Consider the following 56,620-nt stretch of genomic DNA (forward strand, 5'->3'; position numbering starts at 1 on the left):
TTCTCCACGAACACGGTCTTGCCGGCGAGCAGGGCCTGCCGGGTGAGTTCGGCGTGCGAGCTGTGCCGGGTGACCACGAACACCGCGTCGATGGACTTGTCGCCGAGCACGGCGTCGAGATCGGTGGTCGCCTCGGCGAAGCCGAACTTCCGCTGCGCGTTGGCCGCGGACAGCGCCGTCGTGGTGACGACCGTCGACAGCTCGACACCGTCGCGCCGCGCCAGATGCGGCAGCAGCATCGACGTGGCGTAGTTGCCCGCGCCGACGAACGCGAGGCGCACCGGCGTCTTCGCGGCCCGGACCGGCGCGGACCCCTCGCCGCCGCCCCGCTTCACCGCGGGCACGGCCAGCACCGGTGCCTTCGCCGGGGTTTCCGCGGCGTCCGGCTCCGCCGTCTGCTCCGGGTACCGGAACAGCACGGCCACGGCCTTCAGTTCGCCTTCCTTCAGGCTCCGGTACGTCTCGACGGCGTCGTCGAAGTCGGCGATGTGGGAGATCAGCGGCTCCACGTCGACGCTGCCGCGGGCGGCGAGGTCGAGGAAGCACGCCAGGTTGCGCCGCTCGGTCCAGCGGACGTAGCCGATCGGGTAGTCCCGCCCCTCCAGCTCGTACGCCGGGTCGTAGCGACCGGGTCCGTAGCTGCGGGAGAACCGGACGTCGAGCTCCTTCTCGTAGTACGCGTTCCACGGCAGGTCGAGGCGGCACTTGCCGATGTCGACGACCCGCCCGCGGTCGCGGCAGAGCCGGGCGGCCAGCTCGACGGGCTGGTTGCTGCCGCCGCCGGCGGCCAGGTACACCTGGTCCACGCCATGGCCGCCGGTGAGTTCGGCGACGGAGTTCTCCACGGCCGCGGAGGAGGGATCGCCGCAGGCCGCGGCGCCCAGGCGCTCGGCGAGCTCGCAGCGCGCCGGGTCCGGGTCGACCCCGACGACACGGACGCCCGAGGCGGTGAGGAGCTGCACGACCAACTGCCCGATCAGCCCGAGGCCGATGACCAGCGCCACCTCGCCGAGCCGCGACTCGCCCTGGCGGACACCCTGCATCGCGATCGACCCGACGGTGCCGAAGGCCGCGTGCCGCGGCGCGAGTCCGTCCGGCACCGGGGCGTAGAGGTTCTTCGGCACCCAGTTCAACTCGGCGTGCAGCGCGTGCTCGTTGCCGGCGCAGGCCACCAGGTCGCCGACCTTCACGTCGTCGATCCCGGCGCCGACCTGCTCGACCACCCCGCACAGCGAGTAGCCGAGCGGCGTGTACGAGTCCAGCTTGCCCATCACCTTGCGGTACGTGGCGGGCACCCCGTTGGTGGCGACGCTCTGCATGACCTTGGCGACCTGGTCCGGACGGGAGCGGGCCTTGCCCAGCATCGACATGCCGGCCTCGGAGACCTTCATGAGCTCGGTACCGGTGGAGATCAGCGAGTAGGCGCTCCGGACGAGCACCCCGTCCGGCTTGCATCCCGGCACCGGCACGTCGAGCAGCGCCAGCTCACCGCTCTTGTAGTTCTGTACGACCTGTTTCACCGAAATCCTCTTGTCTCTACTGTCTCTACGCGTTCACGGGAGAGTGCTGGCCGGCCCCGGAGGTCGCGCCGCGATACCAGTACTCGAGGGTCAGCACGTGCCACAGATGCTTGGAGAAGTCCCGCTGCCCGGCGGCGTCCTCGGCGACCATGCGCGCCAGCGCGTCGCGGCGCAGGAGCCCCGACCGGACGAGCTCGCCGTCGTTCACCACCTCGCGCACCAGCGGTGCCAGATCCCGGCTCATCCAGGCCCGCAGCGGGGCGCTGAACAGGCCCTTGGGCCGGTACACGATCTCCCGGGGCAGGACCGAGGCGGCCGCCTCCTTGAGGACGGCCTTGCCCTGCCGTTTGACGATCTTGCGGTCACCGGGCACCGCGAACGCCGCCCTGACCACCTCGACGTCCACGTACGGCACCCGCACCTCGGTCGACGCGGCCATGCTCGACCGGTCCGTGTAGGCGAGGTTCAGACCCGGCAGGAACATCCGGGAGTCGCCCAGGCACATACGGTTGACGAAGTCGTCGAGGTCGTTGTCCTCGTAGACGTCCGCGTGCTCGGTCAGCACCTCGTCGACCGTCCCGGCCAGGTCCGGATCGATCAGGTCCAGCAGTTCGGCCCGGTCGTACATGGTGTAGCTGCGCCGGAACGCGGTCTCCTCCGGCAGATCGGCGAAGGACAGGAACCGCTTCGCGAAGCGCACCGAGCGGTACCCCCGGCGGGCCGAGGCGACCGGCAGCCGGTCCACGGCCGCGGACACGCCGCGCCGCAGGGGCCGCGGGACACGCTGGTAGCGCAGTGCGATCACGTTGGCCAGGTGCTTGCGGTAGCCGGCGAACAGCTCGTCGGCGCCCATCCCCGAGAGCATCACCTTGACCCCGGCCTCCCGGGCGGCCGAGCAGATGAGGAACGTGTTGATCGCGGCGGGGTCGCCGATCGGCTCGTCCAGGTGGTGCGTCATCCGCGGCAGCAGGTCGAGCACGTCCGGGGCGATCTCGATCTCGTGCAGGTCGACGCCGAACTGCTCGGCCACCTGCCGGGCATAGCGCAGGTCGTCCGGCATCGCCTCGAACTTGGCGTCCTCGGCACGGAATCCGATCGTGTAGGCGGAGATCCCGGGCCGGTCGCGGGCCGCCAGCGCGGTCAGATAGCTGGAGTCGAGCCCCCCGGAGAGGAAGGTCGCCACGGGCACGTCGGAGAGCAGATGGCGCCGGGTCGACTCCTCGACGACGGCGGCGATGTCCGGCAGGTCGCCGCTGAGAGCACGCTCCCGGCCCTCGGACGCGACCTCCCGCAGGTTCCAGTACCGGCCGCGCTGCACCCCGCCGTCGGGCCGGAAGCGGATCCAGCTCCCCGGCGGCAGCTTCTCCGCCTCGCGGAACGCGCACCGCGAGTCCGGAACCCAGTAGTACAGCAGCGACGCCACCAGCGCCGCGTGGTCCACCTCCAGCGACCCGCCGGTCACGGCGGCCAGCGCCTTGAGCTCGGAGGCGAACACGAGGCCCCCGCCGCGCCGGAGCAGGAACAGCGGCTTGATGCCGAGCTGGTCGCGGGCGAGCGTCAGTTCGCCGGTCCGCTCGTCGAAGACACCGAACGCGAACATGCCGCGCAGCCGGGGCAGGCAGTCCGTGCCCCAGCGCCGCCAGGCCTCCAGCAGCACCTCGGTGTCGGAGGTGCCGCGGAAGCGCACCCCCGAGGCCTCCAGCTCGGCGCGCAGCTCGGGCGCGTTGTACAGCTCGCCGTTGTACGTCAGGACGAGACCGTCCGAGACCATCGGCTGGGCGCCCGTCTCGGACAGGTCGATGATGGCCAGCCGGCGGTGCCCGAGGTGCACCTCGCCGTCACCGGCGGAGTGGCTGTAGTGGCCCGCCCCGTCCGGACCGCGGTGGGCGAGCGTCTCGGTGAGCCGGTCGGCCACCGCCTTCCCGTCGGGCCATCGGTAAGTCCCCGCGATGCCACACATGTCCTACCGTGCCTCCTGGTCGCTGTCCGGGACGCGGGCCGCCCATATCGGCTGCCGCTCCGCCCGCCGGGCCGGCCCGCTCTGCCGGGCCGCCCGCTCGTCCTGGCCGCGCAGCGCGGTGCCCAGCCCGTCCCACAGCGTGCCGTCGGTCCGGTCACGCGGATCGGGGTCGATCAGTACGACACCGATCACCGCGATCCGCTGGTCCGCGAGCTGCCGTGCCACGGTGTGCAGCCACGCCGAACTGCCGTGCCCGGCCCGTACGACGAGTACGGTCCGCGTACCGAGGTACTGGAGGTCGGTCCACGCCGTGCCGGGCGCCACCGAGCCGACCCCGACCCGGCGGTCCTGGTGCGGCAGGGCCGCGGCACGTTCGCCGCTGACCACCGTCGGGTCGCCCTGCTTCGGGCGGCGCTTGGCGAGCTGGGGTCCCGGCAGACCGTCGACGACGACCACCGGCCCGTCCGCCGCCAGCGCCCTTGCGAGGTCCAGGGCGATCTCGGTGGTGCCGCGCGCACAGCCCAGTTCGAGCAGCGACACCGGTTCCGCGGAGCCGCGCGCGGTGCGCGCCAGCGACGTGGTGAGCCGTTCGCGTGCCACCCGGACCCGTCGGCGCCGCCCCGGCCTGCCCTTCCGGCGGGGCAGTTCGGCGATGACCGAGGCGCCGAGGTTCGACGCGATCTCCCGGCGCAGGACGGGGCGGTCCGCCACAACCGAACCGACGGCGGCGACCGCGAGCCCGAGGACGAGGCCGAGGACGAGTCCGATCACGCCGTTGGTGGCGGCGGCCTTGGGCAGGGAGCCGCGCACCGCGCTCGGGGCGTCCACGATCTGTGTGCCGGCGATGAGCTGCGGCGTGCCGATGCGCGCCTCCGCGGCGCGCTGGCCGAAGTCGGTGATGCGCGAGGTGAGTTCGGCCCGGCGGGCGAAGAGGGACTCCAGGTCCGCCGACGCCGTCGGCCCGCTCTGTGCCGACGCGTCCCCGATCGCCTTGTTGACCTTGGTGAGTTCGCCCTGAAGGCGGTCACGCTGGTCGAGCAGGGCCTTGGCCTCGGCGTCCGCCGCCGCCCGGATCCGCTTCACATGGTCCGTGACGAACGCGTCGGCCAGCGCCTTGGCGCGGGCCTCCGCCTGCGCGTCGCTGTCACCGGTCACCGTGATCTGCAGCAGGTTGTTGGTCAGCCCGATCCCCGAGTAGTCCCGCATGAAGTCCTCCGGCTTCTCCGAGGAGTGGAGGGACTTCAGGGCCTGGTCGGCGATCCGTGTGGTCTGGAGCAGCGCGACGTCGGTGCGGATCAGCGTCCCCGGGTCGTTCGGCTGGTCCTCCTGGTGCGCGACCAGCACCTTGGTCACCGCGGTCGGCGGCGCCGGCAGCAGGACCGCCACCGCCGCGCCCACGAGCAGCCCCAGCAGACCCGCGGCACACCAGAAGCGGCGCCGTCTGCGCACCGCCACCACCAGTGCCTGCAGGTCCAGCAGCGGAGCGGCGGCCGACGACTCCGTTGTCGTACTCGTCGTCACCCTGAACTTCCCTTCACGTCGTGGCCGACCGCGAGCAACGGCGTGGCCGCGTTCCGGGGACGGCCGGCGGACCGCGCCGGAAGGGCGCGGACCATGCCGGCGAGGACGACACCGACGACCTCGTGCTTGGCGTCCGCGCACGCCTCGGCGATGCCGGCGAGTTCGGCCGCGGTCCAGTTCCCCGGGCTGAGCACGACCAGGGCACCGGACTCGCTGCCGCGGTCCGGCACCAGGGGCTGGGACACCGAGACCCCCACCATCCGCAGTGCCGGATCGCCCTCGGCCTCGGCGACGAGCCGGCCGGCGGCGAGGCGGGCGGTCTCGTCACCGTCCGGGACGAGGACCAGCAGCCGCCGGGGGGCGGGCAGCCGGTCCCGCAGACGGGCGCACACACGCTGGTAGCGGATCTGCCTGCTGACCTCGTCACTCGAGGCCTGGGGGGCCGGGATGTCCCAGCGGACGTCGACGCCGAGCAGCCGGCGGATCCCGGAGTGCGAGCCATCGCTCTCCGACCGGTGCCCGGTCCGCTCGGCGGGAACGTCGACGGTGCCCAGCAGTTCCGCGTTCAGCGCCGCGGCGATCTCCGGCTGGGTGCGCAGCCGGCGGCTCATGCGGGCCGCGGTGAGATGGCCGACGACCCCGAGCAGGAAGAACAGCAGCGCTCCGGCGACGACGAGCTGGAGTCGTGTCGGTGGTGCCTCGCCGGTGGGGCGGGGGGCCGAGCCCATGACGACCATGTTGGCCTTGCGGGCGGAGGGGTCGGCCTGGTCCAGCTTGTTGATGGCCTCCTGCAGCGTGGTGCGCAGTTTCTCCAGCTCGGTGCGGGCCTGCACGCCCTCCACGGTCTGCCCGGGATCGGCGGCGTCGGCCAGCTCGGTGATGCGCTTGCTGGTCTGGGTCACCGTCTGTTGCAGTGCCTCGCGCTGCGCCGCGGTATCGGGGTCGGTGTTGTTGTCCGCGACCCGCGCGGCGAACGTGACGAACTGCCGGGCCACCTGGTCGGCGAGCCGCTGCGCGCGTTCCGGGGTCTCGGCCGTCCCCGAGATCTTGATGATGTTCCCGTCGGCGGTCTTCGCGCCGACCTGGTCCCGCAGTTCGTTCTTGCCGACGTCGGTCCAGTGGAGCTGGTCGGCGGCCGCGTCCACCACCACCGAACTGGTCGCGATCTCCTGCTGGGTCAGCAGTTCGCGTTCCTCCCAGGCGCCGGGCAGCAGGACCGACGCCGAGGCCGTGTAGCGCGGCGGGAAGAGCAGCGAGGTGCCGTAGCCGGCGAGCGCGCCCACCAGGGCGAGCGCGGCGAGGAGCCGCCAGCGCCGACGGACGATCCGGCCGATCGTGACCAGGCGTATCGTGTCATCGTTCAACGGTGCGGCCTCCGCCCTGTGCACGTTCCGGGCCGCCCGCCGGAGCGGCGTCGCCGCAGGCCGCGGCGTAGGCGGCGAGCAGGGACGCCTGCGAGTTCCGCCACGAGAGCGGGCCGCTGATCCGTTCCTGGCCGATCTTGCCCATCAGGGCCCGCTTCTCGGGATCGTCCAGCAGCTGCGCGATGAGCCGCGCGAACTCGCCCTCGTCGTTGGCGGGCGCGTAGACGGCGGCGTCACCGGCGGAGACACGGGCCTCCCTGAGCTCGAACGAGACGAGCGGCCGGCCCATCACCATGTACTCGAGGACCTTGTTCATGGTCGACACGTCGTTGAGCGGGTTGTGCGGGTCGGGGGAGAGGCAGACGTCCGCGGTGGACAGGTAGCGCACCAGATCCGCGTCCGGGATACGCCCGGTGAACTGCACCTGATCCGCGAGTCCGAGCTGCCTGGACAGCTCCACCATCGCGTCGAAGGTGTCTCCGCCGCCGACGAACACCGCGTGCCAGTCGGTCCGGCCGACCTCGTCGCGCAGCTTCGCGAGGGCCCGCAAGGCGTAGTCGACGCCGTCCTGCGGGCCCATCACGCCGAGGTAGCACAGCAGATGGGGCTTGCCGCGCTTCAGCTCCGGCTCGGGCGGCACGGGGTGGAACCGGTCGATGTCGGGCGCGCTGCGCACGACGAAGACGTCCTCCGGCCGCTTGCCGCCACGGCGTACCGCGGTGTCCTTGTAGCTCTCGTTCGTGGCGAGCACGACGTCCGCGGCCCGGTAGGTCATCCGTTCCAGCGCGCAGACGCCGCGGTAGAGCAGGTCCTCGCCCCGGTCGAACCGGGAGAGGTACAGCTCGGGCACCAGGTCGTGCTGGTCGAAGACGAACCGCGCCCCGCGCCGCTTCAGCCACCGGGCCGGCAGGAACAGGAGGTCGGGCGGATTGCAGGCGTGCACCACGTCGACCGGGCCGATCTTCCGGGCCAGCCGCATGGTGTGCCACAACGCCGATCCGTACTCCCGCAGATAACCGGCCGGTCCGCCGGTGGCGGCGCGCAACGGGTAGCGGTGGATCCGCACCCCGTCGATCACCGCCTCCGGCTCCGTGTCCCGTTTACTGCCCTGGGGACAGATGACGTGCACCGTCCAACCCGCGTCGCGCAGGGTCGTGCATTCCTGCCACACCCGTCGGTCGAACGGCACCGACAGGTTCTCCACCAGGATCAGCGCGCGCCGGCTTGGCCGGTCGCCGCTGGTCGAGTCACCAAGCAAGGCCCATGTATCCCGGTTCGGCCCGGCGCGCTTCGGCGTCGGGGAGGTGGATGAGGTCGACGATCACCGGACCGTCACCGTGGGGCAGCGCCGACAGCACGGCCGGGTCCTTCGTCCCGACCAGGCACACCTCGGCGTGTTCGAGCACCTCGTCGACGGAGTCCGCGAGAAGCTGCGCGAGGTGCGGCAGCCGGGTCTCGATGTACTCGCGGTTCGCGCCGAGCAGCCGGGAGAGGCTCACGTTGGCGTCGTGGATCCGCAGGTCGTACCCCTTGCCGAAGAGCCTTTCCGCCAGTTCGACGAGCGGGCTCTCGCGGAGGTCGTCGGTGCCGGGCTTGAAGGACAGCCCGAACAGGCCCACCTTGCGCTTGCCGGTGCGCTCGACCATCTCCACCGCGCGTTGCAGATGGTCGGCGTTGGAGGGCAGCACGTGGGACAGGATGGGTACCGACACGTCGGCCCGCTGCGCCGCGTGGACCAGGCTCCGCAGGTCCTTGGGCAGGCACGAGCCGCCGAAGGCGAAGCCGGGCCGCAGGTAGGCGGGGCTGATGTTCAGCTTGCGGTCGGCCAGGAACACGTCGATCACCTGGTGCGAGTCCACCCCGAGCGCCTGGCACACCGCGCCCAGCTCGTTCGCGAAGCCGATCTTGAGGCCGTGGAACGCGTTGTCCGCGTACTTGATCGCCTCGGCCACCGGGATCGGCACCCGGAACACCTCGCCGGGCAGGCCCTCGTACAGAGCCGCCACCACGTCGCCGCTCGCGGCGTCGAGTTCGCCGATGACGGTCTTCGGCGGGTCGAAGAAGTCCCGCACGCTCGTGCCCTCGCGCAGGAACTCGGGGTTGACCGCGACCCCGACGTCCACGCCGGCCGTTCCGCCGACGTACTTCTCCAGGATCGGCAGCAGCAGGTTCAGGCAGGTGCCCGGGAGCATGGTGCTGCGGAACACGACGGTGTGCCGGCCGCCCCGCTCGGCCAGCGCGGCACCGATCTCCTCGGTGACCCGCTCCAAGTAGGTGGTGCACAGGCTGCCGTTGGGCTCCGAGGGCGTGCCCACGCAGATCAGCGACACCTCGCTGTTCTCGATCGCCTCACGGACGTCGGTGGTGGCGCGTAAGGCCCCGCTCCCCACGACGTCGGCGACGAGTTCGCCGATCCCCTCCTCGACCACCGGGGCCTTGGCGTCGTTGACCAGGTCGACCTTCACCTGGTTGACGTCCACCCCGATGACCTCGTGGCCCTGCCCGGCCAGGCACGCGGCCGACACGCAGCCCACGTAACCGAGCCCGAAAACGCTGACCTTCATGACCCGTTCCTCCCCCAGGGCAGACCCTTGCGGCCTGCCGTACACGCGCCTGCCGGACGACACCCTCCGCGCATCAGTAGGCCCCCTGCCCGTAGAGCACCGCACGCAGCGTCTTCCACAAGATCACTGTGTCCAGGGCGAGCGACCAGTCCTCGACGTACCGCAGGTCCAGTCGCACCGCCTCCTCCCACGACAGGTCGCTGCGTCCGCTGATCTGCCACAGGCCGGTCAGCCCGGGCTTGACCAGCAGCCGCCGCCGGATGTCCGGGCCGTACGCGGCGGACTCCTCCGGCAACGGGGGCCGTGGACCGACGAGCGACATCGATCCCGCCAACACGTTGAAAAGCTGCGGGAGTTCGTCGATCGAGTACCGGCGCAGCACCGCTCCGACCCGGGTCACCCGCGGATCCCGGCGGACCTTGAACAGCAGTCCGGCGCCCTCGTCGAGGCCGGCCAGCTCCGCACGTGCCTTGTGGGCCCCGGAGACCATGGTGCGGAACTTGAGAATCGTGAACTCGCGGCCGTTCTTGCCGACCCGGCGCTGGCGGTAGAACGCCCCGCCCCGGCTGTCCAGGAGCACGAGCAGGCCGACGAGGACCATGAGCGGCGCGAACAGTAACAACAGGACGGCCGCGCCCAGCCGGTCGACGACCACCTTGACCGCCCGGCGGCCGCCGGTGAAGGTCGGCATGCTGACCCGCAGCAGCGGGATCCCGAGCACCGCGTCGACGTGCAGCCGTGGACCGGCCACCTCCATCAGCACGGGGGCCACGACCATCTCCGCGTCGCTGCCCTCCAGGTTCCAGGCCAGCCGTTGCAGCCGGTCCGGCGACCAGTGCGGGTCGGGGGTGACCGCGACGACGCGGTAGCCGTCGCGGTGCACATGGTTCGCGACGTCCGCCAGCCGGCCGACGACCGGCACCCCGTCGAGGTGGTCACCGTCGAAGCCGTGACCGTCCGTCGTGCAGACCGCCTCCACCCGCCAGCCGAGATGCGGGAACTTGCGGGTGCGGGTGACCAGATCGCGCACGGTGGCCGGGCTGCCGGCGGCGAGCACCGGTCGCAGACACCGGCCTTCCTTCCGCTGCTTGTGCAGCCACAGCCGCAGCAGATAGCGCACGGTCATGGTCACGATGGCGATCGCGGGGATCGCGACGAAGATCCAGAGTTTGATGTTGCGCGAGGTGAGGGCGATCCCGCCGAGCGCCAGGACCACGGTCGCCGCGAACAGCGAGCGTCCCAGCCGGCGGAATTCCTCCGCGCCCTGGCCTAAGACGGCCGGAGCCCACGAACGGCTCACCGCCAGTGCCCCCAGCACCAGCAGCTCGGTGCCGAACGCGAGGATGCCCCACTTCTCGTGCCAGTTGGCCGCGTCCCGGGCACCGAAGAAGTTCCCGATGGACGCCACCACGAAGGCCGTGGCGACCATGTCGCTGGTGATCACGGTCCGGCGGTACCGCTGCTCCCAGTCGGTCGCAGGCTGATGCATCGCCCCGTCCGTCAGACGCTCGCGCGCAGACGGAAACGGACGTACTAGTCCCCCTTGCCGCACAGAACCCCCCAGGTTCCAGTGGTTCGACGTGTTCGCCTAACACTGTTTCTCGCCCCGGGAGGCACCCCCGCCCCCCGCGCCGCGACGCGCTGTTCCTCCCCCGGGAGGCCCCCGCCTCCCGCGCCGCGCTGTGTGTCCGGAAACCCGTCGAGAACCCGGGTGCTCCCCGCACCCGAACCCTTCAGGGCCGCAAGGACCGACCACCCCCACGTCTGGCGTCGAGGAGGCCAATGCTGGCATTCCTGGCGCCGGACCTATAGATCATTATTGGTCGCCTCATGTCCGAACAGCTGAAGCACGGTCAATCTAGACCATCAGGGCCGCTATGAAGAGGGGGATGTGTGGAATTTGTGTTCAAGATTTGGTGCCGGTTCCGCCGACGGTTGTCCCCCTCCGGGCGCTTTGACCCCACCGTGCCCTTGAGCAGCACTTCCGCGGGCGGGCGGGTGATGACGATCGACGAGCCCCAACAGACCTTCCACAGCGCACAGTTCGGCAAACCGGCCGATGCGGAACCGTCCTCCTCGCCGCTGCTCGGAGCCAGTCGCGCCGTTGGGGGACGCCGTACAGGCTCGTGCACACCTCCGCCATCAGGGCGATCGCGGGGATGCCCCAACGCCCGTTGCAGCAGCGGTACATGACGAAAATTCATGTCGCGGAACCCCTCGTACTCCCAGAGTTCTCCTCAGGGAGCGGCCCTTCCTTCTCCTGGAAGCCGTCCTGCCGGTGGCGGCAACCGGGGGAGTCGCTTTGGCGTGACCAAGAATGACCCAACTGGCCGCCAAACGACCGGGGTTGGTCGGGTTGTCCGTTGACGGTGATGACCGTGGCCGGATTTGATCTTGTGTTCGTAGAGATCTCGTAAGCCTGCAAACGAAGGGTCGATTCCCCGGGATGAAGAGCAACAGGCCACCGAAGGACTCATGGGATCCGACGGTGCACTACCCCGACCTCGACATGTCCGACGGCCTGGCCGAGGCGCTCAGGCGTGGCGCCTCCGGTCTCGGGCCGGCGCTCGACGGGCTCGTCCAGGGATTCGGCCAGGCGGAACTCGCCACCGACCGCGGCACCGTCTCGGTCTGGGTCGCGGCCGAGGAGCGGAGCTTCGGCATCGCCATCCATGAGTCCGGTGTCAAATGGGCCTCGGGAGCGACCGACGACCTCGGTCGGGCCCGCCGGGCGGTCGCCGCCTGGCGGGGCGGCGCCCATCTCGACGACTACGCGGCGGAGTTCCCGTTCATGAAGGTGGGGACGCTGGCGCGCGCGTTCGCCGAAGGGAGGGTCGCCGATGCCCGCTGGGAGGAGTTGCTGGCCTCGGAGTACCCCACCGGAGGCCAGCGTCTGCTCGTCCGGCTCGCGTCCTTCGGTGAACTGCGGAGGTTCTTTCCGGAGATCAGCTACGGCGAACTCCGCTTCACCGAGCCGCCGCCCCACCGGGACGGCCGGGTGTTCCGCGTCGCGTGCGACGGGGAGGCGTTCCGGGTGACGGTGCGGGGGTCCGCGCCGGAGGAGTCCCGGGAGTACACCCTGGGCGACCTCGACGAGGTGGCCCGCCACATCGCCGGGTTCTTCGCCGCCGACTGAGTGGGGAGACGGGCGCGCGGGGCCTAGAGCCAGTCCCGGCGCTTGAAAATCACGTAGAGGCTGGCGCAAACAACGCCCATCAAGCCGATCGCGAAGGGGTATCCGAAGGTCCAGCCCAGCTCCGGCATGTTCTCGAAGTTCATGCCGTAGATCGTTCCTACGAGTGTCGGGGCGAACAGGATCGCCGCCCAGGACGAGATCTTCTTGATCTCCTCGTTCTGTTCGAAGCCTGCTTCCGCCAACGCCCGCATCTCGGCGTTCTGTTGCTGGGTGACGAGTGTCGCGTTGACCGTGAGGATGTCGGTGAGCGCCTGGCGGAATCCGTCCACCCGCTCGCTGGTGTGCGTGACGTGGTCGGCGACGTCGCGGAGGTAGCGCTGGAGCTCCTCGTCCGTGCGGTACTTGGCGAAGCCGGCCATCAGGCTGTGCAGCATGCCGACCAGCGGGCGGGTGGCGCGCTGGAACTCGACCATCTCGCGGGAGAGTTCGTAGATGCGGCGGGACACCGCGGGGTCGCCGCGGAAGACCTCGGTCTCGATCTCGTCGATGTCGTTCTGGACGCCGGAGACCACCGGGACGTAACCGTCGACGACGGAGTCGAGGATCGCGTACAGGACGGCCTCCGGGCCGAGCCGCAGCAGTTCCGGACTGCCCTCCATGCGGCGGCGCACCGCCGAGAGGTCCGGTGCCGCGCCGTGCCGGACCGTGATCACGAAGTCCGGCCCCACGAACACGTGCAGCTCGCCGAAGTCGACCTCCTCGGCCGCGTCCAGATAGCGGGCGGCGCTCAGGACGACGAAGAGCGTCTCCCCGTAGCGTTCCAGCTTCGGACGCTGGTGCGCCTCCATCGCGTCCTCGACGGCCAGCGGATGCAGATCGAACTCGGCCGCCAGTGAATGGAGTTCGGCCGCCGTCGGACGGGCCAGGCCGATCCACGCCATGCCGTCCGGCTGCTCGCGCAGCTCACGGAAGGTCTCGGCCAGCGACGCGGGCGTCGACACCCTCACCCCGTCGCGGTACAGCGCGGACTGGACGACGCTGACGACCTCGGTGGGCTCCGGCGCGGGAGGCGCCTCCCGCGGCGGCGTGTGCCGCGGGGGCGGCGCGGACGGCGGCGTCAGGGCGCGCCGCCAGAGCGATTTCCGCGCGGCCCCCATGTGCTTCCGGCCCCCGGGGCTCGCGGGGTCTTTCGCCTCCCCGGGGCCGTCCGTGGCCCCCGGGCCCCTCCGGTCATCCGAGGCTGAGCGGGCGCGTCGCTCGGACATCGCGGCTGCCTCCAGGGTCGAACGTACGTCTGCGCGATCTCCGAGCAGGATATACGGGGCAAACGGCCCGCGTACCGTCACCGGCCGGGTATCCGGGAGGCGGGCCGGGTGGGAGTTGCGGACAGAGGGTGTCCGCGAGGGGCGTTAGCGTGCCGGGTATGACGAAGACGACCGCGACGGCCCCCGTGCTCGGCGCCCGCGCCCTCAACCGCGCGACCCTCGACCGTCAGCTCCTGCTGCGCCGCTCCCCGATGGCCGCGACGGCCGCCGTCGAGCACCTCCTCGGCCTCCAGGCGCAGAACGTGAAGCCGCCGTACTACGCCCTCGCCGCCCGCCTGGACGGCTTCCGGCCCGAGCACCTGTCGACGGCCATGGAGGCGCGCGACGTCGTCCGCATCGTCACCATGCGCTCCACCATCCACACGCACACCGCCGACGACGCCCTCACCCTGCGTCCGCTGGTCCAGGCCGCCCGCGACCGGGAGCTGGGCCAGTTCCGCAAGGGGCTCACCGGCGTCGACCTGGACCGGCTCGCCGCGATCGGCCGCGAGCTGGTGGAGGCGGAGCCGCGCACCATGAAGCAGCTCCGGGAGGCACTGCTCGCAACGTGGCCGGAAGCCGACCCGTTCGCCCTCTCCGTCGCGGCCCGCTGCACGCTGCCCCTCGTCCAGGTCACCCCGCGCGGTGTGTGGGGCCGCAGCGGCCAGGTCGCGCTCACCACCGCCGAGCACTGGCTGGGCCGCCCCGCCGAACCCGCCCCCGCACCGGACGTGACGGTGCGGCGCTATCTCGCAGCCTTCGGCCCCGCCTCGGTCAAGGACATGCAGACCTGGGCCGGCCTGACCCGGCTCCGCGAGGTCTTCGAGCGGCTCCGGCCCGCCCTGGAGGTGTTCCGCGACGAGAACGGAGTGGAGCTCTTCGACCTGCCCGACGCGTCCCGGCCCGACCCGGACACCCCCGCCCCGCCCCGCTTCCTGCCCGAGTTCGACAATCTGCTGCTGTCCCACGCCGACCGCTCCCGGGTCGTCCCCGCGGACCTCAAGGGGCGTACGTGGCGGGGCAATCAGGCCTACCGCACCCTGCTCGTCGACGGTTTCGTGGCCGGCTTGTGGAAGCTGGAGGAGGGCGCGCTGGTCGTCGAACCCTTCGGCGGGCTCAGCGGCGCGCGGCGGGACGAGGTCACCGCGGAGGGGGAACGGATGCTCACGACGATGCACGCCGGAGAGACGTACGACATCCGGTTCGGCACGGTCGCGCGGCCCTGAGATGCCGGCGGACGGGGGGCGCCGCGGGGAAGCCGTCCGCCGGCAGGTATCAGGGGCATGTCCTTGGATGAGGGGCGTTGCGGACCGCTCGTGGAGGCTCGCAACGCCCCTCGGCTTTTACCTGAGGGGTACTCAGGAAATCATGGGTTCCTACGAGTCGACCTGCTCGGTCACCAGGCTGGAGAACGTCGTCAGGCGGGTGTACACCCCCGGGTAGCCGGCCTCCGCGCAACCCTCTCCCCAGGAGGTGATGCCGGCCAGCACACCGTTGATGAGCAGCGGGCCGCCGCTGTCGCCCTGGCAGGTGTCGACGCCGCCGGCGTCGTAACCGGCGCAGACCATGTCGGAGGCCACGTAGTTGGAGCCGTACGAGGCCGCGCAACTGGAGTCCGACACGATCGGGACGGTCGCGGTGCGGAGCTGGTTGGAGGACGTGCCGTTCTCTGAGGTGGTACCCCAGCCCACGATGCGGGACTCGGTGCCGGCCGCGTACAGGCCGGTGTCGGAGCCCGACACGTACGGTGCCGGGGTGTACGGCATCGGCGTGGACAGCGTCAGGACGGCCACGTCGTCGCCGTCGGTGGCGTCGGTGTAGTCGGGGTTGATCCAGATCTTGCTGACCGTGCCGACGGTGCCGTCCGTGCCGTTGAGGAAGGTCCTCCCGCCCACCACACGGATACTGTTGGTGGTCTCGCCCGACATGCAGTGGGCCGCGGTCACGACCTTGTCGGCGGCGACGAGGGTGCCACCGCAGAACTGGTTCTGCCTGGCGTCGGTGATCTGCATCATGAACGGGTACGCGGTCGTCGTGGTCGTCGTGCCGCCGACGATGGGCTGGGGAGCGGCGGCGGCGGACGGGGCGCCGAGCAGCGTGGTCGCGGCTGCCGCGGCGGTCGCCGCGCAGATGGCTGCGCTGTTCTTGAGGCGGATGAGCCCGAACATCGGTCTCCTTGAAAGTTGCCGGTGGGGGGACGCGCGGGTGTGTGTGGGGGGAGTCACGACGCCTCTGGATGGGGTGTCGTAGGCCCGAGCGAGCGGCACGCCCACACGCTAGGGGTTGTGACCGCTCTCCCCCAATGAGGGAACCCCCTAGTCGAGACGGGGGAGGGAAAACCCTTGCGGGGCGCGGGCCGTGTTTGACGCGGGCGCCGGACGGCCGGTCCCGGCCAGGGAGCCCCGCCCGTCCGGCGCACGTTCACCCGAAGGAATCACCCAGCAGCCATACCGCCCCGGCCGGGAGCTCTACCGGTGTCGGCCGGAGCGTCACCGTTCCGGCCCGCAGTCTCACCGGTCCGGCCGCTTCCGGCGTGCCCCGCGTCACGGTTTCGGCCGGCACCGCCCCCGGGCGGGCGCGGCGCGACCTCGCGGACACGGCCCGGCGCTCGCGTCCCGGAGTCCCCGCCCGGCGGGGCGGCTTCCCCAGGGGCCGGGGGAGCGTCAGTCGGGCCTGCGTTCCGCCGCCAGACGCACGATGTCGACCCGCGACCGAATCCCCAGCTTCCGGTACACCCGGGTGAGCGTGGCCTCGACCGTCTTGACGCTGATGAACAGGCGCCCGGCGATCTCACGGTTGGTGGCGCCCTCCATGACCAGGGCGGCGACCTGACGCTCGGTGGCCGCGAGGGTGTCGAGGGCGGCGGGGGCGAGGGGCGGCGCGGCCGGCGGGCGCGCGGCCGCCGACTCCACCTGCCGCAGCCAGGGCAGCGCGCGGCACCGGCGGAACAGCCGGGCCGCCTCGTCGTAGGACGTGGGTCCCGGCACGGTCGTACCGCCCGCCCGAGCGGACCCGGGAACGTGCGGGAAGGCGCGCAGCCCGGCGAGGGCGTACGCGGCACGGGCCTCCTCCAGGCCGTAGCCCAGCTTGCCCAGGCGGTCCTGCGCGGAGGCCAACTGGCGCTCCGCGGGTCCCTGTTCGCCGCGCGCGGCCCGGACCAGCGCCTCGGCGCGGTCGAGCACGGCGAGCACGCTCTCGCGCTCCAGGCGCAGCGCGCGCCTGCGGGTCACGTCGATGACGTCCTGCGCCTCGGCGGTCTCGCCGATCCTCACCAGGGCCTCGGCGAGGTCCCCGTGCCAGCGCCCCCGGGCGGGGTCGATGACACCGAGGCTCTCCTCCAGCTCCCGTACCCGGCGCAGGGAGTGGACCGCGGCCGACGCGTCCCCGGCGACGAGCTGCGCGTGCCCGAGGGCGCCGAGGGCGCGGGAGAGGTAGACCAGGTCGCCGTCCTCCTCGGCGCGGTCCACGGCCTCGTGGGCGAGCGAGAGCGCGCGGCCCACGTCACCGCCGGCCGCCTCGGCGAGCGAGGTGAACATGGCCGTGGCGGCCTCGCCGATGCCCGTGTCGCGGGCCAGCCGCAGGCTCTCCCGGGCCAGGTCGAGGGCGCGGCCGCAGTGGCCGGAGCGCAGTTCGGTCTCGGCGAGGCCGCGCAGGAAGTGCAGTTCGCTCTCGACCATGCCGCGCCGCTGCACCTCGCGCAGCAGCGCGGTGATGGCGGTGCGGGCCTCGGCGAGCCGGTCGCCCATGATGAGCCAGCGGAAGCGGGCGGCGCCGGCCCCGTTGTGGTCGCAGGCGACCCGCGGGTCCTGCGGCTCGCGCATGGCGCGCTGGATGGTCGCGGGCGCGTCCGGGTGCCCCATCAGGGTTTCCATCTGCGCCTGGAAACCGAGCGCGAGGAGTTCGGTGCGCCGGTCGCCGGCGCGCGCCGCGAGCCGGGCGGCCCGGGCGGCCTCCTCGCGGGCCTTGGTCATCTCGCCGTCCATCAGCAGCGCCCGCCAGGCGAGCTGGTAGCGGACGAGGGCGACGAGGCCGGGGTCGTCGCCCGCGTCGGCGAGCGCCTGCGGGAAGACGGCGTCGATCTCGGCCATGGCCTGCCCGGCGGAGTCGACGACGACCATCCAGGCCCGGACCCGTTCGGCGGGGGCGGTGGCTCGTGACAGCACCTGGCGGGCGATGTCCCGGGCGAGGTCCGTCTCCCCGGCCGTGAGCGCGTCCTCGGCCGCCTGGAGGCGCCGTTCGTCCGCGCCCGGCCGGGTGTCGGCCGGGGTGTGCCGGGCGGCGAGCAGTCCGAGTCCGACGGCGACGGAGGGGGCGCCGCGGTCACGGGCGGCGGCCGCGGCCTCGCCGAGCCGGTCGGCGACCGCGGGGTCCGTGCCCGTGGTGGCGAGCGCGAGGTGCCGGGCCCGTTCGATGGGATCGGAGGCGGCGCGGGACAGGGCGGAGTGGGCGGCGCGCCGCTCCTGCGCGTCGGCCTCGGCGTACAGGGCGGCCGAGACCAGGGGGTGCGCGAACCGGATGCCCGGTGTCTCGCGTTCGGTGGCGAGCAGTCCGAGGGCGGCGGCCGAGGCCGTCTCCGCCTCCGCGTTCTCCCGGCCCGCGGCGTGCAGCAGGGCCAGGGTCGGGCGGGCGCCGGCACTCACCACGAGCAGGGTGCGGCGGGCCTCGGCGGACAGCATGTCCAGACGGCTGAGGACGAGCGCCCGCAGTGACGTCGGCACGGGGAGCGGTTCGCCCGGGCTCGGCCGGGTCGGCGACTCGGCGAGGGCACGGCCCAGCTCCAGCGCGAAGAGCGGATTGCCGCCGCTGGTGCGGTGGATGTCGCGCACGGTGGAGCGCGGCAGACCGGTGTAGCCGCGCTGCGCGAGGAGTTCGGCCACCTTGGCGCGGGCCAGCGGGGCGACCCGCAGGGCCAGGGTCTCCGGGACGGACGCGCGGAGGAAGCCGTCGTGGTCCTGCGCCTGGGGCTCGGTCTCCGTACGGACCGCGGTGAGCATGCGGACCGGTGTGCCGCCGAGCCTGCGGGCGGCGAAGCCGAGGAGTTCGGCGCTGGCCGGGTCGAGCCACTGGAGGTCGTCGGCGACGATCAGCACGGGCCCGCGCGCGGCGAGGGCGCGGAACGCCGACAGCACCGCGAGCCGCAGCGCCAGACCGTCGCGCTGGAGGGTGGACTCACCGCGGCCGGTGAGCGCCGACTCCAGGGCCGTGCGCTGCGGGGCGGGCAGCCGGTCGGCTATCTCGTCGACGACCAGACCGAGGAGGTCTGCCAGCGCGAGGAAGGGGAGATGGGATTCCGACTCGGTGGCCGAGCAACGCAAGACGGTCCGCGCCGATTCGGCGCATTCGGCGGCCAGCGCCCGCAGAACGGTCGACTTTCCTATTCCCGCGGGCCCGTGGACGAGCACACTGCCACCGTCGGAGAGCTGCTCGCGTGCCGCGGCGAAGAGTTCCTCCCGGCCGATGACCAGGTCGGGGCGCGGTCTCGCAGGTTCCCTGAAGTCCCCTCGCACGGTCACCGCTCCCCTCGTGTGTCGTGTCCTGGCCAATATTAGGCAACGTCTCTTTGAATTTCGGACAGTCCGGGTGGTGAGGGAAATAACAGATGGTACGCATACGTCATTTCACGGTCCGGACGATTGAATGAAGGGTCCCGCGGCGGGCGGCCGCGGCGGGCGGGTCCGCTAGGGCAGCACCCCCGCCCGGCGCGCGGCGACGACGGCCTCCAGTCGGGTGTGCGCGCCGAGCCGGCGCATGGCCGAACGCAGATACCCCTTCACGGTCTCGGGGCGGAGCCCGAGCCGTTCGGCGGCGGCCGCGTTGGTCGCTCCCGCCGCGACACAGGCGAGGACGTCCACCTCGCGCGGAGCGAGTACGACATCGTGGACCACCCCCTCGGACGGAGCGGCCGCGTCGGCCAGCCGGCCGCACACGGAGAGCAGTTCGGCGCGCAGCCCCGGGTCCGCGATCCGCGGCGCCAGCGCCCGCAGTGTCCCGTGCGCCTCGCGCACCTCTTCCCAGGCCGCGTCACCCGTCGCTCCCGGCGCCGGGCCGGGCTCTCGGACGACGCCCAGCAGTTCGTGCGCCGTGTCCCTGACGACCAGCGCCTGTTCCACGTCCCGGGCCGCGGCGACGGCCGCCCCGAGCGTGCGGTCGCCCAGCGGCTGGGCCGTCCGCAGGGCGCCGTACAGCACCCCGCGCACCCGGCGCCGTACGACGACGGGAACCGCGAGGACGGAACACAGGCCTTCCGTCGCCACCGCCGTGTCGTACTCGTGGCTGATCTGCCGCGAGGCCGGATAGTCGCTCACCGCGCAGGGCCGGGCGAGGGCGACCGCCTTGCCGCCCAGACCGTTGCCGGACGAGACCGCGAGCGCGCTCAGCGCGCGCGTCGCCGTACCGCTCAGCTCACTGATGCGCACCAGCCGCCCGCCGGAGTCGACCAGGCCGCCGAAGGCCACCGGCAGCCCCGTGGCACGCCGCAGCCGCACCAGCGCCGCGCGCACTTCCACCGACTCGGCCGTGTCCGCTGCCACCTGCTCGTCCCTTCATCGCGGGGCACCCCCCGTTCGGGGGTGGTGAGACCTGCATCACGGAATACACGATGGTAGGCGGCGGTCCGGCAACGAGGAGGACACATGACGGCGACAACGGGCAGGGCGGACGAGTTCCGTGCCGCACGGGACTTCCTGCTGGAGCACCGTTCGGACTACACCACGGCGTACGAGGGCTTTCGCTGGCCCCGCCCGGAGCACTTCAACTGGGCCCTCGACTGGTTCGACGTCATCGCGCGGGACAACGACCGCACCGCCCTGCACATCGTGGAGGAGGACGGCGGACGTGTCGAGGTCTCCTTCGCCGCGATGTCCGAGCGCTCCGACCGGGTCGCCAACTGGCTGCGGGACCGGGGTGTGGGGGCGGAGGACCGTGTCCTCGTCATGCTCGGCAACCAGGTCGAGCTGTGGGAGACGGCGCTGGCCGCGATGAAGCTGCGCGCCGTCGTCATCCCGGCCACCCCGCTGCTCGGCCCCGCCGACCTGGCCGACCGGATCGAACGCGGCCGGGTGCGGCACGTCGTCGCGCGCTCCGAGGACACCGCGAAGTTCGACGCGGTGCCCGGGGACTACACCCGTGTCGCGGTCGGCGGCACGCGCCCCGGCTGGCAGGCGTACGAGGAGACGGCCGCCGCCGATCCCGTCTTCGAACCCGACGGCCCCACCCACGCGGACGACCCCCTGATGCTCTACTTCACCTCGGGCACCACCGCTCAGCCCAAGCTCGTGGAGCACACCCACGTCTCGTACCCCATCGGCCACCTGGCCACCATGTACTGGATCGGGCTCAAGCCCGGGGACGTCCACCTGAACATCTCCTCACCCGGCTGGGCCAAGCACGCCTGGTCGAACCTCTTCGCGCCGTGGAACGCGGAGGCGACCGTCTTCCTGTACAACTACACGCGCTTCGACGCGGGCCGGCTGATGGCCGAGATGGACCGGGCCGGCGTCACCACCTTCTGCGCCCCGCCCACCGTGTGGCGCATGCTCATCCAGGCCGACCTGGGCCTGCTGCGGACCCCGCCGCGCGAGGTCGTCGCCGCGGGCGAGCCGCTGAACCCCGAGGTCATCGAGCAGGTCAGGCGCGCCTGGGGTGTCACCATCCGGGACGGCTTCGGGCAGACGGAGACCGCCGTCCAGGTGTCCAACAGCCCCGGCCAGCCGCTCAAGACCGGCTCCATGGGCCGCCCCAGCCCCGGCTTCCGCGTCGAACTGCTCGACCCGGTCACGGGCGCCCCCGGCGCCGCGGAGGGCGAGATCTCCCTCGACCTGTCCGCGCACCCCGTGGGCCTGATGACCGGCTACCACGGCGACCCCGACCGTACGGCGGAGGCGATGGCCGGAGGCTACTACCGCACCGGGGACGTCGGCTCACGCGACGCCGACGGCTACATCACCTACGTCGGCCGCGCCGACGACGTGTTCAAGGCCTCCGACTACAAGATCTCGCCCTTCGAGCTGGAGAGCGCGCTCCTGGAGCACGAGGCGGTCGCCGAGGCCGCCGTGGTCCCGGCCCCCGACGAACTGCGCCTGGCCGTCCCGAAGGCGTACATCGTCCTCGCGGCCGGGTACGAGCCGGGACCCGACACCGCCAAGGTCCTCTTCGAGCACGCGCGCACGGTGCTCGCGCCGTACAAGCGCATCCGCCGGCTGGAGTTCGGCGAGCTGCCCAAGACCGTCTCCGGCAAGATCCGCCGGATCGAGCTGCGCGAGGCCACGGCCGCCGGCTCGGACGCCGAGTACCGCGAGGAGGACTTCCGGTGAGTGAACTGTCGTACGCGCACGGGACGGGCGGCACGGCGCTGCTCGGCGACACCATCGGGGCCAACCTCGACCGGGCCGTCGCCACCTGGCCGGACCGGGAGGCACTGGTCGACGTGCCCTCGGGCCGACGCTGGACGTATGCCCAATTCGGCGCGGCCGTGGACGAGTTGGCGTACGCGCTGCTCGCGTCCGGAGTCGCCAAGGGCGACCGGGTGGGCATCTGGGCGGTCAACTGCCCCGAGTGGGTGCTCGTCCAGTACGCCACCGCCCGCATCGGCGCGATCATGGTGAACATCAACCCGGCCTACCGCACCCACGAGGTGGAGTACGTCCTCGACCAGGCCGGGATCTCGCTGCTGTTCGCCTCGCTCAGCCACAAGAGCAGCGACTACCGCGCGATGGTCGAGGAAGTGCGGGGCAGGTGCCCGCGGTTGAGGGAGACCGTGTACATCGGCGACCCTGGCTGGGACGCGCTGATCCGCCGCGGTACCCCCGAACTGCGGAGCGAACTCCGCGCACGCGAGGCCGAGTTGTCCTGCGACGACCCGATCAACATCCAGTACACGTCGGGGACGACCGGGTTCCCGAAGGGAGCCACCCTCTCCCACCACAACATCCTCAACAACGGCTACTTCGTCGGGGAGTCGATCTCCTACTCGGAGCGGGACCGGGTCTGCATCCCCGTGCCGTTCTACCACTGCTTCGGCATGGTCATGGGAAATCTGGCCGCCACCTCGCACGGCGCGTGCATGGTCGTCCCGGCGCCGTCGTTCGACCCGGCCGCCACACTGCGGGCCGTGCAGCAGGAGCGGTGCACGTCGCTGTACGGCGTACCCACCATGTTCATCGCGGAGTTGAACCTCCCGGACTTCGCCTCGTACGACCTGTCCACGCTGCGCACCGGCATCATGGCGGGCTCGCCCTGCCCGGTCGAGGTGATGAAACGGGTGGTCGCCGAGATGCACATGGAGGAGGTGTCCATCTGCTACGGCATGACGGAGACCTCGCCCGTCTCGCTCCAGACGCGCCGGGACGACGACCTGGAGCACCGCACGGGCACGGTCGGCCGGGTGCTGCCGCACCTGGAGGTGAAGGTCGTCGACCCGGTGGACGGGGTGACCCGGCCGCGCGGCACCACGGGGGAGCTGTGCACCCGCGGTTACAGCGTGATGCTCGGCTACTGGAACGAGCCCGAGAAGACCGCCGAGGCCGTCGACGCGGGGCGCTGGATGCACACGGGCGACCTCGCCGTGATGCGCGAGGACGGGTACGTCGAGATCGTCGGACGCATCAAGGACATGATCATCAGGGGCGGCGAGAACATCTATCCCCGTGAGATCGAGGAGTTCCTGTACGCCCACCCGAAGATCGCCGACGTGCAGGTGGTCGGTGTTCCTCATGAGCGCTACGGCGAGGAGGTGCTCGCCTGTGTCATCCCGCGCGATCCCGCCGACCCGCTCACGCTGGAGGAGCTGCGCGCCTTCTGCGAGGGCCGGCTGGCGCACTACAAGATCCCCAGCCGGCTGAGCGTCCTGGAGACCTTCCCGATGACGGTCTCGGGGAAGGTGCGGAAGATCGAACTGCGGGAGACGTACGCCGAGTAGGGCTCCCGGGCCACCCGCGCCCGCGCTTGCCGTGCCGCCGCCGACGCCTGGTCCCGTGCCGGGTGTTCAGTCCGGGACGGCGATGAGTTCGGCGGCCGGGCTGTTCACCGGCTGCGGGGTGCCCGTGAGGTCCAGGACGAAGAGGGGGACGCCGAGGGTGTCGGCGCGGGCGCGGGCGTCCTCGGCGTACCCGGCCAGGGAGAAGAACACGCAGTTCGCCGACTCCGTCATGGCCGTCAGCCACAGACACTCCACGTCCCGCAGTGAGGCCGGCCGCACGGTGGGGTCCACCTGGGCCAGGACGCCGCGCGCGGCGAGCCCGATCCCGGACGTGGGCCGCTGGTCGGCGCGCCGGATGTCGCGGTAGCCGAGCCAGCCCAGATACAGCGCGGCGGCGGTGACGGCGTCGCGAGCGGTACGAATGGCGACCGGCCGGAACGCGGGCCTCCGGCCGGTCCCCCCGTCGTGGCCGGAGCCGTGGTGGCCGGAGTGCCCGAGCCCGGCGCGACGGCCCCCGTCCGAGCCCCCCTCGGGACCGCCGCCCTCGGCCACGCCGTCCCGGCGCCCGTCCGCTTCCCCGGCCCGGTGTGCATCGGCCCCGGCGTCCCGCTCCCGGTGTGTGCCGGCCGTGACGTCCCGGTCGCCGTCCCGGCGCGTGGCCCCCTCGGCCTCCCGGTCCTCGTCCCGGCGGGCGGTCCCCTCGGCCTCCCGGTCCTCGCCCTGGTGGGCGGCAGCCTCGGCTTCCCGGCCTGCGTCAGCCCCGGCTTGCTGGTCCCCGTCCCGGTGGGCGGCCGCCTCGGTTTCGCCGTCGTCGGTCCGGGGTGTGGCCGGGTCCGTCTTCCGGGCCGGGTCCGTTCGCAGCGGGATGCGCAGGGTCGTTCCGCAGGCGCAGCCCAGCTCGGGCTGTGGCCACTGACTCCCGTGGCCGCAGGTGTCGCACCGGACCGTCGTCCATTCCTCGTCCCACGCGCGGTGGGCGACGGGGGTCGCCTCCGCGAGGTGGTCGAGCGGGGCCGTCACGGGCGATCCGCACACGCAGGGGTAGGACGGGGCCGCGTACAGGTGCTCGCGGCGGCAGGCCGGACACCGCACCGGCACGCTCTCGGCCATGGCCCACTCCAGGAACTCACGTCGGGACAGCGCGTCCATCGTCCTCCAGCCGGGCGGCGTCCGGCAGGGAAACGCCCCGACGCGCACGGGCCGGGCCCCGCGCTCCGCCCACCCTTGACGCCCCCTGCCCCGCCACCTACATTGCTTCCAGATAGTAGAAGTTAGTTTCCGTAATGCGGAATAAGAACTGGGATCAACGGCTCTCCGCGGGGCGCGACGGGAGTGCGAATCCGACAGCCGAAGCAGGAGTACTCCATGGCTCGTATGACCGCTGCCCGCGCGGCAGTCGAGATCCTCAAGCGCGAGGGCGTCACCGACGCGTTCGGCGTTCCGGGCGCGGCGATCAACCCCTTCTACGCGGCGCTCGCGGCGTCCGGCGGAATCAGCCACACCCTCGCCCGCCACGTGGAGGGCGCCTCGCACATGGCGGAGGGCTACACCCGCACCCACCCGGGCAACATCGGTGTCTGCGTGGGCACTTCGGGTCCCGCCGGAACCGACATGATCACCGGTCTGTACTCCGCGAGCGGGGACTCGATCCCGATCCTGTGCATCACCGGCCAGGCACCCACCGCGGTGATCCACAAGGAGGACTTCCAGGCCGTCGACATCGCCTCGATCGCGCGCCCGGTGACCAAGATGGCCGTCACCGTGCTGGAGGCCGCGCAGGTCCCCGGAGTCCTCCAGCAGGCCTTCCACCTCATGCGCTCCGGTCGCCCCGGGCCGGTCCTGGTCGACCTGCCCATCGACGTCCAGCTCACCGAGATCGAGTTCGACCCCGGGGCGTACGAGCCCCTGAAGGCGTACAAGCCCGCCGCGACCCGCGCCCAGATCGAGAGGGCGATCGGGCTGCTGAACGCCTCCGAGCGCCCGCTCATCGTGGCCGGCGGCGGGATCGTCAACGCCGACGCCGCCGAACTCCTCGTCGAGTTCGCCGAGTTGACGGGAACCCCGGTCGTCCCGACACTCATGGGCTGGGGCGTCCTGCCCGACGACCACGAGCTCAACGCGGGCATGGTGGGCCTCCAGACCTCGCACCGCTACGGCAACGCGACCTTCCTGGAGTCCGACTTCGTCCTCGGCATCGGAAACCGCTGGGCCAACCGCCACACCGGCGACCTGGATGTCTACACGGCAGGCCGGACCTTCGTGCACGTCGACATCGAACCCACCCAGCTCGGACGGATCTTCGCCCCGGACTTCGGCATCGCCTCCGACGCCGGGGCCGCCCTGGAACTCTTCGTCGAGGTGGCGAGGGAGCTGAAGGCGGCGGGCACGCTGCCCGACCGCTCCGCGTGGGCCGCCTCGGCGCAGGAGAAGCGCGCCACCCTCCAGCGCCGGACGCACTTCGACGACGTCCCGATCAAACCGCAGCGCGTCTACGAGGAGATGAACAAGGCCTTCGGCCCGGAGACCCGGTACGTCTCCACGATCGGTCTCTCGCAGATCGCCGGCGCCCAGATGCTGCACGTCTACCGGCCGCGCCACTGGATCAACTGCGGCCAGGCGGGCCCGCTCGGCTGGACGATCCCGGCCGCGCTCGGCGTCGCCAGGGCCGACCCCGGCGCGCAGGTCGTCGCCCTCTCCGGCGACTACGACTTCCAGTTCATGATCGAGGAACTGGCCGTCGGGGCCCAGCACAGGATCCCGTACGTGCATGTCCTGGTGAACAACGCCTACTTGGGCCTGATCCGGCAGGCGCAGCTCGGCTTCGACATCGACTTCCAGGTCAACCTGGAGTTCCAGAACATCAACTCCCCGGAGCTCGGCGTCTACGGCGTCGACCACGTCAAGGTCGTCGAGGGTCTCGGCTGCAAGGCGATCCGGGTCACCGACCCGGGCGAGCTCGGCGCCGCCTTCGAGCGGGCCGGGAAACTCGCCGCCGAGTTCCAGGTTCCCGTCGTCGTCGAGGTGATCCTGGAGCGCGTCACCAACATCGCCATGAGCAGGACCAACGACATCGGGAACGTGGTCGAGTTCGAGGAGATCGCCACCGAGCCGGGCCACGCGCCCACCGCGATCAGGACACTGAAGGTCTGACCCGGCGCTCCGCATCGCGTGCCGGGAGCTTCCGTCCCGCGCGGCGAGCTTTCCCGCGTGTGCCGCGAGCTTCCCCGCGCGTGCGGGGACCTTCTCCGCGCCTGCCGGGACCTTCCGGGTCCGTGCCGGGAGCTTCCCCGCGCGTGCGGGGACCTTCTCCGCGCCTGCCGGGACCTTCCGGGTCCGTGCCGGGACCTTCCCGTCCCCTGCCGGGACCTTCCCGTCCCCTGCCGGAACCCTCCTGCGCGCGTCGGGATCTTTTTCCCCCGCGTGCCCGGGAGCTCCCCTTGGCGTGTCAGGGCGGACCGCCACAAGTGGCGGTCCGCCCAGGCGCGTTGTTCCCAGGAGCGGGCCGGTCCGGCATGCTCGCCCCATGCGGATGACCGTCCCCACCCCCCTCGGCGACATCGCCGTACGCTGCCTCGACCCCCTCCCCGGCGCCCGTCCGGCGGGGACCCCGGCCTCGTCCGGCGCGCCCGCTCTCCTGCTCCTGCACGCCAACCCGGGGGACGGCCGGGACTTCGACGCCGTGCTGCCGGCCCTCGCCGACCGGTACCGCACCTTCGTCGTGGACTGGCCCGGGTACGGGGACTCGACCGCCCCGGAACCCGGGCGGGTCACCCCCGAGGGACTGGTGGGGGTCGCGGAGCGGGTGATCGACGCCCTGGCCGAGGAGCGGGGCGTACGGGAGCTCGCCGTGCTCGGCAACAGCGTCGGCGGCTATGTCGCCTGCCGTCTCGCCGAGGGTCCCCGTGCCGCGTCGGTGAGCGCGCTCGTCCTGGTCGACCCGGCGGGCTTCACCCGGCACACCGCGCTCACCCGCTGGTTCTGCCGCGAGGTGATGGGCCGCCCCGCCCGTGCCCGTCGGCTCGTCGTCCCGCTGGCCCGCGCCTATCTGGGCCGGCTGGGCACCCCGAGCGCGCGGGAGACCTACGCCCGGGTGCGCCGGCTGCCGGGGGACGAACGGAGACTGGCGGTGCACTGCGCGCTGTGGCGCGGTCTCGTCGACCCGGACTTCGGCCTCGCGGACCCGGCCGCCCTCCGCGTGCCGATCCTGCTGCTGTGGGGGAGCCGCGATCCCGTCGTCCCCGCGTTCCTCGACGGCCGCCGGGCCCGACGCGTCCTGCCCGCGGGGACGACGAGTGTCCGGCTGCCCACGGCCCACGAGCCGTACAACGAACGCCCCGGTCTCTTCCTCCGGCATGTCCTGCCGTTCCTGGAGAATCCGCGTGCGGTCACCGCACGAAGGGTCAGGCCCCCCAGCCGCCCGCGCAGCCGATGAAGGCGTCGCCCCCCATGTCGCCGCCCCGGGAGAGTCCGCGCTCCTGCGGGCCGCCGCGCCCCTTCAGGCCGGCGGCCTCGGTGAAGCGGGGCACCAGCGCGGTCAGGGCGGTGTCGCCGTACAGGGCGACCGCGAGCAGGACCTCGGCCGGGGACAGGCCCTCCGGCCCGGCGGGAAGCGGGACCGAGGCCCGCAGCTCCCGGAGGACACGCCGGGCGGCACGCGTCCGGCGCGGGGGCAGGCGGCGCAGCAGTCCGGCCGCGGCGGCCTCGCCGCGCAGCTCCGCCAGCGCCCGTCGCACGCGCGGCCGGTCCATCAACTCCCGCACTCCCGCCGGGAGGTAGAGCGAGCCGCGCACGGCCTTCTCCAGGGCGAGCCCCGACGCGAACGAGGTCCCCGGGGACGGGTTCGAGGTCCGTATCGTGCCCTGCGGGCCCGGGGCCACCGCTCCCCGCAGATGCAGGGCGACCACGGCGACCTTCACGGCCGCGCGCGGCCCGCCACGCAGCAGCGCGACGGTCAAAGGCCCAGGCCCGACCGCCGCGCTTCCGCTCATGGTGCTTCCCCCGTGCCCCCGTTCGGGACCCGCCGCCCCCGTGCCGGCGGGCCCCGTGTGCCGAGGATGTGCCTTATCCGGCCGGAGGTGAAGCCCCCGGGGCGGTGTTCAGAGGTTGATTTGAGGGTTCCGTAGGCGTCCTACGCCCGCTTGCGTACGGACGGGGTCCGTTCGGCGCCCGTTTCCGGCTCGTGGATCAAGGGCGCGACACGCGGTCCGGCGCGCACGGCGTACGGTCCTCAGACCTCGGTGTGCTCGGAGAGGCCGGGCCAGTCGTCCGGGCCGCCGCCCTGCCAGTCGATGATGTCGCTCTCCTCGACCTCGATCACGTCGAGGTCGACGTCCGCCTGGCGCAGGATCTCGACCACGTCGTCGAGGTGGTACGCGATGCCGAGCACCCGGTCGCCCTCGGTGACCCGCCGCGACCCGTCCAGACCCGGTGTGTGCACCACGATCCTGGGGAGTTCCTTGCCGTCAGCGTCCATGGTCCAAGGCTGCTGGCCGCGGCCGGAATCCGCACCCGGAGCCGGGCACCGGGCGCCTCCGGCGGGACCGTGGGGTTGTTGCCGTCCGACGGCGCGAGGCTGGGCGCGACAGTACGTTCGCGCCGCCGGACGGGGTTCTTGGGGGCGTGGCCGAAGCCGTTCTCCGGCAGGAGCCGGGGCGTGGCCGCGGCCGATGTGTGGATGGGACCGCGGCGGTCGCGACGGACCGGAGTCACCCTTCCCTCAGGTCGAGAAGGGGGAACCGATCCTTCACCACCGCACCGGCTCGCGGGCCGCCGCGGTCCTCACCCGCCCGGACCGTGTCCGCGACGGCCACCCCTCATCCGGGCCGTCCGTGACGCGGTCCGGGAGCTCAGCTCTCCGAACGCGGATCCGGGCCGTGGCGGCGCCTGGGCGCGACAGGACAGATGTCGGCGCCGCCACGGCCCGGACGTTCGAGGTGCCCGGTCAGACCCGGGTGCCGGAGAGGCGTTCGACCGCGCGCAGCAGCGCGGAGTGGTCCAGCCCGCCGTCGCCCTGCGCACGCAGGCTTGCGACGAGCTGGGCGACCACGGCTCCCACCGGCAGCGCGGCGCCCACGGAGCGGGCGGCGTCCGTGACGATGCCCATGTCCTTGTGGTGCAGGTCGATACGGAATCCCGGCTTGAAGTCGCGGTTCAGGAAGTTGTCCTTCTTGCGGGCCAGCACCGTCGACCCCGCCAGACCGCCGCCGAGGACGTCGAGCGCGGCGCTCAGGTCCACGCCGGAGCGCTCCAGGAAGACGACGGCCTCGGCGCACGCCTGGATGTTCACGGCCACGATCAGTTGGTTGGCCGCCTTCACGGTCTGGCCCGCGCCGTGCGGACCGCACCGCACGATGGTCCGGCCGAGCGCCTCGAACAGGGGCTCCGCCTCGTCGAAGTCCTCGTGGTCACCGCCGACCATGATCGACAGCACCGCCTCGATCGCCCCGGCCTCGCCGCCGGACACCGGGGCGTCCAGGACACGGACGCCCTTCTCGGCGCCGGCCTCGGCGAGGTCCACCGAGGTCCGCGGGGTGATCGAGGACATGTCGATGAGCAGCGCGCCGGGCCGCACGTTCTCCAGGATGCCGTCGGGACCGTACGCGATCGCCTCGACCTGCGGGGAGGCGGGCACCATCGTGATCACCACGTCGGCGTCCCGCACGGCCTCGGCGATCGAACCGGCGGCGGTGCCGCCCGCGGCCGCCAGGCGCTCCAGCTTGTCCTGTTCCAGCGTGTAGCCCGTGACGTCGTACCCGGCCTTGATCAGGTTCTCCGACATGGGTGAGCCCATGATGCCGAGACCGATCCACGCCACCTTGGGCAGGTTGTCGCTCATGAGGGTGCCTCTCTGCGATCCGTGCGATCCGTGCTGCGTCTGTCCGGTCCGTGCCGCCGCGATCCGTGCCGCCGCCGCGTCACCGGGGTGCCGCTCGGCGGGCGGCCCGGGCCGTCGCGGGCAGCCAGTCGAAGGCCCGCGCGCTCGGCCGGTCGCCCGGCTTGTACTCCAGGCCCACCCAGCCCGCGTAACCGGCCGCGGCGAGCTGGTCGAGGAGCGCTTCGAGGGGGAGCGCGCCGGTGCCCGGCGCGCCGCGGCCGGGGCTGTCGGCGATCTGTACATGGCCGGTCCGGCCGGCGTGGGCGGCGATCACCCGCGGCAGGTCCTCGCCGTTCATGGCGAGGTGGTACAGGTCCATGAGGAACCTGGTGTTGCCGAGGCCGGTCGCCGCGTTGACCTTGTCGACGACCGCGACCGCCGCCGGGGCGCTCACCAGCGGATAGTCCGGTGACTCCCGCTCGTTGAGGGCCTCGACCAGGAGGATCGCGCCGATCCGGTCCGCGGCCCGGGCCGCGAGGGCCAGGTTCTCCAGCGCCAGCGCGTCCTGCTCGTCCGGGTCCACGCCGGGGAGGCGGTTGCCGTACAGCGCGTTGAGCGCCGTGCAGCCCAGTGAGCCGGCGAGATCGGTGGCCACGTCGATGTTGGCCCGGAACCGCTCGGACTCCGCGCCGGGCAGGGACAGGGCGCCCCGGTCCGGGCCGGGGAGCCGGCCTGCGTAGAGGTTCAGGCCGGTCAATCGGACACCGGCGGCCTCGATCGCCGTCCTCAGGGCGTCGAGCTCGGACCGCTCGGGGGTGGGGGAGTCGACCCAGGGCCACCACAGCTCGACCGCGGTGAAGCCCGCGGCGGCCGCGGCCGCCGGGCGCTCCAGCAGCGGGAGTTCCGTGAAGAGGATCGACAGATTGGCGGTGAAGCGCTGGTCCGCGAATCCCATGAGGTCCGGTCTCCTTTCCGTAATGCGGAAACTTGTTTCTGCTCAATGGAAGATTGCAGTCGGGTCGTGAGCGTTGTCAAGGGGGGTCCCGGCGGAAAGCCGTGAGGGCGGCCCGCTCCGGCCGCAGGGGGCTTGCCGGGGTGGCCGCGCCGGGCAGTAGGTTGAGCCCGTGCGATTGAGAGTGGAGTTCACGACCGAGCCCTTCGATCTCGACGAGGCCCCCCGGCACGCCCTGGTCGCCCGCGAGGTCATCGAGGCGGCCGAGCTGGACGCCGTGGACGTCGGCCCGTTCGGCAATACGGCGGAAGGCGGCGCGGACGCCGTGCTCGCCGCCGTCGAGGCGCTGCTGCGCCAGGTCCTGGACGCGGGCGCCACCCGGGTCTCGCTCCAGGTCAACGTCGTCGGGCCGGCGGGGGAGGGCGATAAGTGACCGGAATCGCGGACGACCCCTTCGTCGCGGCGGTCAAGCCGCTGGTCGACGCCATGGGTGGCGAGATGCTGCCGCCCGAGCGGGCCGGCGTGGACGACGTCGTCCTGTCCTGGGAGGGCGCGGACGTCGTCGCCGTGCGCCTGCCTCAGCTCGCCGACTCGCTCGACCACATCCTCGCCGCCCTGGAGCGCAAGCGGGGCGTGCCGCTCGCGGAGCTCGACCGCAAGGCCAAGCAGGAGATCGTGCGCATACTGGAAGCCCGCGGGGCCTTCTCCGTGCGGCACGGTGTGGAGACCGTGGCGAGCGCGCTCGGCGTGAGCCGGTTCACCGTCTACAACTACCTGAACCGCGAGAAGGGCGCCTGACCGGCGCGAACACGCCTTTCGGGCGGCAGGTGTCACCGGCCGCCACCCCGCCGCCGCCCGGACGACCGGGTGGCGGCTTTCGTCATCTCCCGCAACCCGAAGTTTTCAACAAAGTGTTGACGTCGCATCGTCGAGGGCGTTAGCTGTCCGCAGCCCGTCCAGCACACGGCCACGGAGGCTTCCCATGGAGTCGAGTACGGCATCCGGCGGCCTGGCCCGCCTCAACACCCTCGAGGAGTCCGCGGCCTTCGCCGTCCTCCACGAGGTGTGCGCCTCCCGGACGTGGGCCGAACGGCTGCTCGCCGCCCGTCCCTACGCCACCGCCGAGGACCTGTACGCCGAGAGTGACGCCGCCACCGCGGGCCTCGCCATCGCCGACCTGACGGAGGCGATGGCGGGGCACCCGCCCATCGGACGGCCCGAGCCCGGCGACCCGGCCTCCTCGCGCGAACAGCGCGGGATGGCCGGCGCCTCCGCCGAGCTGAAGGAGGAGATGCTCGGACTGAACCTGGCCTACCAGGAGAAGTTCGGCCATGTCTTCCTCGTCTGCGCCACCGGCCGGACCGGGGAGCAGATGCGCGACGCGGTCAAGGAGCGGATCGGCAACCCGGCCGGGCGGGAGCGCGAGATCGTCCGCGCCGAACTGGGAAAGATCAACCGCATCCGGCTCGGCCGCCTCGTGAGCGACCGCGAACCGGAGGAACTCGTCGCGGACCCCGTACAGGAGGAAGAGGCATGAGCACCGACACCACGGCCTCCGTGTCCACCCACATCCTGGACACCAGCGTGGGCCGCCCCGCCCGGGGCGTCGCGGTCCGGCTCGCCGCCCGCGCGGGGCGCGAGGGCGACTGGCGGCCGCTCGGCGGTTCCGCGACCGACGCGGACGGCCGGTGCAGGGACCTTCCGGCGCTGCCGGAGGACACGACCCACGTACGGCTCGACTTCGAGGTCGAGCGGTACTTCGAGCAGGATCCGGCGACAACGACACAGCGAGCCGATGCGCAGCAGGACGCCCCCGCGAATCGGGACAGCGAGACGTTCTTCCCCGAGGTGACGATCACCTTCGCCGTCAGGCCGGGCGAGCACTACCACGTACCGCTGCTGCTCAACCCGTTCGGCTACTCCGTTTACCGAGGGAGCTAGCAGACATGACCGAACCTTCCCGCCAGGGCCGCCCGGTGCTCCTGGGGCAGAACCAGTACGGCAAGGCCGAGAACCGCGTCGTGCGCATCACCCGCGACGGCGCCACGCACCACATCAAGGACCTGAACGTGTCCGTCGCGCTGAGCGGCGACATGGACGAGGTCCACCTCTCCGGCTCCAACGCCAACGTCCTGCCGACGGACACCACCAAGAACACGGTGTACGCGTTCGCCAAGGAGCACGGCATCGAGTCCGCCGAACGGTTCGGCATCCATCTCGCCCGGCACTTCGTGACCGGCCAGGAGCCGATCCACCGGGCGCGCGTCCGGATCGAGGAGTACGCCTGGGAGCGCATCGAGGCCCCGGACGCCGCCTCCCGGACCGCCGGCGCGGACGAGCCGAGGCACTCCTTCGTCCGCAGGAACCAGGAGACGCGCGTCACCCAGATCACCTACGACGGTGAGACCTGGGAGGTCGTCTCGGGCCTGAAGGACCTCGTCGTGATGAACTCGACGAACTCCGAGTTCTGGGGCTACGTCAAGGACCGGTACACGACGCTCCCGGAGGCGTACGACCGCATCCTGGCCACGCAGGTCTCCAGTCGCTGGCGCTTCAACTGGACCGGCGACGAGGAGACGATGCCCGACTGGGACAAGTCCTACGACGAGGCCAGGAAGCACATGCTCCAGGCCTTCGCGGACACCTACTCCCTCTCGCTCCAGCAGACCCTGTACGAGATGGGCGCGCGGATCATCGACCACCGCGACGAGATCGACGAGGTCCGCTTCTCGCTCCCGAACAAGCACCACTTCCTCGTCGACCTCACGCCGTTCGGCCTCGAGAACGACAACGAGGTCTACTTCGCGGCCGACCGTCCCTACGGACTCATCGAGGCCACCGTCCTGCGCGACGGCTGCGACCCGCGCATCCCGGTCGACCTCACCAACCTCTAGAACCGCCTCACGGACCCGGCCGTCCCCCCGATCGGCCGCCGGGTCCGTCCGCCGATCCGGAAGAACGAGGAACCGCAGTGCCAGTCCAGCGCATCGTCATCGAGAACTGCGCCATCGCGACCGTGGACGCGGGCGACACCGAGTACGCCTCGGGGCACATCGTCGTCGCCGACAACAGGATCGAGTCGGTGGGTGCCGGAAAGGCCCCGGAGAACCTGGAGAACGTGGTCCGCCGCGTCGACGGCACCGGGCACCTGGCCACCCCCGGCCTGGTCAACACCCATCACCACTTCTACCAGTGGATCACCCGCGGCCTCGCCACGGACCACAACCTCTTCGACTGGCTCGTCGCGCTCTACCCGACCTGGGCGCGCATCGACGAGCGGATGGCCTACGTGGCCGCACAGGGCTCCCTCGCCATGATGGCCCGCGGCGGTGTCACCACCGCCATGGACCACCACTACGTCTTCCCCAAGGGCTCCGGGGACCTGTCCGGCGCGATCATCCGGGCCGCCCACGAGACCGGAGTCCGCTTCACCCTGGCCCGCGGCTCCATGGACCGCAGCCGGAAGGACGGCGGACTGCCCCCGGACTTCGCCGTCGAGACCCTCGAAGGGGCGCTCGCCGCCACCGAGGCGACCGTCGACGAGCACCACGACGCCTCCTTCGACAGCATGACCCAGATCGCCGTCGCGCCCTGTTCGCCCTTCTCCGTCTCCACCGAACTCATGAAGCAGGGCGCCGAGTTGGCGCGCCGCAAGGGGGTACGGCTGCACACGCACGGTTCGGAGACCGTGGAGGAGGAGCAGTTCTGCAAGGAGCTGTTCGGCATGGGCCCGACCGAGTACTTCGAGTCGACCGGCTGGCTCGGCGAGGACGTGTGGATGGCGCACTGCGTCCACATGAAGGACTCCGACATCGCCGCCTTCGCCCGGACGAGGACGGGTGTGGCCCACTGTCCCTCCTCCAACGCCCGGCTGGCCGCGGGCATCGCCCGGGTCCCCGACATGCTCGCGGCCGGCGTCCCGGTCGGCCTCGGCGTCGACGGCACCGCGTCGAACGAGTCCGGCGAACTCCACACCGAGCTGCGCAACGCCCTGCTCGTCAACCGGCTCGGCGCCCACCGCGAGGCCGCCCTGAGCGCCCGTCAGGCGCTGCGGCTCGGCACCTACGGAGGAGCTCAAGTCCTGGGCCGGGCAAGCCAGATCGGCTCCTTGGAGGCCGGCAAGCTCGCCGACCTCGTGCTGTGGAGAATGGACACCCTGGCGCACGCCTCGATCGCCGACCCGGTGACGGCGCTCGTCCTCGGCGCCGCCGCGCCGGTCACCCTCTCGCTCGTGAACGGCCGTCCGGTCGTCGAGGACGGCCGCCTGCTGCTGGTGGACGAGGACGCCATCGCCCGTTCCACCCGGGACGAGGCGCGGCGCCTCGCGCGGATCGCCGGGCAGGACTGACCCACCGCGGAACTCCGGCCGAGGGGGACGGCCCTCGGCCGGTGGCCGTGGACCCGAGCCGGGTCCACGCCGGCCGTCTCCGGGGCGCGCACGGACGTGCGCGCCCCGGAGTGGTTCGTCCTCGACGTGGAGCGTGCCGCGCCCCGCGTCCGATCGCCGGTGTCAGCCGATGTGATAGCTGTCGCCGTAGACCTTCCAGTCCAGCGGTGTGTTCAGGTTCAGGTTCCGGTTGCGTACGAAGACCCGCTGCGCGGTGTCGACCCGGCTGGTGTCGGAGTGGGCCTCCTCCTGCTTCATGGCCCAGACACGGGCGTCGAGGAAGGCGTTCAGATACGTCACCTCGTCGCCGCCCTGGGCCGGCGGCCTGGCCTTGGCGAGCGCACGCCGCCGGATGCTGCCGAAGCTGGTGCTGTCGTCACCGTTGCCGTGCATCACGATGGCGTCGTAGTACGTGAACTGGCCGAGGGTGCCGATGCCGTCGGCCTTGCCCTGCCGGACGGCGGGGTCGAAGTACACGCGGTCCCGTTCGTCGTTCTGGGCCTGCTGGAACGCCGTGTCCTGGGCGGCCCGGCGCCAGTCGGCCGGGAAGCCGGGGTCCAGGCCCTCGTGCGAGTCGGAGCCGTCCACCTCGCGCAGCGCGGGCAGGTACTTGGCCAGGACGTTGCCGGGCTTGCGCTGCGTGTACAGCTCGACGAGTTCGAGCATGTCGTGGGTGCCCGAACAGAAGCCGATGATCCCGGCGGTGTAGCCGCGGCCGTCGCCGATGTCCTCGATGTACTTGTACTGCGCCTTCCAGTCCAGCGAGGAGTTCTCCGCGCTGGAGACCAGCTTCATGGCGATCTCCTTCTTCGCCGGGTCGTCCAGTCCGACCGCGGCCGCGGTCGCGCTCTGGGTGGCGATCAGGGGTCCTGCCACCAGTGAGGCTCCGATCAGGGTGAGCAGGGTGCGACGCGAAGGGGCTATGTGGGGGGTGTGCACGGTACCTCCGATGGGGGAGCGGTGCTTCCGCGTACTGTTAGGAAAGTTTCCTACCAGAGTTGGAGGACGGCGTATACCCTTTAGGGAAAGGCGAGTTGACGCTCCGGGGGTCGGGAGACGCGTCGTGCGGGCGCGCCGGGGGAACACGGCGGGGTTCCCGGCGGGGCCGCAACAGCGCGGCGGCCAGGGCAAAGGCGGTGGCCGCGACCACCGCGGCCACCGTGAACGCCAGCCGGTAGCCGTCCGCCGTCGCCGCGACGACGTGCTCGCCCGCGCCGGTCAGCCGCTCGGTGCGGCTCGCCGCCAGGGTGGTCAGCACCGCCAGCCCCAGTGAACCGCCCACCACCTGCGTGGTGTTGAAGAGTCCGGAGGCCAGACCGGCGTCCTCCGCGCCGGCGTCCGTCATGGCGAGCCCCGTCACCGCGGGCATCGCGGCCGCGAACCCCACGGAGAGCAGGAGCAGCGGGGGCAGCACGTCGGCGACGTACGCGCCCTCGGCCGGGGCCCGGCCGAGCAGGGCCAGGCCCGCCGTGATGAGCGCGAGTCCGGCGAGCAGGACGCGGTACGGGCCGAAGCGGGCGATCGCCGGCGCCGACAGGGTCAGCATCAGGGCGCCGATGACGACCGGGGCGGGCAGGAACGCCGTACCGGTGAGCAACTCGCTGTAGCCGAGCACGCGTTGGAGGTAGAGCGCGCCGAGGTACTGGAAGCCGTACATCCCGGCGATCATCAGGATCTGTACGCCGTTCGCGCTCGTCAGGGTTCGCGAGCGGAACAGCCGCAGCCGCAGCAGGGGCCGGGCGGCCCGTGCCTGGCGGAGAGTGAAGCCGGCGAAGAGCGCGAGGGCGAGCGCGCCGAGCGCGAGGGTTCCGGCGAGGTCCCGCTCCCCGGCGCCGACGATCGCGTACACCGTCAGCATCAGGGCGCCGGTGACCAGGGCGGCACCGGGATAGTCCGCCCCGCCGCCGAGGCCCGCTCCCCGGTCCGGGGCGAGAATCCGCAGGGCGGCGACCAGGGCCGCCACGCCGATCGGCAGGTTGATCAGGAAGATCCAGTGCCAGTTCAGGGCCTGCGTCAGCGCGCCGCCGAGGAACGTGCCGAGGGCCCCGCCCGCGGCGCCGACCGCGCTGAACACCGCGATGGCGCGGCCCTGTTCACGCGGCTCGGGGAAGAGCGCCACCAGCATGCCGAGGACCACGGCGGAGGTCATCGCCCCGCCGAAGCCCTGGAGAGCGCGGGCCGCGACCAGTACGCCCCGGCCGTCGGCGACCCCGCACAGCACGGACGCGACGGTGAACACGGCGAGCCCGGCCGTGAACATCCGCTTGCGGCCCAGCAGATCACCGAGCCTGCCGGCGAGCAGAAGCAGCCCGCCGAACGGGATCAGGTAGGCGTTCACGATCCAGGCGAGTCCGGGGGCGGAGAAACCGAGGTCGCTCTGGACGGCGGGCATGGCGACGGTGACGATGTTCCCGTCCAGGACGGTCATCAGGGTGCCCGCGCACAGCACGACGAGGGAGGCCCATCGTGAGTACGCTCGTGGCGTCGACGGGCTCGCCGGTTCGGTCCGGGACGGCATGACGGTGGCCTCCGTGTTCTCCGTGGACCGCTCCGGTTCCACGGACGTTCTCCCTTGGTGCACGACTTGTAACGGGGGACATCGTGAGTGACCATGGGAGACCGGCATAAGGAGGCACTTCGATGTCCCAGGGGAACACCGGTGTTACCGCGCAGGCAGTGCTCGCGCAGGCGTGCCCGGTCCGCGAGGTTCTTGACAGGGTCGCCGGGAAATGGAGCGTGCTGATCATCGTGGCCGCCGCCCACGGACCGATCCGTTTCACCGAACTGGAGCGCAGCATCGAGGGGATCAGCCGCCGCATGCTGACGCTGACCCTGCGCAATCTGGAGCGCGACGGCCTCGTCACGCGGACCGTGCACCCGACGGTCCCGCCGAAGGTCGAGTACGAACTCACCCCGGTCGCGCGCGAGTTGCACGCGACGCTGCTCTCGCTCACCGACTGGGCCGAGCGGCACCGCGTCACGATCGCCGAGTCCCGCGCGGCCTACGACGCCGAGCACCGGCCGGAGTTGGTCGACGCGTAGCCGTGCGGCGGTGCGGCGGGGCAGCGGCGGTGCGACCCGCCGGGTCAGAGGACCAGCCGGCCGTTCGGTCAGAGGCCCAGCGGACCTGGGTCCCTCGCCAGTGCCTTGAAGGCGTCCCGGGCTCCCGGCACCAGGCGGCGCTCGGTGAGGTCCATCAGCCCGCCCACCGCCGTGATCTCGGCGGCGACCGTGCCATCGGTCTTCCTGATGGTCTGCTCGATGCGGAAACTCTTGCCCTCACCCCAGAGGAAGACGCACGTCACCTCGACCTCGTCGCCGGCCCGCAGCTCGCGCCGGTAGCGGATGGTCGTCTCCAGCGCGACCGGGCCCAGACCGCGGGCCATCAGCTCCGCCTGGCCGATCCCGGCAGCCTGGAGTACCGACCAGCGGGCGTGCTCGGCGTACTGCAGATACACGCTCTGGTTGAGATGGCCCTGCACATCGGTCTCGTATCCGCGAACGGTCACGGGGACGAAGAACGGTTCTCCCACGGCCTCTGCCACGACTTTCCCTCCGACGACTGCGACTACTGCTGATTGCTCGACTTCGACTTCGACTTCGACTTCGGCGCCTCGGCGCTTCGGCGCATCGCCGGTTCGACGCACGTCGCTCACATCCGCCGGGGCGACGCCAGAACGTACCGGGCGCCCGTGCGCGGTTCCGTGTGCTCGCCGACCTGCCAGCCCGCCTTCTCCAGGGTGGCCGCGCAGGCCCGCAGCGCCCCGGGGTCCGGCTCGTGCACGGCGACGGCCTCCGGCTGCGGCGTCGCCCGTACGCGGTACCCACCGCCCTCCGCCCGGGCGGGCCGGTGCCCCGCCGCCTCCAGCGCGAGCGCGGCGGCCTGTACCAGGTGCGTACGCTCCCAGGCGCACGGAAGGTCCGTCGCGCCGTCCGGACGGGTCATCCGGCGCAGTTCCAGGAGTCCCTGCCAGGCCCCGCGCACCTCTCTCAGCCGCGCGGGCCCCTCCGCGGCCCCCTCCTCGCCGCCGGCCCGCGCCGCGAACACCCCGGACGGCGCCGGAGCGGACTGCTCGGCGGCCGCCGTCGGTCCGGAGTCCCCGGGTGCCTCGCGCAGCCGGTGCCCGGCCGGTGTCAGGAAGTGGTCGCGCGGGGGACGCGGATGACGGAAGGCGAGCCCGCGCCGCACCAGTGCGGCGAGCTGGGCCTCCGTGCCCTTCAGCCGTCCGGTCACGGGGTCGGCCGCGTCGACGATGCGCCGCTGCGCGGCGGTCGGCGGTCGTATCACGGCGCGCTCCCTCCACCACCCGGTGGTGCCACGGCGCTCCGGCCCGGCCGCGGCTCAGTGTTCCTCCGCTCCCTCTCCCGCCGAGTCGGCCGAGGAGAAGGAGTCATGGGAACAGTACGCGTCGGGTCTGACATTCCAGCCCGCCACCACATGCCGGCGGTGCTCCGTGCTGAGCCGGCTCATGGTCCCGGTGCCGAGCTGGAAGACGGCGCCCGCCTGGGCGCTCAGACCGAGCCGCCGCGCGGTCAGCACCCGCAGGAAGTGGCCGTGCGAGACGACGACCACGCTGCCCTCCGACTCGGCCAGCGCCGCGTCGATCCTGGCCAGCGCCCGCTCGGCGCGCACCCCGACCTCCTCCGGGCTCTCCCCCGGATGCTCGGGCGGTCCGGGGGCGACGCCGTCGGTGAACAGGAACCAGTCGGGCCGCTCCCGGTGGATCTCGACGGTCGTGACCCCCTCGTACCCGCCGTAGTCCCACTCGCGCAGGTCCGCGTCGACGTGGGCGTGGCCGATCCCGGCCAGCTCGGCCGTCTCCCGCGCCCGGCGCATCGGGCTGACGAACGCCGCCGCGATGTGGTGCCGGGCGATCAGCGGACGGAGCCGCCGGGCCTGTTCGCGGCCGTTGTCGGTCAACGGGACGTCGGTCGACCCCGTGTGCCGCCCGGACATCGACCATTCGGTCTCACCGTGCCGTACGAGGAGCAGGTCACCCATCGCCGCGCCCTTTCCGTCCCCGCGTCCGCTGCCGTCCCTCGTACGGTGCCACCGGGCGGCCGCGGCCGCAGCCCCGGATCCCCCGGTCGGCCCACCCGGTTCCTCAGCCCCTCCTGCCGGTCGCCGCCAGGTCGTGTCCGCCCTAGCCCTTCTCCTGGCGGTAGCCGCTCAGGAACCGCCCGATCCGGCTGATCGCCGCGTCGAGGACGTCGGCGTGCGGGAGGGTGAGGATGCGGAAGTGGTCGGGCCGCGACCAGTTGAAGCCGGTGCCCTGCACGACCTGGATCTTCTCGCGCAGCAGCAGGTCGAGGACGAACTTCTCGTCGTCGTGGATCGGGTACACGGCGGGGTCGATGCGCGGGAATGCGTACAGCGCGCCCTTGGGTTTGACGCACGAGATGCCGGGGATCTCGTTGAGCTTCTCCCAGGCGAGGTCGCGCTGCTCGCGGAGCCGGCCGCCGGGCGCGGTCAGCTCGTGGATCGACTGGCGGCCGCCGAGCGCGGCCTGGATGGCGTACTGCGCGGGGGCGTTGGCGCACAGGCGCATGGAGGCCAGCATCGTCAGCCCCTCCAGATAGCTGCGCGCGTGCTGCTTGGGGCCCGTGACGACCAGCCAGCCGGAACGGAAACCGGCGACGCGGTAGGTCTTCGAGAGGCCGCAGAAGGTGAGGACCACCAGGTCGGGGGCGAGGGCCGCGGCCGACTGGTGCACGGCGTCGTCGTACAGGATCTGGTCGTAGACCTCGTCGGCGAGGACCATCAGGCCGTGCCGGCGGGCGAGATCGAGGATGCCCTCGACGATCTCCTTCGGATAGACCGCGCCCGTGGGGTTGTTGGGGTTGATGATGACGACCGCGCGGGTCCGGTCGGTGATCTTCGCCGCCATGTCGTCCAGGTCCGGGTACCAGTCGGCCTGTTCGTCGCAGAGGTAGTGGACCGCCTTGCCGCCGGCGAGGGTCGTGACGGCCGTCCACAGCGGGTAGTCCGGGGCGGGGATGAGGACTTCGTCGCCGTCCTCGATCAGGGCCTGCACGGCCATGGAGATGAGTTCCGAGACACCGTTGCCGAGGAAGACGTCGTCCACGCCGACGTCCAGGCCCCGGTCCTGGTAGCGCTGGGCGACGGCCCGGCGGGCGGACAGGATGCCGCGCGAGTCGGTGTAGCCGTGCGCCCGGGGCAGCATCCGGATCATGTCCTGGAGGATCTCCTCCGGCGCCTCGAAACCGAAGAGGGCCGGGTTGCCGGTGTTGAGGCGCAGCACGCTGTGGCCCGCCGCCTCCAGTGCGTCGGCGTGCTCGATCACCGGGCCGCGGATCTCGTAACAGACCTCGCTGAGCTTGCTCGACTGCCGGAACTCCATGCGCTGCGCCCTCCGGTTGTGGTGTTGCTTGGTTTTACCAAGCAGGAGCTTGGAAAGTCCAACAAGATAGCTAGACTGCGTCGCATGTCACCGCGCCGAAGCTACGACCAGTACTGTTCCGCCGCCCGCGCCCTCGACGCCGTCGGGGACCGGTGGACCCTCCTGATCGTCCGCGAACTGCTCGGCGGACCGCGCCGGTACACCGATCTGCACGCCGATCTCCCGGGAGTCAGCACCGACGTCCTCGCCTCCCGGCTGAGGGACATGGAGCGCGACGGGCTGACCACGAGGCGCCGCCTGCCGCCTCCGGGTGCGGCTTACGTGTACGAACTCACCGCCCGCGGGCAGGAGTTGCTCCCCGTTCTGCACGCACTCGGGGAGTGGGGCGGGCCCGCGCTGGGCGAGCGGCGGCCCACCGACGCTCTCCGGGCCCACTGGTTCGCGCTGCCGCTGCTGCGCGGTCTCGACGCCGCCGGAGCGGGCGAGGGGCTGGTCGAAGTCCGCCTGGACGAAGGGCTGTTCCATGTGTGGCTCGGTGCCGGGGAAGGGCCGCTGTACGGCGACGGGCCCGCCCCGCGCGAGCCGGACGCCCGCCTGGCGCCGGACGCGCGCGCCTGCGAGGCCATGAACCGGGGAACCCTGACGCTGCTCGACGCGCTGCGCGAGGGAAGCGTCGCCGTGACGGGCGACAGCCCCCTCGCCGAGGCCCTGCGCGAGGCGTGACGCGTCCCGCGCGCCGGAAGGTATCCCGCACCCCCGTCCCGGGTTCGGGAAGGGAACCCGTGCACCGCAAGCGAGAGGCCCGCGCCGCTCCCTGACGGAGCGGCGCGGGCCCCGGTTCACGGCCTGCGGATCAGACGCCCGGCGGAATCCGGGACGGGCGTCCCCTGCCCCGCGTCAGCGAGTACCCCCAGATGCCGGCGAGGGCCGCGAGGATGCCGCCGATCCCGGTCCACACCCAGCGGTCGGACCACCAGCCCGAGGTGTCGGGCCGGAGCGAGGACAGCGTCGCCGTCTTCGTGTCGGAACCCTCGTCGGAGGAGTCGTCGGACTTCTCCGACGTCACGGCGATGCCCGGGACCAACGGCTTGGCGAGCGAGCCGTCGACCGCCGCGGAACCGCCGATGTCCTTGGAGTCCACGCGGAGTTCCGTGCTCATCGGCAGACCCAGATCGGCCGCGCCGAGACCGGTGGCGGTGAGCCGGATGTAATAGGTGCCCGGCAGCGGGTCGTTGGCCCAGGTCTCCGACCAGGCACGCACGGTGCGCAGGGTGCAGGACAGCTCCACGGAGGACGCGTCCGACCCCGCCGTGCGGGTCTGCGCCCCGTACTGGCAGGCCTGACGGCGCCGCAGACCGTCGTACACGTCGATCTGCCAGGTCTCGGAGGAGCCGCGCTTGGACGCCTCGGGCAGCTTGACCGTCGCCTTCACGGTGGGCCGCTGCCCGGCGTCCGCGGGGAACTGCCAGTACAGGTAGTCACCCGTGGAGCCGCCGGCGGTGGCCTGCACTCCCTGCTCGATCTCGGTCGCCGTACGGAACGACGTACCGGCCTCGGTGGGCGCGGAGTCGTCACCCGAAGGGCTCGCGGACGGCGAGGAGTCGGCGAGCGCCGGGGAGGCGGCCGCGCCGAGCAACGCGGGTGTCGCGACTCCCGCGAGGAGGGCGGCGGTGCTCAGTACACGTCGGATACGCATCAGTTGGTCCTCCAGACCGAGAACCGCCAGCGGGAGATCCAGCCCCACAGCAGACCGGCGACGAAGCCGGCGAGCACCAGGGCGCCGAGCAGCCACCAGCCGCGGCCGAGGCCGAAGGAGGCCACGTCGCTCGCCTGGTCCGGGCCGTCGACGACGTCGACGGTCAGTTCGAGGGGCAGTCCGGGCGTGGTCTTCACGCCGGACGCGGCCGAGAAGGAGTTGGACACCTGCAGACACACGACCTCGGCGGGCGCGCCGTCGTCGTCGCTCTCCGCCTTCGGGTAGCGCAGTCCGGTCGACACGACGTCCGTGCGGCCGTTCCCGGCCGACTCGCCGCGCACGATCTCCCGGCCGTGCGTGGTGACGGCCCGCAGCAGCACCCCGTAGTCGGGGTTGACCTGACGGTCGGCCGCGATGCTCACAGAGGCGCGCAACTCCTTGCCGGGCGCGACCTCCACGCGGTACCAGCGGTGCTGGGCGAACTCCTCGCGGTCGGTGTAGATGCCCGACTTCACGGCGGGCGCCGCGGTGCACGAGTCGGCACCCTGGACGGCCACCGGCTTGACCACCGGATCGGCGGCGCGGTCGACCAACTGGTTGACGCGGTCGCTGAGCTGTTCCTTGTGCTCCACCGAGGTGTACGTGCCCCCGGTGGCCTCGGCGATGCAGCTCAACTGCCTGCTCACCTTGAGGTTGGGGACCAGACCCAGGGTGTCGATGGTCAGGTCGATGCCCTTGGCCGCGATCTCGCGGGCCACCTGGCACGGGTCGAGCGGCTGGCAGGTGTCCTCGCCGTCGCTGATCAGCACGATGCGACGGGTGCCCTCACCGCCCTGGAGGTCGTCGGCCGCCTTGAGCAGGGCCGGGCCTATCGGGGTCCAGCCGGTCGGGCTGAGGGTCGCGACCGCGGTCTTGGCCTCGGTGCGGTCGAGCGTCCCGACCGGGTAGAGCTGGGCCGTGTCCTTGCAGCCGGTCTTGCGGTCGTCCCCCGGGTAGTTGGCGCCGAGGGTGCGGATACCGAGCTGGACCTCCTCCGGAGTCGCGTCGAGCACTTCGTTGAACGCCTGCTTCGCCGCGGACATCCGCGACTCGCCGTCGATGTCCCGGGCCCGCATCGAACCGCTGACGTCCAGCAGGAGTTCGACCTTGGGCGCGGTCGCCGTCGTTTCGTCGGCGACCGCGCCGGCCGGGTAGGCGATCCCGGCGGCCAGGAAGGCGAGCAGGGCGCAGACGCCCGCCGCCAGCCGTTGTCTTGTGATCATCGGCGGATCCTATTGATCAAAGGTGCCGCTCGTAAAAACGAGAGGTGTCCCGCGTCAGGACGCGCCGGGTCCGGAGAGCGGGTTGGGAAGCCGAGTCCACAGGTCACCGGGGGTCTCCGGGGAGAGCCGCATCAACGTCAGCGCCTTGACGGGGAGCGGCTCGCCGAGGAGCGCGGCGAGGTCCGCGGTGCGCGGGAGATCCGCCGCGACGCCTTCAAGCGCCTCGCGCAGCGCGGTCGTCGAACCCGCCGTCGCGCCCAGCGCGCCGCCGACGAGGGACCCGAAGAGCTTGCGGCGCAGGGCGGTGACGTCGTCCGTCACGATGCGCCCGGACAGTGGCGGGACCGGGACGCCGTGCCGGCCCAGCCGGACCGGACTCACCCGGATGTCGGCCAGGTCGCGGTAGACGAGCCGGACGGGGGAGCCCGCGCGGTCGAGGACCACGAGCAGGTTCTGGCCGTGTGCCTCCAGGGCCACCCCGAGCTCCAGCAGCCGCAGCCCCACCGTGAGGACGAGACGGGTGAACTCGGCCAGCCAGGACGGCTTCCCGGGCAGCCCCGTCAGCGGAAGCGCGGCCACCGGGACACAGCGCTCGCCGTCGCCCGCGTACTCGTCCGGCGACTCCCGCACCACCGCCGCGAGATCGGGGGAACCGGCGGTCGCCGCGCCGAGGGTGCGGGTGATGTGCAACGGCGCGTCCAGACGGGCCGCCATCTCCTCCATGAACGCCGAGACCGTGTCCGCCGTCCGCACCGAGTACACCGAGATGTCCCGCACCGACGAGGTCAGCCGGGCGCTCAGCGCCGTCTTCACATGCGGCCCGTCCGGCACCGCGAGCGTGCGCAGCGACATCAACGGGCGCCCGGCGAAACCCTCCTGGACCGGTGCGTCCAGTACATGGGCGACCTGCCAGGGATGCACCGGAATCAGCGTCCGCTCCCCGTCCCGGAGCCACTTCGGCCACTCGCCCGTGACGAGCGCGTCGTCCACCGCCGCCAGGCCCAGCCGCACCGACGTCCGGTGCTCGGGTCCGTACGCGAGCTGCTCGGCCACCGAGAACCCCGGCCGCGCACGGCAGTTGGGGTGATACGGATGCCCGTCGACGATCCGCTGCTCCCACGCCCAGCTCGCCTCGGACGGCCCGGGTGCCTCGTCCGGCCGCCGGTCGGCCCGTGACAGCGCCAAGGAGGCCACACTGTCGGCGAGTTCGGCCGAGAAGGCACCCCCGTGCGGCACGCCGAGGGCGTCGACGAGGACGTCCGGGCGGTCGTACACCCGCTCACCGAGCCGCACTTCGCTCACGTAGGCGGCCGTGGAGTACGGGTCGGGGAGGGGGCCGCGCAGCCGGCGGCCGTCCGTCAGACGGAGGGTCAGGCCCTCACCGTCCGTGTCACGGCGGGCGATCCACGGCAGCGGCTCGCAGGCCAGCGCACGCCACAGCCGGGTCAGTACGGCGGCCCGTGCCCCGGGCAGCGCCTCCGCGTACGGCGCCGACAGCCCGGGACGTACGACACTCAGCTCCTCGGCGAACGCGGCCTCGGTGTCGGGCGGGGAGGGACGGGGCACAGGCGGGCTCCTTGCGTACGGGGACTGCGTCGTGATCGTCCGCCGCGGCGGACATACTGATCACCAGTGCACCGTATGAATCGAATGGACCGGATGGATCGCGTGGACTTCAAGCCGACCGTGTTCCCCCAGCTCACCGCTGGCGACATGGACGCGGCCGCCGACGCGTACGCCGCCGCGCCGTTGCTGAATTGTCTCCTCCGCGAACTCGCCGACCCCACGGGGGAACCGGGCGTGTTCCGGCTGCGCGCGAGCGGCCGGGAACTGCGCGTACGCGGCACGCGGCGCCCCTTCGCACCCGAACTGCGCGCCGACGGAGCCCGCCGGCGGCTCACCCACCCGGAGCTGATCGCACTCGCCGCCGGAGAACTGCGCGAGTTCACCGGCGTGGACAACACCGGGCTGCCCGCGGAGATGACCGACAGCCGGGACGTGGTCGCGGCCCTCCTGCGCGCCCGCGCCCGCACGACACCCCCCGAGGACCCGTATCTGCGGTCCGAACAGTCCCTGATCATGGGGCACCCGTACCACCCGGCACCCAAGACCCGCGGCGGCGGCCCGGCCTCCGGCTGGCTGCCGTACGCGCCCGAGGCGTACACCCGCTTCCCGCTGGAACTGCTCGCCGTGCGGGAGGACGCGGTCGTCGAGGAGGGCGACACACGGGCCCTCGACGCGCTGGGCCGGGCCCCGGCGGGCTACCGGCTGCTCCCCGCCCACCCCTGGCAGTTGACGCTGACCGGGTCGATCCCGGCGATCCGGGACGCCTTCGCCGACGGCCGTCTCCTGCGCCTCGGACCGACGGCCCGCCCGCTGTGGCCGACGGCCGCGATCCGCACCCTCTACGCCCCCGAGGACGACCTGTTCGTCAAGTTCAGCCTCGACGTCCGCATCACCAACGACATCCGCCGGCTGTGGCGGCACGACCTCCTGAAGATGCGGGCCACCGACGCGGCCACCGCCGCCGCGTTCGCCGCGCAGGACGGTCCCGCCGCCTGGCTCGGCGACCGCGGCTACCGCACCGCCGGCTTCGCCTTCGAGGAACTCGCCGTCCTGGTCCGCGACGGACTGCGCCCGCACCTCCTCCCCGGCGCCACCCCGCTGCTCGCCGCCGCCCTGGTCGAGGGCTTCGAGGGCAGCCCGCTGGACCGGCTCACCGACCCGGCGGACTGGTGGCACGCGTACCTCCGTCACACCGTGCCCCCGGTGCTGGAGGCGTTCGCCCGCCACGGGGTCGTCGTCGAGGCGCATCTGCAGAACACGCTGGTGGCCGTGGACGGGGACGGCATGCCCGTCCAGGCCCTGTACCGGGACGCGGAGGGCGTGAAACTGCTGCCGGAGGTGACCCGCGCGGCCGGCTGGGAACGGCTCGTCTACTGCCTGGTCGTCAACCACCTCTCCGAACTCGCCGCCCTCCTCGCCGAACGCTTCCCCGGCACGGACCCCTGGCCCGCCGTCCGCGGCGAACTCCGCCACTGCGGCGCGGACCACGACCTCCCCGAGGTCGCCGCCCTGCTCACCTCACCCACTCTCCCGGGCAAGACCAATCTGCTGCTCCGCTGGACATCCGCGGACGGCGCCGCCGCCCGCTACGTCCCGCTGCCGAACCCGCTGGCCGGGACCTGACACCCGCGGCCCCGACCGGGCCGTTCCGGGGTGGGCGTGCGCGGCCGCCGGCGAGTGGCCGTGCTCGCGGCGGTCGCCGCCCCTCGCCGATGATGACGCGCGGTTACTATGGTCACTCCATGCCGGATACCTGGAGCAAGGGGCCCACCGTCGCCGACGGGGCGACCGGAAGGCAGGCTGAAGACTCGGATGGCCTGGGAAAATGCTGAATGACGTCACCGTGACCCGCTACCTCGCGCCCCTGCGCGAGGGCGGCTCGTTGCCGGGACTCGTCGAGGCCGACGACCTGGGGACCTACGTCGTGAAGTTCACGGGGGCCGCCCAGGGTCACAAGGCGCTGGTCGCCGAGATCATCGTCGGTGAGCTGGCCCGGGCCCTCGGCCTGCGCTTCCCCGAACTGGTCCTCGTCCACTTCGACCCGGCCTCCGGCGAGCACGAACCCCATCAGGAGGTCCAGGACCTGCTCCGGGCCAGCGCCGGACTCAACCTCGGCATGGACTACCTGCCGGGCGCGAAGGACTTCACCCCCGAGGTCGCGCGGACGTTCCCGGTCGACCCGCTGGAGGCGGGCAAGGTGATCTGGCTGGACGCCCTCACGGTCAACGTGGACCGGACGGTGCACAGTTCGAACCTGATGATCTGGCCCACCCTCGGCATCGCGCCGCCCCGCCTGTGGCTGATCGACCACGGCGCCGCCCTCGTCTTCCACCACCGCTGGGACGCCTCGGCGCCGGAGAAGGCGTACGACTTCAGGAGCCACGCGCTCGGTGGCCACGGCCCGGACACCCGCGCGGCCGACGCCGAACTGGCGCCGAAGGTCACCGAGGAACTCCTGCGCACGGTCCTGGCGCAGGTGCCCGACGCCTGGCTCATGGACGAGCCGGGCTTCGCGAGCCCCGACGCGGTCCGCGAGGCCTACGTCGGCTACCTCGTCGCCCGTGTCCGCGCCTCCGCCGCCTGGCTCCCCACGGACTTCCCGAGCCGCGAACAGCTCGCGGCCGAGGACGCCGACCGCGCGGAGCGGACCCAGCGGGGCCGCCCGGACTGGCTCAAGCGCGTCCCCGACCTGCACGGCAAACCGGCGGCGGAACAGGATTGGTCGGTGCATCTGGGATGACGGACGTCCAGCGGGTCCAGATCGAGTACTGCACCCAGTGCCGCTGGCTGCCCCGCGCGGCCTGGCTGGCCCAGGAACTGCTCACCACCTTCGAGGCGGAGCTCGACGAACTGTCCCTGAAGCCCGGCACCGGCGGGGTCTTCGTCGTCCGGGTCAACGACGAGGTGATCTGGGACCGCCGCGAACAGGGCTTCCCCGAGCCCACCGCGGTCAAGCGCCTGGTGCGCGACCGAGTGGCCCCGGAGAGATCCCTGGGCCACTCGGACCGTACGGCGGACGGGGTGGACGGGGCGGACGGGGCGGGCGCGGCGGAGTGAGCCGGGTCAGCCGGTGAGCTGCTCGTAGGCGGGCAGGGTGAGGAAGTCCGCGTAGTCCTCGTCCAGCGCGACCTTCAGCAGCAGGTCGTGCGCCTGCTGCCAGCGGCCGGCCGCGAAGGTCTCCTCACCGATCTCGGCGCGGATGTCCGCGAGTTCCCGCGCGGCGATCTCGCGGGCCAGCTCCGGGGTGGCCGCCACGGTCCCGCCGTCGTGCTCGAAGACGACACCCGCGTTGATCCACTGCCAGATCTGCGAGCGCGAGATCTCGGCGGTGGCGGCGTCCTCCATGAGGTTGAAGATGGCGACCGCGCCCAGGCCGCGCAACCAGGCCTCGATGTAACGGATGCCGACCTGCACGGCGTTGACCAGACCGGCGTACGTGGGCCGCGCGTCGAGCGAGTCGACGGCGATGAGGTCTCCGGCCGCGACCGACACGTCCTCGCGCAGCCGGTCCTTCTGGTTCGGCCGGTCGCCGAGGACGGCGTCGAAGGAGGCCAGCGCGATGGGGACGAGGTCGGGGTGGGCTACCCACGAGCCGTCGAAGCCGTCGCCCGCCTCACGGTCCTTGTCGGCCTTGACCTTCTCGAAGGCGACCTTGTTGACCTCCTCGTCGCGCCGCGAGGGGATGAACGCGGCCATGCCGCCGATCGCGTGGGCGCCGCGCCGGTGGCAGGTGCGGACGAGGAGTTCGGTGTACGCCCGCATGAACGGGGCCGTCATCGTCACCGCGTTGCGGTCCGGAAGGACGAACTTGGTCCCGCCGTCACGGAAGTTCTTGACGATGGAGAAGAGGTAGTCCCAGCGGCCCGCGTTCAATCCGGAGGCGTGGTCGCGGAGTTCGTAGAGGATCTCGTCCATCTCGTACGCGGCCGTGATCGTCTCGATCAGGACGGTCGCCCGGACCGAGCCCTGCGGGACGCCGACGTAGTCCTGCGCGAAGACGAACACGTCGTTCCACAGGCGGGCTTCGAGGTGGGACTCGGTCTTGGGCAGATAGAAGTACGGGCCCTTGCCGAGGTCGAGCAGCCGCCGCGCGTTGTGGAAGAAGTAGAGACCGAAGTCGACGAGCGCGCCGGGCACGGGCGTGCCGTCGGCGGCGACGAGGTGACGCTCGTTCAGATGCCAGCCGCGCGGCCGCATCACGACGGTCGCGAGTTCGGCGTCCGGCCGGAGGGCGTACGACTTTCCGGAGCCCGCGTCGGTGAAGTCGATGCTCCGGGTGTAGGCGTCGATCAGATTGAGCTGACCGGTGACCACGTTCTCCCAGGTGGGCGCCGAGGCGTCCTCGAAGTCCGCGAGCCAGACGCGGGCGCCGGAGTTCAGGGCGTTGATGGTCATCTTGCGGTCGGTGGGGCCGGTGATCTCGACCCGGCGGTCCTCCAGCGCGGCCGGCGCCGGGGCCACCTTCCAGGAGTCGTCCGCGCGGATCGCGGCGGTCTCCGGGAGGAAGTCGAGCGTGGAGGTGCGGGCGATCTCGGCGCGCCGCTCCGCGCGGCGGGCGAGGAGCTCGTCACGCCGGTGCGTGAACAGCCGGTGCAGCTCGGCCACGAAGGCGAGGGCCGCTTCGGTGAGGACCTCCTCCTGCCGGGGCAGGGGCTCGGCGTCGACGATGGCCAGCGGGGACGGCGCTGGTGCGGACATGAGCTGTCACTCCTTCAGCGAGCTGCGTGCGGGCGAGCCGGTCGTGGCGATCCGCGTACGGGGCCTGCGGGCGCGCCGCATGCCGGTCGGACGAGCGAATCACGGAAGGCGTCACCGCGCCTGGCACCCGGTGCCGCGGCCCACGCGGGCCGGGCCGGGCGCCTTCGGCGGGGCGAGGCGCTTCTGATCAGTGGATACTAATTTCCTCATGGTGGAAGTTCAATGATTTGTTGATGTCGAGATTCTCCAGGTCGACGGGAGGTGGCGCTCGGTGCCACCCCGTTCACTCAAGGTGGACCAGGTCGGCCTCCGTGTCGATGTCGTACGCCCGTGCCACGTCCCCGCACTCGACGAGGACGAGGGTGTCCGCGTGGGCCTTCAGATAGGCCCGCGCCCCCCGGTCGCCGGTGGCGGCCGCCGCGATCCCGGCCCAGTGACCGGCCCCGAACAGCACCGGATGGCCGCGTTCACCGTCGTACGCCGCCGCGGCGAGCGTCAGCGGGGAGGCGTACGCGGCCAGCACCCGGGCCACCGCCTCCCGGCCGATCCCCGGCTGGTCGACCAGCGACACCAGCGCGGCCCGCGCCCCCGAGTCCGCCAGCGAGTCGAGCCCGGCCCGCAGCGAGGAGCCCATGCCCTCCTCCCAGCGGGGGTTGTCCACGAGGACGCACCCGGCCAGCGACGCCTGATCCCGTACGGCGTCGGCCCGGGCGCCGAGCACGACATGGACGCGGGCGCAGCCGCCGGCCCGCAGCTCCTCCACCGCGTGCTCGACGAGGGGCCTTCCCCGGTGGGTCAGCAGCGCCTTGGGGCGGCCCCCGAGACGCCGTCCGCCTCCGGCGGCCAGCACCAGCCCCGCCACCTCGCCCTTGTTCTCCGTCATGACCCCTGCATACCCGACCCGGCCAGGGCATGCCCCGGAACCCCGGCCGTCACCGCGGTGTCCCCAGGCTGAATTTCGGTCCGCGCAGTGGCGCCCGGCGCACCGGGTGGCGTTTACTGGCCCGCGTCCCCCGGCGCCCGACCACCGCCACGGGGGCTGAAGCCGACATGGGCGGGACCGACGCACAACAGCGTGCGCGAGGGGGAGTGCTGTGTTGCGGAGCTTGGGGCAGAGACCGGTGACGGGCAGCGACGAGGATCCGAGGGTGGCGGGGTTGCGTACCGCCGTCGCCCGGCTGCGCCGTGAACTCGCCGTCCATCCGGTCGAGTTCCCCGACCGGGGCATCGCCGAGGACGAGCTCGCGTCCCTCGCCGCGATGGCCGCCGGAGGCATGCCGGAGATTCCCCGGCTGCGCCGCTCGCTCCTCCTGGTCGCGGGCGCGATCGGCTCGGTGAGCGCACTCGCCACCCGCCTCGCCGACGTCCGCAGCGCGGTCGAACTCTTCGGAGAACCCCCGCACCGAACCCGCCTCTGAGCCGCAGGACGGCTCTAGCGCCCTCTGCGGATGACACCCCGCTCAGTGGCCGCCGCCACGGCCGATGTGCGGGAGTCCACGCCCAACTTCGCGTAGATGTGCACCAGATGGGACTTCACGGTCGCCTGGCTCAGGAACAGCTCCTTGCTGATCCGCTGGTTCGAGAGACCGTCCTTGACCAGTTCGAGCACCTCGAGTTCACGACGGCTGAGGGCCGCGGCCGGAGTGCGCATGCGGTCCATGAGCCGGTCGGCGACCTTCGGGGCGAGCGCCGAGTGACCCGAGGCGGCGGTGCGCACGGCGGCGGACAGCTCCTCGGGAGGGGCGTCCTTGAGGAGGTAGCCACAGGCGCCCGCCTCGACCGCGGCCAGGATGTCCGCGTCGGTGTCGTACGTGGTCAGGACGAGGACCCGGGGTGCGCCCGGGCGTGCCGCGATGGCCGCCGTGGCCTCCGCCCCGTGCATCCCGGCACCGAACTGGAGGTCCATGAGGACCACGTCCACACCGCCCGCCCCGGCCCGCTCCACCGCGTCCTCCGCCGTCGCCGCCTCCGCGACGATCTCGAAGTCCGGTTCCGCGGACAGCACCGCGCGCAGTCCGGCGCGGACGACGGGGTGGTCGTCCGCGAGCAGCAGTCGGACGGTCATACCCGGCTCCCCACGGCGCGTCGGTCCGCGTCGGCCGGCTCCCCGGCGGCGGGGACGGGCAGCGGCAGGGTGACCGCCACCGCCGTGCCCTGACCGGGAGCCGACTCGACGGTGAACGTCCCGCCCAGCGACCGAGCGCGCGAACGCATCGCGGGCAGCCCGAAGCCCCCGTCCGTCGTGTCTCCGCCGACGACGTCCGCGTCGGCGGTGTGTCCGTCCGCCGCGCCCCCGTCTGCCGCGCCCCCGTCCGCGGTGTCCCCGTCCGGGTGGTCCCGGTCCGGACGGTCCCGGTCCGGACGGTCCCGGTCCGGCCGTACGCCGCCGGGGGTGAAGCCGGTGCCGTCGTCCACCACGTCCAGCGCGACCGAGGTGTCCATGCAGCTGAGCGTGATCTCCACGCGATCCGCGTGCGCGTGGCGCAGCGAGTTGCCGAGCGCCGACTGGGCGATCCGCAGCAGGGCCACCTCGTACGGGGTCGGAAGCCCGGCCGGCGTGCCGCTCACCGAGAAGCGGACCTTCGGCGTGTCCACGGCGGCCGACCGGCACAGCCGCTCCAGCGCGGCGGCCAGCGAGCCGCGCTCCAGATCGGGAGGGGTGAGCGCGCGGACGAAGCGGCGGGCTTCGGCGAGGTTGTCCTGCGCGGTCGCGCGGGCCTGCTCCACATGCGGGGCGGCGGGGGAGTCCGCGGGCAGCAGCCGCTGGGCGGCCCGCATCAGGAGTTGGATGCTGGACAGGCCCTGGGCGAGCGTGTCGTGGATCTCCCGGGCCAGGCGCTCCCGCTCGGCCAGCGTGCCCGCGGCGCGTTCGGCCTCGGCCAGCTCGGCGCGGGTGGTGATCAGCTCCTCGATCAGCTCGCGGCGGCGCTCACTCTCCCGGTACAGCGCCTCGTACCCGAGGACCGTGGCGACCGCGACCCCCGCCCCGAGCAGCGGGCCGATGAACGCGCCGGGGGTGAGGGGCGCGCCGTGCGCCACGAAACTCGCGACGGCCGCCCCGGCGGTCAGGACGACCGCGGGCAGGCTCCAGCGCACAGGCAGCAGGTGAAGTTGCAGGAAGTAGAGCGGGAAAGCGGCCCACAGCCCGTCCGGGGAGAGCGCGACGAGCGCCAGCCAGCTCGCGCCGAGGGCGGCCACCCACAGCGCGGCCGCACGCCGTGAGCGGTGCACCGCGGGGGAGACCGCGCCCGCCACGAGCACCACGCCCGTCACCAGGACCGACAGGACGACAGCCGTCGGGTGCCCGGTGTCCCCGGAGCGGACGGCGGCCAGCAGGAGGAGACCGGCGAGCAGGACGTACAGGCACAGCCGCAGGACGGCGAGGACGGGGGAGTGGCGGGGGACATTCATGGTCGTTCCAGGGTAGGCGGGACAGGGCCCGCCCCGGTCAACCGAAAGGTTGAAAGCGGGCCGCTCCCTTCGTCGGCGCCGCCTCCCTCCCCGGTCCGTGAGCAGGCGTTCCTCCGGTTCCGCCCGGTGCCTCTCCCGGCGGTTCCGACACCCCTCCTTCGGCCCGGCCGAAGCATGCGGCGGCGCGATGCCCCGGACCGGGTGCGGGCGGCAGGCTCGGAGCATGTTCGTCGCATGGAGAGACCTACGGTTCGCCAAGGGGCGGTTCGCCCTGATGGGAGCCGTCGTCGTACTGATCACCCTGCTCGTGGGCCTGCTGTCCGGGCTGACCGCCGGGCTCGCCGAGGAGAACACCTCGGCGGTCACCGCCCTGCCCGCCGACCACCTCGCCTTCGCCGCGCCGGCCGCCGGACAGCCGGTGTCCTTCACCGGCACCCCGATGCCGGCCCACGCCCGGGAGACCTGGGCCGGGCGGCCCGGCGTCACCTCGGCCGAGCCGATCGGCATCCGCACCCTGAACGCCTCCGCCGGGGACCGTACGGCCGCGGTGTCGTCCTTCGCCGTACGGCCGGGCTCGGGCATCGCTCCGGCGGGAGTCGCCCCCGGGCGCGCCGTGCTGTCCGAGAAGGCCGCCGCGGCACTCGGCGTGGGGCGAGGGGACCGGGTGGTGCTCGGCGGCGCCGGGCTGACCGTCGCCGCCGTGGCCGGCCATGCCTCGTACAGCCACACCCCCGTCGTGTGGACCGAGCTCTCCGGTCCGGCGACCGTGCTCGCCCTGTGCACCGACGGAGCCGATCTGCGGGCGGGCGACCGCGCCGCGGGCACGAAGACGTTCACGAGAGGCGAGGCCCTCACCGCCATCGGCTCCTACCGCGCCGAGAACGGCTCGCTCCAGCTCATGCGCGGATTCCTCTTCGTCATCTCGGCGCTCGTCACCGGGGCGTTCTTCACGGTCTGGACGATCCAGCGGTCGCCCGACATCGCGGTCCTCAAAGCCCTGGGCGCCTCCACGCCGTACCTCCTGCGCGACGCGCTGGGCCAGGCCGTCGTCATGCTCACCGCCGGGACGCTGCTCGGCAGCGGGCTCGCGGCCGGAGCCGGCGCACTCGTGCGGGGCGGCGACGTGCCGTACGCCCTGGACGTCACGACCGTGCTCGGACCCGCCGCCGTGACGATCGCGCTCGGGGCACTCGGCGCGGGACTCGCCGTCCGCCGGGTCACGGCCGTGGACCCCCTGACCGCTCTGGCGGGCGCCCGATGAGGACCCCGGCCGGGCTCACCGGCGGGCCCGCGCCCCTTCGCATGATCCAAACGGCGGGCCCCGGGCCCCGGACCGACCGAACCGACGCACAGGAGAGTGCCGCGTGAGCCTGACCCTCGACGACATCACCCTCACCTACCCCGACGGCGACGGCCGTCTGACCGCTCTGGACGGCGTCGGCCTGCGAGTGCCGGCCGGCACGACGACGGCCGTCGTCGGTCCCTCCGGATCCGGCAAGTCCAGCCTCCTCGCGGTCGCCGCGACCCTGGCCGCCCCGGACCGCGGGCGCGTTCTCGTCGGCGGTACGGAGACGGGGGCGCTGACCTCCGCCGAGCGGGCCGTCCTGCGGCGGCGCGAGATCGGCATCGTGTTCCAGCAGCCCAACCTGCTGCCCTCGCTGACCGCGCTGGAACAGCTCCAGGTGATGGGCCACCTGGACGGACGCCGTCAAGTGACCCGGCGCGCACGGGAGTTGCTCGCCGAGGTGGGGCTCGGTGACCTGGCGCACCGGCGTCCGCACCAGTTGTCCGGCGGTCAGCGCCAGCGCGTGAACATCGCCCGCGCGCTGGTCAACGAGCCCTCGGTGCTGCTGGTCGACGAGCCGACCAGCGCCCTCGACCAGGAGCGGGGGACGGCGGTGCTCGACCTGTTGCTGCGGCTCACCCGTGAACGTGCGACGGCGACCGTCCTCGTGACGCACGACCGCGCCCGCCTCGGCGAGACGGACGCGGTACGGGAGATGAGGGACGGGCGCCTGGGGGCGCCGGTCGCGCTGTCGGGGGCAGGGTGACTCGGCCACGGTGTCGGGGACGGAGTGAACCTGTCATGGTGTCGGGGGCGGATGGCTCGGCCGCGGCGCCAGGGACGGGGTGACCTGTCGTGGTGTCGGGGCGCGGTGACCCGGACGTGATGTGTGGGGGCGGTGG

47 protein-coding genes and 2 pseudogenes (1 of these 49 cut by a window edge) are annotated in these 56,620 nt (G+C 72.5%); 20 read left to right on the top strand and 29 right to left on the bottom strand.

Going from position 1 to position 56,620, the window contains the following annotated elements; translation table 11 throughout:
- The 7 genes and pseudogenes from ACIQ7M_RS00705 to ACIQ7M_RS00735 all read right to left on the bottom strand — a co-directional run.
- On the bottom strand, nucleotides 1–1,520 hold the 5' portion of the coding sequence (locus tag ACIQ7M_RS00705) for a bi-domain-containing oxidoreductase (protein WP_403638391.1). 685 nt of this gene lie to the left of the window's left edge; the window shows 1,520 of its 2,205 coding nt (coding positions 1–1,520); its start codon is at nucleotides 1,518–1,520; the stop codon falls past the left edge of the window.
- A 25-nt stretch (nucleotides 1,521–1,545) separates the two neighbouring features.
- On the bottom strand, nucleotides 1,546–3,480 hold the full coding sequence (asnB, locus tag ACIQ7M_RS00710; RefSeq protein ID WP_355761660.1) for an asparagine synthase (glutamine-hydrolyzing): 1,935 nt from the start codon (nucleotides 3,478–3,480) through the stop codon (nucleotides 1,546–1,548).
- A gap of 3 nt (nucleotides 3,481–3,483) precedes the next feature.
- Nucleotides 3,484–5,001, bottom strand: coding sequence for a Wzz/FepE/Etk N-terminal domain-containing protein (locus tag ACIQ7M_RS00715; RefSeq protein ID WP_355761658.1), 1,518 nt, complete (start codon nucleotides 4,999–5,001; stop codon nucleotides 3,484–3,486).
- A complete protein-coding gene (locus tag ACIQ7M_RS00720; protein ID WP_386984519.1) occupies nucleotides 4,998–6,365 on the bottom strand; it encodes a Wzz/FepE/Etk N-terminal domain-containing protein in 1,368 nt (455 codons plus the stop codon). Before ACIQ7M_RS00720 ends, ACIQ7M_RS00715 begins: the two co-directional genes overlap by 4 nt.
- Nucleotides 6,362–7,623, bottom strand: a pseudogene (locus tag ACIQ7M_RS00725) (glycosyltransferase family 4 protein). Before ACIQ7M_RS00725 ends, ACIQ7M_RS00720 begins: the two are co-directional and overlap by 4 nt.
- Nucleotides 7,613–8,929, bottom strand: coding sequence for a nucleotide sugar dehydrogenase (locus ACIQ7M_RS00730; RefSeq protein ID WP_355761650.1), 1,317 nt, complete (start codon nucleotides 8,927–8,929; stop codon nucleotides 7,613–7,615). The pseudogene ACIQ7M_RS00725 and the gene ACIQ7M_RS00730 overlap by 11 nt, the downstream one beginning before the upstream one ends.
- Before the next feature lie 73 nt (nucleotides 8,930–9,002).
- Nucleotides 9,003–10,481 carry a sugar transferase gene (locus ACIQ7M_RS00735; RefSeq protein WP_403638395.1) on the bottom strand — a complete coding sequence of 493 codons (1,479 nt, stop codon included), beginning with the start codon at nucleotides 10,479–10,481 and terminating at the stop codon, nucleotides 9,003–9,005.
- Between the two features lie 894 nt (nucleotides 10,482–11,375).
- Here ACIQ7M_RS00735 and ACIQ7M_RS00740 point away from each other — a divergent pair.
- Complete coding sequence (locus ACIQ7M_RS00740; protein WP_403638397.1) at nucleotides 11,376–12,065, top strand: hypothetical protein; 690 nt, start codon at nucleotides 11,376–11,378, stop codon at nucleotides 12,063–12,065.
- A gap of 23 nt (nucleotides 12,066–12,088) precedes the next feature.
- Here ACIQ7M_RS00740 and ACIQ7M_RS00745 read toward each other — a convergent pair whose 3' ends face one another.
- The gene (locus ACIQ7M_RS00745) at nucleotides 12,089–13,222 is read right to left on the bottom strand and encodes a magnesium and cobalt transport protein CorA (protein WP_403638399.1); all 1,134 of its coding nucleotides are present in this window, start codon (nucleotides 13,220–13,222) and stop codon (nucleotides 12,089–12,091) included.
- 266 nt (nucleotides 13,223–13,488) lie between these two features.
- Here ACIQ7M_RS00745 and ACIQ7M_RS00750 point away from each other — a divergent pair, with 266 nt between their 5' ends.
- The gene (locus ACIQ7M_RS00750; RefSeq protein ID WP_403638401.1) at nucleotides 13,489–14,595 is read left to right on the top strand and encodes a winged helix DNA-binding domain-containing protein; all 1,107 of its coding nucleotides are present in this window, start codon (nucleotides 13,489–13,491) and stop codon (nucleotides 14,593–14,595) included.
- A gap of 150 nt (nucleotides 14,596–14,745) precedes the next feature.
- Here ACIQ7M_RS00750 and ACIQ7M_RS00755 read toward each other — a convergent pair whose 3' ends face one another.
- The 3 genes from ACIQ7M_RS00755 to ACIQ7M_RS00765 form a co-directional block, all read right to left on the bottom strand.
- Nucleotides 14,746–15,537, bottom strand: a complete 792-nt coding sequence (locus tag ACIQ7M_RS00755) for a serine protease (RefSeq protein ID WP_355770906.1) — start codon at nucleotides 15,535–15,537, stop codon at nucleotides 14,746–14,748.
- A 495-nt stretch (nucleotides 15,538–16,032) separates the two neighbouring features.
- Nucleotides 16,033–18,882 (bottom strand): ATP-binding protein, encoded by a 2,850-nt coding sequence (locus ACIQ7M_RS00760; protein WP_386984528.1) that lies wholly within the window; start codon nucleotides 18,880–18,882, stop codon nucleotides 16,033–16,035.
- 165 nt (nucleotides 18,883–19,047) lie between these two features.
- Nucleotides 19,048–19,899, bottom strand: a complete 852-nt coding sequence (locus ACIQ7M_RS00765) for a response regulator transcription factor (protein WP_403638403.1) — start codon at nucleotides 19,897–19,899, stop codon at nucleotides 19,048–19,050.
- Nucleotides 19,900–20,001: 102 nt separating this feature from the next.
- Between ACIQ7M_RS00765 and ACIQ7M_RS00770 the strand changes: the two genes are divergently transcribed.
- Entirely contained in the window at nucleotides 20,002–21,681 is a 1,680-nt protein-coding gene (locus ACIQ7M_RS00770) for an AMP-binding protein (RefSeq protein ID WP_403638406.1), read from the top strand.
- A complete protein-coding gene (locus ACIQ7M_RS00775; RefSeq protein WP_403638408.1) occupies nucleotides 21,678–23,285 on the top strand; it encodes an AMP-binding protein in 1,608 nt (535 codons plus the stop codon). The genes ACIQ7M_RS00770 and ACIQ7M_RS00775 overlap by 4 nt, the downstream gene beginning before the upstream one ends.
- Nucleotides 23,286–23,351: 66 nt before the next feature.
- Here ACIQ7M_RS00775 and ACIQ7M_RS00780 read toward each other — a convergent pair.
- Nucleotides 23,352–24,019 (bottom strand): annotated as a pseudogene (locus tag ACIQ7M_RS00780) (hypothetical protein).
- 631 nt (nucleotides 24,020–24,650) lie between these two features.
- Here ACIQ7M_RS00780 and gcl point away from each other — a divergent pair.
- The gene (gene gcl, locus ACIQ7M_RS00785; RefSeq protein WP_403638410.1) at nucleotides 24,651–26,435 is read left to right on the top strand and encodes a glyoxylate carboligase; all 1,785 of its coding nucleotides are present in this window, start codon (nucleotides 24,651–24,653) and stop codon (nucleotides 26,433–26,435) included.
- A gap of 373 nt (nucleotides 26,436–26,808) precedes the next feature.
- Complete coding sequence (locus ACIQ7M_RS00790; protein WP_403638412.1) at nucleotides 26,809–27,717, top strand: alpha/beta fold hydrolase; 909 nt, start codon at nucleotides 26,809–26,811, stop codon at nucleotides 27,715–27,717.
- Here the strand turns inward: ACIQ7M_RS00790 and ACIQ7M_RS00795 are convergent.
- From ACIQ7M_RS00795 to ACIQ7M_RS00810, 4 genes are all read right to left on the bottom strand, one after another.
- Complete coding sequence (locus ACIQ7M_RS00795) at nucleotides 27,686–28,273, bottom strand: TIGR04222 domain-containing membrane protein (protein ID WP_403638414.1); 588 nt, start codon at nucleotides 28,271–28,273, stop codon at nucleotides 27,686–27,688. The two genes, ACIQ7M_RS00790 and ACIQ7M_RS00795, sit on opposite strands and share 32 nt — an antisense overlap.
- A gap of 239 nt (nucleotides 28,274–28,512) precedes the next feature.
- Nucleotides 28,513–28,758, bottom strand: a complete 246-nt coding sequence (locus ACIQ7M_RS00800) for a hypothetical protein (RefSeq protein ID WP_355773867.1) — start codon at nucleotides 28,756–28,758, stop codon at nucleotides 28,513–28,515.
- 468 nt (nucleotides 28,759–29,226) lie between these two features.
- Nucleotides 29,227–30,120, bottom strand: coding sequence for a 2-hydroxy-3-oxopropionate reductase (locus ACIQ7M_RS00805; protein WP_403638416.1), 894 nt, complete (start codon nucleotides 30,118–30,120; stop codon nucleotides 29,227–29,229).
- A 79-nt stretch (nucleotides 30,121–30,199) separates the two neighbouring features.
- Nucleotides 30,200–31,054: a TIM barrel protein gene (locus tag ACIQ7M_RS00810; protein WP_403638418.1), complete on the bottom strand. Its 855-nt coding sequence runs from the start codon at nucleotides 31,052–31,054 to the stop codon at nucleotides 30,200–30,202.
- Between the two features lie 169 nt (nucleotides 31,055–31,223).
- Between ACIQ7M_RS00810 and ACIQ7M_RS00815 the strand changes: the two genes are divergently transcribed.
- The 6 genes from ACIQ7M_RS00815 (at nucleotide 31,224) to ACIQ7M_RS00840 (ending at nucleotide 35,399) form a co-directional block, all read left to right on the top strand.
- The gene (locus ACIQ7M_RS00815) at nucleotides 31,224–31,484 is read left to right on the top strand and encodes a thiamine-binding protein (RefSeq protein ID WP_403638420.1); all 261 of its coding nucleotides are present in this window, start codon (nucleotides 31,224–31,226) and stop codon (nucleotides 31,482–31,484) included.
- Nucleotides 31,481–31,849: a helix-turn-helix domain-containing protein gene (locus ACIQ7M_RS00820; RefSeq protein ID WP_355773879.1), complete on the top strand. Its 369-nt coding sequence runs from the start codon at nucleotides 31,481–31,483 to the stop codon at nucleotides 31,847–31,849. Before ACIQ7M_RS00815 ends, ACIQ7M_RS00820 begins: the two co-directional genes overlap by 4 nt.
- Before the next feature lie 184 nt (nucleotides 31,850–32,033).
- Nucleotides 32,034–32,588: a 2-oxo-4-hydroxy-4-carboxy-5-ureidoimidazoline decarboxylase gene (gene uraD / locus ACIQ7M_RS00825; protein ID WP_403638422.1), complete on the top strand. Its 555-nt coding sequence runs from the start codon at nucleotides 32,034–32,036 to the stop codon at nucleotides 32,586–32,588.
- Entirely contained in the window at nucleotides 32,585–32,992 is a 408-nt protein-coding gene (uraH, locus tag ACIQ7M_RS00830; RefSeq protein WP_386989234.1) for a hydroxyisourate hydrolase, read from the top strand. Before uraD ends, uraH begins: the two co-directional genes overlap by 4 nt.
- Nucleotides 32,993–32,997: 5 nt before the next feature.
- A complete protein-coding gene (gene pucL, locus ACIQ7M_RS00835) occupies nucleotides 32,998–33,945 on the top strand; it encodes a factor-independent urate hydroxylase (RefSeq protein ID WP_355773887.1) in 948 nt (315 codons plus the stop codon).
- Between the two features lie 77 nt (nucleotides 33,946–34,022).
- Nucleotides 34,023–35,399 (top strand): 8-oxoguanine deaminase, encoded by a 1,377-nt coding sequence (locus ACIQ7M_RS00840; protein ID WP_403638425.1) that lies wholly within the window; start codon nucleotides 34,023–34,025, stop codon nucleotides 35,397–35,399.
- A 162-nt stretch (nucleotides 35,400–35,561) separates the two neighbouring features.
- Here the strand turns inward: ACIQ7M_RS00840 and ACIQ7M_RS00845 are convergent, their stop codons facing one another.
- Nucleotides 35,562–36,377, bottom strand: a complete 816-nt coding sequence (locus ACIQ7M_RS00845) for a chitosanase (RefSeq protein ID WP_355774632.1) — start codon at nucleotides 36,375–36,377, stop codon at nucleotides 35,562–35,564.
- Nucleotides 36,378–36,414: 37 nt separating this feature from the next.
- Nucleotides 36,415–37,866, bottom strand: coding sequence for an MFS transporter (locus tag ACIQ7M_RS00850; RefSeq protein ID WP_403639204.1), 1,452 nt, complete (start codon nucleotides 37,864–37,866; stop codon nucleotides 36,415–36,417).
- Between the two features lie 212 nt (nucleotides 37,867–38,078).
- Between ACIQ7M_RS00850 and ACIQ7M_RS00855 the strand changes: the two genes are divergently transcribed.
- A complete protein-coding gene (locus tag ACIQ7M_RS00855; protein ID WP_355774635.1) occupies nucleotides 38,079–38,480 on the top strand; it encodes a helix-turn-helix domain-containing protein in 402 nt (133 codons plus the stop codon).
- Between the two features lie 68 nt (nucleotides 38,481–38,548).
- On the opposite strand, the gene ACIQ7M_RS00860 is transcribed toward ACIQ7M_RS00855, so the two are convergent.
- The 4 genes from ACIQ7M_RS00860 to ACIQ7M_RS00875 all read right to left on the bottom strand — a co-directional run bounded on the left by ACIQ7M_RS00860 (nucleotide 38,549) and on the right by ACIQ7M_RS00875 (nucleotide 41,800).
- Nucleotides 38,549–38,971, bottom strand: a complete 423-nt coding sequence (locus ACIQ7M_RS00860) for an acyl-CoA thioesterase (RefSeq protein ID WP_386987102.1) — start codon at nucleotides 38,969–38,971, stop codon at nucleotides 38,549–38,551.
- A gap of 119 nt (nucleotides 38,972–39,090) precedes the next feature.
- Complete coding sequence (locus tag ACIQ7M_RS00865) at nucleotides 39,091–39,726, bottom strand: hypothetical protein (protein ID WP_403638427.1); 636 nt, start codon at nucleotides 39,724–39,726, stop codon at nucleotides 39,091–39,093.
- Between the two features lie 54 nt (nucleotides 39,727–39,780).
- A complete protein-coding gene (locus tag ACIQ7M_RS00870; protein ID WP_386987088.1) occupies nucleotides 39,781–40,440 on the bottom strand; it encodes a histidine phosphatase family protein in 660 nt (219 codons plus the stop codon).
- 142 nt (nucleotides 40,441–40,582) lie between these two features.
- On the bottom strand, nucleotides 40,583–41,800 hold the full coding sequence (locus tag ACIQ7M_RS00875) for a pyridoxal phosphate-dependent aminotransferase (protein ID WP_382788331.1): 1,218 nt from the start codon (nucleotides 41,798–41,800) through the stop codon (nucleotides 40,583–40,585).
- A gap of 84 nt (nucleotides 41,801–41,884) precedes the next feature.
- Here ACIQ7M_RS00875 and ACIQ7M_RS00880 point away from each other — a divergent pair, with 84 nt between their 5' ends.
- Nucleotides 41,885–42,523: a winged helix-turn-helix transcriptional regulator gene (locus tag ACIQ7M_RS00880; protein ID WP_403638430.1), complete on the top strand. Its 639-nt coding sequence runs from the start codon at nucleotides 41,885–41,887 to the stop codon at nucleotides 42,521–42,523.
- Between the two features lie 130 nt (nucleotides 42,524–42,653).
- On the opposite strand, the gene ACIQ7M_RS00885 is transcribed toward ACIQ7M_RS00880, so the two are convergent.
- From ACIQ7M_RS00885 to ACIQ7M_RS00895, 3 genes are read right to left on the bottom strand one after another with little or no spacing between them, the layout of a single operon-like run.
- Nucleotides 42,654–43,496: a hypothetical protein gene (locus ACIQ7M_RS00885; protein WP_403638432.1), complete on the bottom strand. Its 843-nt coding sequence runs from the start codon at nucleotides 43,494–43,496 to the stop codon at nucleotides 42,654–42,656.
- Nucleotides 43,496–44,758 carry a VWA domain-containing protein gene (locus ACIQ7M_RS00890; protein WP_403638434.1) on the bottom strand — a complete coding sequence of 421 codons (1,263 nt, stop codon included), beginning with the start codon at nucleotides 44,756–44,758 and terminating at the stop codon, nucleotides 43,496–43,498. Before ACIQ7M_RS00890 ends, ACIQ7M_RS00885 begins: the two co-directional genes overlap by 1 nt.
- A gap of 54 nt (nucleotides 44,759–44,812) precedes the next feature.
- Entirely contained in the window at nucleotides 44,813–46,324 is a 1,512-nt protein-coding gene (locus ACIQ7M_RS00895) for an IucA/IucC family protein (RefSeq protein ID WP_403638436.1), read from the bottom strand.
- An 84-nt stretch (nucleotides 46,325–46,408) separates the two neighbouring features.
- On the opposite strand from ACIQ7M_RS00895, the gene ACIQ7M_RS00900 reads away from it, so the two are divergent.
- The 3 genes from ACIQ7M_RS00900 (at nucleotide 46,409) to ACIQ7M_RS00910 (ending at nucleotide 49,381) form a co-directional block, all read left to right on the top strand.
- Nucleotides 46,409–47,947, top strand: a complete 1,539-nt coding sequence (locus ACIQ7M_RS00900) for an IucA/IucC family protein (protein ID WP_403639207.1) — start codon at nucleotides 46,409–46,411, stop codon at nucleotides 47,945–47,947.
- 202 nt (nucleotides 47,948–48,149) lie between these two features.
- Entirely contained in the window at nucleotides 48,150–49,064 is a 915-nt protein-coding gene (locus tag ACIQ7M_RS00905; RefSeq protein WP_403638438.1) for a HipA family kinase, read from the top strand.
- On the top strand, nucleotides 49,061–49,381 hold the full coding sequence (locus ACIQ7M_RS00910) for a SelT/SelW/SelH family protein (protein ID WP_403638440.1): 321 nt from the start codon (nucleotides 49,061–49,063) through the stop codon (nucleotides 49,379–49,381). Before ACIQ7M_RS00905 ends, ACIQ7M_RS00910 begins: the two co-directional genes overlap by 4 nt.
- Nucleotides 49,382–49,387: 6 nt before the next feature.
- Here the strand turns inward: ACIQ7M_RS00910 and aceB are convergent, their stop codons facing one another.
- Both aceB and ACIQ7M_RS00920 read right to left on the bottom strand, forming a co-directional pair.
- Nucleotides 49,388–51,022 (bottom strand): malate synthase A, encoded by a 1,635-nt coding sequence (aceB, locus tag ACIQ7M_RS00915; RefSeq protein WP_403638442.1) that lies wholly within the window; start codon nucleotides 51,020–51,022, stop codon nucleotides 49,388–49,390.
- A gap of 283 nt (nucleotides 51,023–51,305) precedes the next feature.
- Complete coding sequence (locus ACIQ7M_RS00920; protein ID WP_403638444.1) at nucleotides 51,306–51,905, bottom strand: NTP transferase domain-containing protein; 600 nt, start codon at nucleotides 51,903–51,905, stop codon at nucleotides 51,306–51,308.
- Nucleotides 51,906–52,116: 211 nt separating this feature from the next.
- Between ACIQ7M_RS00920 and ACIQ7M_RS00925 the strand changes: the two genes are divergently transcribed.
- On the top strand, nucleotides 52,117–52,440 hold the full coding sequence (locus ACIQ7M_RS00925; protein ID WP_355773472.1) for a DUF5955 family protein: 324 nt from the start codon (nucleotides 52,117–52,119) through the stop codon (nucleotides 52,438–52,440).
- A gap of 14 nt (nucleotides 52,441–52,454) precedes the next feature.
- Here the strand turns inward: ACIQ7M_RS00925 and ACIQ7M_RS00930 are convergent, their stop codons facing one another.
- Together ACIQ7M_RS00930 and ACIQ7M_RS00935 are read right to left on the bottom strand one after the other, a co-directional pair.
- On the bottom strand, nucleotides 52,455–53,087 hold the full coding sequence (locus ACIQ7M_RS00930; protein WP_386985096.1) for a response regulator: 633 nt from the start codon (nucleotides 53,085–53,087) through the stop codon (nucleotides 52,455–52,457).
- Complete coding sequence (locus ACIQ7M_RS00935; protein WP_403638446.1) at nucleotides 53,084–54,433, bottom strand: sensor histidine kinase; 1,350 nt, start codon at nucleotides 54,431–54,433, stop codon at nucleotides 53,084–53,086. The genes ACIQ7M_RS00930 and ACIQ7M_RS00935 overlap by 4 nt, the downstream gene beginning before the upstream one ends.
- A 223-nt stretch (nucleotides 54,434–54,656) precedes the next feature.
- Between ACIQ7M_RS00935 and ACIQ7M_RS00940 the strand changes: the two genes are divergently transcribed.
- Nucleotides 54,657–55,694, top strand: a complete 1,038-nt coding sequence (locus ACIQ7M_RS00940) for an FtsX-like permease family protein (protein ID WP_403638448.1) — start codon at nucleotides 54,657–54,659, stop codon at nucleotides 55,692–55,694.
- A gap of 103 nt (nucleotides 55,695–55,797) precedes the next feature.
- Nucleotides 55,798–56,484, top strand: a complete 687-nt coding sequence (locus tag ACIQ7M_RS00945) for an ABC transporter ATP-binding protein (protein WP_403638450.1) — start codon at nucleotides 55,798–55,800, stop codon at nucleotides 56,482–56,484.
- Nucleotides 56,485–56,620: the final 136 nt, after the last annotated feature.

The sequence above is a fragment of the Streptomyces sp. NPDC096324 genome (assembly GCF_044763015.1).
Classification (GTDB): domain Bacteria; phylum Actinomycetota; class Actinomycetes; order Streptomycetales; family Streptomycetaceae; genus Streptomyces.

Excerpts from the sequence above, each read along its gene's own strand:
- ACIQ7M_RS00730 (WP_355761650.1), bottom strand. The coding sequence starts at position 8,929 with ATGAAGGTCAGCGTTTTCGGGCTCGGTTACGTGGGCTGCGTGTCGGCC.
- ACIQ7M_RS00930 (WP_386985096.1), bottom strand. The coding sequence starts at position 53,087 with ATGACCGTCCGACTGCTGCTCGCGGACGACCACCCCGTCGTCCGCGCC.
- ACIQ7M_RS00800 (WP_355773867.1), bottom strand. The coding sequence starts at position 28,758 with ATGGACGCTGACGGCAAGGAACTCCCCAGGATCGTGGTGCACACACCG.
- uraD (WP_403638422.1), top strand. The coding sequence starts at position 32,034 with ATGGAGTCGAGTACGGCATCCGGCGGCCTGGCCCGCCTCAACACCCTC.
- ACIQ7M_RS00770 (WP_403638406.1), top strand. The coding sequence starts at position 20,002 with ATGACGGCGACAACGGGCAGGGCGGACGAGTTCCGTGCCGCACGGGAC.
- ACIQ7M_RS00805 (WP_403638416.1), bottom strand. The coding sequence starts at position 30,120 with ATGAGCGACAACCTGCCCAAGGTGGCGTGGATCGGTCTCGGCATCATG.
- ACIQ7M_RS00795 (WP_403638414.1), bottom strand. The coding sequence starts at position 28,273 with ATGAGCGGAAGCGCGGCGGTCGGGCCTGGGCCTTTGACCGTCGCGCTG.
- ACIQ7M_RS00740 (WP_403638397.1), top strand. The coding sequence starts at position 11,376 with ATGAAGAGCAACAGGCCACCGAAGGACTCATGGGATCCGACGGTGCAC.
- ACIQ7M_RS00920 (WP_403638444.1), bottom strand. The coding sequence starts at position 51,905 with ATGACGGAGAACAAGGGCGAGGTGGCGGGGCTGGTGCTGGCCGCCGGA.
- ACIQ7M_RS00790 (WP_403638412.1), top strand. The coding sequence starts at position 26,809 with ATGCGGATGACCGTCCCCACCCCCCTCGGCGACATCGCCGTACGCTGC.
- ACIQ7M_RS00940 (WP_403638448.1), top strand. The coding sequence starts at position 54,657 with ATGTTCGTCGCATGGAGAGACCTACGGTTCGCCAAGGGGCGGTTCGCC.
- aceB (WP_403638442.1), bottom strand. The coding sequence starts at position 51,022 with ATGTCCGCACCAGCGCCGTCCCCGCTGGCCATCGTCGACGCCGAGCCC.
- asnB (WP_355761660.1), bottom strand. The coding sequence starts at position 3,480 with ATGTGTGGCATCGCGGGGACTTACCGATGGCCCGACGGGAAGGCGGTG.
- ACIQ7M_RS00875 (WP_382788331.1), bottom strand. The coding sequence starts at position 41,800 with ATGGAGTTCCGGCAGTCGAGCAAGCTCAGCGAGGTCTGTTACGAGATC.
- ACIQ7M_RS00870 (WP_386987088.1), bottom strand. The coding sequence starts at position 40,440 with ATGGGTGACCTGCTCCTCGTACGGCACGGTGAGACCGAATGGTCGATG.
- ACIQ7M_RS00745 (WP_403638399.1), bottom strand. The coding sequence starts at position 13,222 with ATGGGGGCCGCGCGGAAATCGCTCTGGCGGCGCGCCCTGACGCCGCCG.
- ACIQ7M_RS00885 (WP_403638432.1), bottom strand. The coding sequence starts at position 43,496 with ATGCGTATCCGACGTGTACTGAGCACCGCCGCCCTCCTCGCGGGAGTC.
- uraH (WP_386989234.1), top strand. The coding sequence starts at position 32,585 with ATGAGCACCGACACCACGGCCTCCGTGTCCACCCACATCCTGGACACC.
- ACIQ7M_RS00755 (WP_355770906.1), bottom strand. The coding sequence starts at position 15,537 with ATGTTCGGGCTCATCCGCCTCAAGAACAGCGCAGCCATCTGCGCGGCG.
- ACIQ7M_RS00750 (WP_403638401.1), top strand. The coding sequence starts at position 13,489 with ATGACGAAGACGACCGCGACGGCCCCCGTGCTCGGCGCCCGCGCCCTC.
- pucL (WP_355773887.1), top strand. The coding sequence starts at position 32,998 with ATGACCGAACCTTCCCGCCAGGGCCGCCCGGTGCTCCTGGGGCAGAAC.
- ACIQ7M_RS00855 (WP_355774635.1), top strand. The coding sequence starts at position 38,079 with ATGTCCCAGGGGAACACCGGTGTTACCGCGCAGGCAGTGCTCGCGCAG.
- ACIQ7M_RS00850 (WP_403639204.1), bottom strand. The coding sequence starts at position 37,866 with ATGACCGTCCTGGACGGGAACATCGTCACCGTCGCCATGCCCGCCGTC.
- ACIQ7M_RS00905 (WP_403638438.1), top strand. The coding sequence starts at position 48,150 with ATGCTGAATGACGTCACCGTGACCCGCTACCTCGCGCCCCTGCGCGAG.
- ACIQ7M_RS00935 (WP_403638446.1), bottom strand. The coding sequence starts at position 54,433 with ATGAATGTCCCCCGCCACTCCCCCGTCCTCGCCGTCCTGCGGCTGTGC.
- ACIQ7M_RS00810 (WP_403638418.1), bottom strand. The coding sequence starts at position 31,054 with ATGGGATTCGCGGACCAGCGCTTCACCGCCAATCTGTCGATCCTCTTC.
- ACIQ7M_RS00910 (WP_403638440.1), top strand. The coding sequence starts at position 49,061 with ATGACGGACGTCCAGCGGGTCCAGATCGAGTACTGCACCCAGTGCCGC.
- ACIQ7M_RS00900 (WP_403639207.1), top strand. The coding sequence starts at position 46,409 with ATGGACCGGATGGATCGCGTGGACTTCAAGCCGACCGTGTTCCCCCAG.
- gcl (WP_403638410.1), top strand. The coding sequence starts at position 24,651 with ATGGCTCGTATGACCGCTGCCCGCGCGGCAGTCGAGATCCTCAAGCGC.
- ACIQ7M_RS00890 (WP_403638434.1), bottom strand. The coding sequence starts at position 44,758 with ATGATCACAAGACAACGGCTGGCGGCGGGCGTCTGCGCCCTGCTCGCC.
- ACIQ7M_RS00880 (WP_403638430.1), top strand. The coding sequence starts at position 41,885 with ATGTCACCGCGCCGAAGCTACGACCAGTACTGTTCCGCCGCCCGCGCC.